The sequence below is a fragment of the Kribbella voronezhensis genome, from assembly GCF_004365175.1.
Classification (GTDB): Bacteria; Actinomycetota; Actinomycetes; order Propionibacteriales; family Kribbellaceae; genus Kribbella; species Kribbella voronezhensis.
The window spans coordinates 801,526-858,201 of the sequence record NZ_SOCE01000001.1; the positions used below are offsets into that span (position 1 = coordinate 801,526).

General features: G+C 68.4%; 51 protein-coding genes (2 of these 51 cut by a window edge). 23 read left to right on the top strand and 28 right to left on the bottom strand.

What is annotated here, in order from left to right; genetic code table 11:
• Nucleotides 1–523 carry the 5' portion of an extracellular solute-binding protein gene (locus EV138_RS03500; protein ID WP_133976997.1) on the bottom strand. The gene continues 851 nt to the left of window position 1, outside the view, so the window shows 523 of its 1,374 coding nt (coding positions 1–523); its start codon is at nucleotides 521–523; the stop codon falls past the left edge of the window.
• 145 nt (nucleotides 524–668) lie between these two features.
• Between EV138_RS03500 and EV138_RS03505 the strand changes: the two genes are divergently transcribed.
• Together EV138_RS03505 and EV138_RS03510 are read left to right on the top strand one after the other, a co-directional pair.
• The gene (locus tag EV138_RS03505; RefSeq protein ID WP_133976998.1) at nucleotides 669–2,285 is read left to right on the top strand and encodes an FAD-dependent oxidoreductase; all 1,617 of its coding nucleotides are present in this window, start codon (nucleotides 669–671) and stop codon (nucleotides 2,283–2,285) included.
• A 16-nt stretch (nucleotides 2,286–2,301) separates the two neighbouring features.
• Nucleotides 2,302–3,444: a glycoside hydrolase 5 family protein gene (locus EV138_RS03510; protein WP_166678478.1), complete on the top strand. Its 1,143-nt coding sequence runs from the start codon at nucleotides 2,302–2,304 to the stop codon at nucleotides 3,442–3,444.
• On the opposite strand, the gene EV138_RS03515 is transcribed toward EV138_RS03510, so the two are convergent.
• Nucleotides 3,422–4,990 carry an FAD-dependent oxidoreductase gene (locus tag EV138_RS03515; protein ID WP_133977000.1) on the bottom strand — a complete coding sequence of 523 codons (1,569 nt, stop codon included), beginning with the start codon at nucleotides 4,988–4,990 and terminating at the stop codon, nucleotides 3,422–3,424. The genes EV138_RS03510 and EV138_RS03515 overlap by 23 nt on opposite strands.
• Nucleotides 4,991–5,062: 72 nt before the next feature.
• Between EV138_RS03515 and EV138_RS03520 the strand changes: the two genes are divergently transcribed.
• The 6 genes from EV138_RS03520 (at nucleotide 5,063) to araA (ending at nucleotide 12,129) form a co-directional block, all read left to right on the top strand.
• Complete coding sequence (locus EV138_RS03520; protein ID WP_166678479.1) at nucleotides 5,063–5,785, top strand: helix-turn-helix domain-containing protein; 723 nt, start codon at nucleotides 5,063–5,065, stop codon at nucleotides 5,783–5,785.
• A 71-nt stretch (nucleotides 5,786–5,856) separates the two neighbouring features.
• A complete protein-coding gene (locus EV138_RS03525) occupies nucleotides 5,857–7,143 on the top strand; it encodes an alpha-galactosidase (RefSeq protein ID WP_238157939.1) in 1,287 nt (428 codons plus the stop codon).
• 60 nt (nucleotides 7,144–7,203) lie between these two features.
• Nucleotides 7,204–8,220, top strand: coding sequence for a LacI family DNA-binding transcriptional regulator (locus EV138_RS03530; RefSeq protein WP_133977002.1), 1,017 nt, complete (start codon nucleotides 7,204–7,206; stop codon nucleotides 8,218–8,220).
• 41 nt (nucleotides 8,221–8,261) lie between these two features.
• Nucleotides 8,262–9,947 carry a ribulokinase gene (araB, locus tag EV138_RS03535; protein ID WP_133977003.1) on the top strand — a complete coding sequence of 562 codons (1,686 nt, stop codon included), beginning with the start codon at nucleotides 8,262–8,264 and terminating at the stop codon, nucleotides 9,945–9,947.
• Nucleotides 9,944–10,609, top strand: coding sequence for an L-ribulose-5-phosphate 4-epimerase (locus EV138_RS03540; protein WP_133977004.1), 666 nt, complete (start codon nucleotides 9,944–9,946; stop codon nucleotides 10,607–10,609). Before araB ends, EV138_RS03540 begins: the two co-directional genes overlap by 4 nt.
• A 14-nt stretch (nucleotides 10,610–10,623) precedes the next feature.
• Entirely contained in the window at nucleotides 10,624–12,129 is a 1,506-nt protein-coding gene (gene araA, locus EV138_RS03545; RefSeq protein ID WP_133977005.1) for an L-arabinose isomerase, read from the top strand.
• A gap of 64 nt (nucleotides 12,130–12,193) precedes the next feature.
• On the opposite strand, the gene EV138_RS03550 is transcribed toward araA, so the two are convergent.
• Nucleotides 12,194–12,934, bottom strand: coding sequence for a sulfite exporter TauE/SafE family protein (locus EV138_RS03550; RefSeq protein ID WP_133977006.1), 741 nt, complete (start codon nucleotides 12,932–12,934; stop codon nucleotides 12,194–12,196).
• Between the two features lie 148 nt (nucleotides 12,935–13,082).
• On the opposite strand from EV138_RS03550, the gene EV138_RS03555 reads away from it, so the two are divergent.
• A complete protein-coding gene (locus EV138_RS03555; protein WP_133977007.1) occupies nucleotides 13,083–14,171 on the top strand; it encodes a Gfo/Idh/MocA family protein in 1,089 nt (362 codons plus the stop codon).
• Here EV138_RS03555 and EV138_RS03560 read toward each other — a convergent pair.
• The 4 genes from EV138_RS03560 to EV138_RS03575 are packed head-to-tail and all read right to left on the bottom strand — an operon-like array spanning nucleotide 14,164 to nucleotide 19,095.
• The gene (locus EV138_RS03560; protein WP_133977008.1) at nucleotides 14,164–15,021 is read right to left on the bottom strand and encodes a carbohydrate ABC transporter permease; all 858 of its coding nucleotides are present in this window, start codon (nucleotides 15,019–15,021) and stop codon (nucleotides 14,164–14,166) included. The genes EV138_RS03555 and EV138_RS03560 overlap by 8 nt on opposite strands.
• A complete protein-coding gene (locus EV138_RS03565; RefSeq protein ID WP_202866608.1) occupies nucleotides 15,018–15,971 on the bottom strand; it encodes a carbohydrate ABC transporter permease in 954 nt (317 codons plus the stop codon). The genes EV138_RS03560 and EV138_RS03565 overlap by 4 nt, the downstream gene beginning before the upstream one ends.
• A gap of 13 nt (nucleotides 15,972–15,984) precedes the next feature.
• Nucleotides 15,985–17,259: an ABC transporter substrate-binding protein gene (locus EV138_RS03570; RefSeq protein ID WP_133977009.1), complete on the bottom strand. Its 1,275-nt coding sequence runs from the start codon at nucleotides 17,257–17,259 to the stop codon at nucleotides 15,985–15,987.
• 42 nt (nucleotides 17,260–17,301) lie between these two features.
• Nucleotides 17,302–19,095, bottom strand: a complete 1,794-nt coding sequence (locus EV138_RS03575) for a glycoside hydrolase family 127 protein (protein WP_133977010.1) — start codon at nucleotides 19,093–19,095, stop codon at nucleotides 17,302–17,304.
• 290 nt (nucleotides 19,096–19,385) lie between these two features.
• Here EV138_RS03575 and EV138_RS03580 point away from each other — a divergent pair, with 290 nt between their 5' ends.
• From EV138_RS03580 to EV138_RS03605, 6 genes are all read left to right on the top strand, one after another.
• The gene (locus EV138_RS03580) at nucleotides 19,386–20,405 is read left to right on the top strand and encodes a LacI family DNA-binding transcriptional regulator (RefSeq protein ID WP_133977011.1); all 1,020 of its coding nucleotides are present in this window, start codon (nucleotides 19,386–19,388) and stop codon (nucleotides 20,403–20,405) included.
• A gap of 95 nt (nucleotides 20,406–20,500) precedes the next feature.
• Nucleotides 20,501–21,496 carry an NADP-dependent oxidoreductase gene (locus EV138_RS03585; protein WP_133977012.1) on the top strand — a complete coding sequence of 332 codons (996 nt, stop codon included), beginning with the start codon at nucleotides 20,501–20,503 and terminating at the stop codon, nucleotides 21,494–21,496.
• A gap of 35 nt (nucleotides 21,497–21,531) precedes the next feature.
• Entirely contained in the window at nucleotides 21,532–22,389 is an 858-nt protein-coding gene (locus EV138_RS03590; protein ID WP_133977013.1) for an alpha/beta fold hydrolase, read from the top strand.
• 101 nt (nucleotides 22,390–22,490) lie between these two features.
• Nucleotides 22,491–23,093 carry a TetR/AcrR family transcriptional regulator gene (locus EV138_RS03595; RefSeq protein ID WP_133977014.1) on the top strand — a complete coding sequence of 201 codons (603 nt, stop codon included), beginning with the start codon at nucleotides 22,491–22,493 and terminating at the stop codon, nucleotides 23,091–23,093.
• A 164-nt stretch (nucleotides 23,094–23,257) separates the two neighbouring features.
• The gene (locus tag EV138_RS03600) at nucleotides 23,258–25,498 is read left to right on the top strand and encodes a pectate lyase-like domain-containing protein (protein ID WP_133977015.1); all 2,241 of its coding nucleotides are present in this window, start codon (nucleotides 23,258–23,260) and stop codon (nucleotides 25,496–25,498) included.
• Between the two features lie 134 nt (nucleotides 25,499–25,632).
• Nucleotides 25,633–25,947 (top strand): nucleoside triphosphate pyrophosphohydrolase family protein, encoded by a 315-nt coding sequence (locus EV138_RS03605; RefSeq protein ID WP_202866609.1) that lies wholly within the window; start codon nucleotides 25,633–25,635, stop codon nucleotides 25,945–25,947.
• Nucleotide 25,948: 1 nt separating this feature from the next.
• Here the strand turns inward: EV138_RS03605 and EV138_RS03610 are convergent, their stop codons facing one another.
• The 6 genes from EV138_RS03610 to EV138_RS03635 form a co-directional block, all read right to left on the bottom strand.
• Nucleotides 25,949–26,503, bottom strand: coding sequence for an HAAS signaling domain-containing protein (locus EV138_RS03610; protein ID WP_133977016.1), 555 nt, complete (start codon nucleotides 26,501–26,503; stop codon nucleotides 25,949–25,951).
• The gene (locus EV138_RS03615; RefSeq protein WP_133977017.1) at nucleotides 26,500–26,841 is read right to left on the bottom strand and encodes a PadR family transcriptional regulator; all 342 of its coding nucleotides are present in this window, start codon (nucleotides 26,839–26,841) and stop codon (nucleotides 26,500–26,502) included. The genes EV138_RS03610 and EV138_RS03615 overlap by 4 nt, the downstream gene beginning before the upstream one ends.
• A 77-nt stretch (nucleotides 26,842–26,918) precedes the next feature.
• Nucleotides 26,919–27,947: a hypothetical protein gene (locus EV138_RS03620; RefSeq protein ID WP_133977018.1), complete on the bottom strand. Its 1,029-nt coding sequence runs from the start codon at nucleotides 27,945–27,947 to the stop codon at nucleotides 26,919–26,921.
• Nucleotides 27,948–28,052: 105 nt separating this feature from the next.
• The gene (locus tag EV138_RS03625; protein WP_133977019.1) at nucleotides 28,053–29,579 is read right to left on the bottom strand and encodes a DUF6297 family protein; all 1,527 of its coding nucleotides are present in this window, start codon (nucleotides 29,577–29,579) and stop codon (nucleotides 28,053–28,055) included.
• Nucleotides 29,576–30,217, bottom strand: a complete 642-nt coding sequence (locus EV138_RS03630; protein WP_133977020.1) for an ABC transporter ATP-binding protein — start codon at nucleotides 30,215–30,217, stop codon at nucleotides 29,576–29,578. Before EV138_RS03630 ends, EV138_RS03625 begins: the two co-directional genes overlap by 4 nt.
• On the bottom strand, nucleotides 30,214–30,855 hold the full coding sequence (locus EV138_RS03635) for an O-methyltransferase (RefSeq protein WP_133977021.1): 642 nt from the start codon (nucleotides 30,853–30,855) through the stop codon (nucleotides 30,214–30,216). Before EV138_RS03635 ends, EV138_RS03630 begins: the two co-directional genes overlap by 4 nt.
• Before the next feature lie 95 nt (nucleotides 30,856–30,950).
• On the opposite strand from EV138_RS03635, the gene EV138_RS03640 reads away from it, so the two are divergent.
• The gene (locus tag EV138_RS03640; RefSeq protein ID WP_133977022.1) at nucleotides 30,951–31,931 is read left to right on the top strand and encodes a carbohydrate kinase family protein; all 981 of its coding nucleotides are present in this window, start codon (nucleotides 30,951–30,953) and stop codon (nucleotides 31,929–31,931) included.
• A gap of 104 nt (nucleotides 31,932–32,035) precedes the next feature.
• Here the strand turns inward: EV138_RS03640 and EV138_RS03645 are convergent, their stop codons facing one another.
• Nucleotides 32,036–32,485, bottom strand: a complete 450-nt coding sequence (locus EV138_RS03645) for an ester cyclase (protein ID WP_133977023.1) — start codon at nucleotides 32,483–32,485, stop codon at nucleotides 32,036–32,038.
• A gap of 85 nt (nucleotides 32,486–32,570) precedes the next feature.
• Between EV138_RS03645 and EV138_RS03650 the strand changes: the two genes are divergently transcribed.
• From EV138_RS03650 to EV138_RS03665, 4 genes are all read left to right on the top strand, one after another.
• Nucleotides 32,571–33,164 carry a TetR/AcrR family transcriptional regulator gene (locus EV138_RS03650; protein ID WP_133977024.1) on the top strand — a complete coding sequence of 198 codons (594 nt, stop codon included), beginning with the start codon at nucleotides 32,571–32,573 and terminating at the stop codon, nucleotides 33,162–33,164.
• Nucleotides 33,165–33,254: 90 nt separating this feature from the next.
• Entirely contained in the window at nucleotides 33,255–34,118 is an 864-nt protein-coding gene (locus EV138_RS03655) for an aldo/keto reductase (protein WP_133977025.1), read from the top strand.
• Nucleotides 34,118–34,936 carry an oxidoreductase gene (locus EV138_RS03660; RefSeq protein ID WP_133977026.1) on the top strand — a complete coding sequence of 273 codons (819 nt, stop codon included), beginning with the start codon at nucleotides 34,118–34,120 and terminating at the stop codon, nucleotides 34,934–34,936. Before EV138_RS03655 ends, EV138_RS03660 begins: the two co-directional genes overlap by 1 nt.
• A complete protein-coding gene (locus EV138_RS03665; protein WP_133977027.1) occupies nucleotides 34,929–35,510 on the top strand; it encodes a TetR/AcrR family transcriptional regulator in 582 nt (193 codons plus the stop codon). Before EV138_RS03660 ends, EV138_RS03665 begins: the two co-directional genes overlap by 8 nt.
• A 61-nt stretch (nucleotides 35,511–35,571) precedes the next feature.
• Here EV138_RS03665 and EV138_RS03670 read toward each other — a convergent pair whose 3' ends face one another.
• The 10 genes from EV138_RS03670 to EV138_RS03715 all read right to left on the bottom strand — a co-directional run bounded on the left by EV138_RS03670 (nucleotide 35,572) and on the right by EV138_RS03715 (nucleotide 49,446).
• A complete protein-coding gene (locus EV138_RS03670; protein ID WP_238157940.1) occupies nucleotides 35,572–36,267 on the bottom strand; it encodes a GntR family transcriptional regulator in 696 nt (231 codons plus the stop codon).
• 469 nt (nucleotides 36,268–36,736) lie between these two features.
• Nucleotides 36,737–38,023, bottom strand: a complete 1,287-nt coding sequence (locus EV138_RS03675; RefSeq protein ID WP_133977028.1) for an alpha/beta fold hydrolase — start codon at nucleotides 38,021–38,023, stop codon at nucleotides 36,737–36,739.
• Entirely contained in the window at nucleotides 38,020–38,862 is an 843-nt protein-coding gene (locus tag EV138_RS38365; RefSeq protein WP_133977029.1) for an ATP-binding cassette domain-containing protein, read from the bottom strand. The genes EV138_RS03675 and EV138_RS38365 overlap by 4 nt, the downstream gene beginning before the upstream one ends.
• Nucleotides 38,859–39,662, bottom strand: a complete 804-nt coding sequence (locus EV138_RS03685) for an ABC transporter ATP-binding protein (protein WP_133977030.1) — start codon at nucleotides 39,660–39,662, stop codon at nucleotides 38,859–38,861. Before EV138_RS03685 ends, EV138_RS38365 begins: the two co-directional genes overlap by 4 nt.
• Nucleotides 39,659–40,642 (bottom strand): ABC transporter permease, encoded by a 984-nt coding sequence (locus EV138_RS03690; RefSeq protein WP_133977031.1) that lies wholly within the window; start codon nucleotides 40,640–40,642, stop codon nucleotides 39,659–39,661. Before EV138_RS03690 ends, EV138_RS03685 begins: the two co-directional genes overlap by 4 nt.
• Nucleotides 40,642–41,598 (bottom strand): ABC transporter permease, encoded by a 957-nt coding sequence (locus EV138_RS03695; RefSeq protein WP_133977032.1) that lies wholly within the window; start codon nucleotides 41,596–41,598, stop codon nucleotides 40,642–40,644. The genes EV138_RS03690 and EV138_RS03695 overlap by 1 nt, the downstream gene beginning before the upstream one ends.
• A 3-nt stretch (nucleotides 41,599–41,601) precedes the next feature.
• Nucleotides 41,602–43,296: an ABC transporter substrate-binding protein gene (locus tag EV138_RS03700; RefSeq protein WP_238157941.1), complete on the bottom strand. Its 1,695-nt coding sequence runs from the start codon at nucleotides 43,294–43,296 to the stop codon at nucleotides 41,602–41,604.
• Between the two features lie 46 nt (nucleotides 43,297–43,342).
• Nucleotides 43,343–45,283, bottom strand: a complete 1,941-nt coding sequence (locus EV138_RS03705) for a glycoside hydrolase family 127 protein (RefSeq protein ID WP_133977033.1) — start codon at nucleotides 45,281–45,283, stop codon at nucleotides 43,343–43,345.
• 141 nt (nucleotides 45,284–45,424) lie between these two features.
• Nucleotides 45,425–47,998 (bottom strand): polynucleotide kinase-phosphatase, encoded by a 2,574-nt coding sequence (locus tag EV138_RS03710; RefSeq protein ID WP_133977034.1) that lies wholly within the window; start codon nucleotides 47,996–47,998, stop codon nucleotides 45,425–45,427.
• Nucleotides 47,998–49,446 carry a 3' terminal RNA ribose 2'-O-methyltransferase Hen1 gene (locus tag EV138_RS03715; protein WP_133977035.1) on the bottom strand — a complete coding sequence of 483 codons (1,449 nt, stop codon included), beginning with the start codon at nucleotides 49,444–49,446 and terminating at the stop codon, nucleotides 47,998–48,000. The genes EV138_RS03710 and EV138_RS03715 overlap by 1 nt, the downstream gene beginning before the upstream one ends.
• Before the next feature lie 314 nt (nucleotides 49,447–49,760).
• Here EV138_RS03715 and EV138_RS03720 point away from each other — a divergent pair, with 314 nt between their 5' ends.
• Nucleotides 49,761–50,081, top strand: a complete 321-nt coding sequence (locus EV138_RS03720; RefSeq protein WP_112247638.1) for a hypothetical protein — start codon at nucleotides 49,761–49,763, stop codon at nucleotides 50,079–50,081.
• 45 nt (nucleotides 50,082–50,126) lie between these two features.
• Here EV138_RS03720 and folE read toward each other — a convergent pair whose 3' ends face one another.
• On the bottom strand, nucleotides 50,127–50,777 hold the full coding sequence (gene folE / locus EV138_RS03725) for a GTP cyclohydrolase I FolE (protein WP_439648959.1): 651 nt from the start codon (nucleotides 50,775–50,777) through the stop codon (nucleotides 50,127–50,129).
• Nucleotides 50,778–50,869: 92 nt separating this feature from the next.
• On the opposite strand from folE, the gene EV138_RS03730 reads away from it, so the two are divergent.
• Nucleotides 50,870–51,547, top strand: a complete 678-nt coding sequence (locus EV138_RS03730; RefSeq protein WP_133977036.1) for a helix-turn-helix transcriptional regulator — start codon at nucleotides 50,870–50,872, stop codon at nucleotides 51,545–51,547.
• A gap of 9 nt (nucleotides 51,548–51,556) precedes the next feature.
• Nucleotides 51,557–52,048, top strand: a complete 492-nt coding sequence (gene ybaK / locus EV138_RS03735; RefSeq protein ID WP_133977037.1) for a Cys-tRNA(Pro) deacylase — start codon at nucleotides 51,557–51,559, stop codon at nucleotides 52,046–52,048.
• A gap of 4 nt (nucleotides 52,049–52,052) precedes the next feature.
• Here ybaK and EV138_RS03740 read toward each other — a convergent pair whose 3' ends face one another.
• The 3 genes from EV138_RS03740 to EV138_RS03750 all read right to left on the bottom strand — a co-directional run.
• Nucleotides 52,053–53,423, bottom strand: coding sequence for a glycoside hydrolase family 32 protein (locus tag EV138_RS03740; RefSeq protein ID WP_133977038.1), 1,371 nt, complete (start codon nucleotides 53,421–53,423; stop codon nucleotides 52,053–52,055).
• Between the two features lie 66 nt (nucleotides 53,424–53,489).
• Nucleotides 53,490–55,565, bottom strand: a complete 2,076-nt coding sequence (locus tag EV138_RS03745) for a phosphocholine-specific phospholipase C (RefSeq protein WP_133977039.1) — start codon at nucleotides 55,563–55,565, stop codon at nucleotides 53,490–53,492.
• 113 nt (nucleotides 55,566–55,678) lie between these two features.
• Nucleotides 55,679–56,676 carry the 3' portion of a 3-deoxy-7-phosphoheptulonate synthase gene (locus EV138_RS03750; RefSeq protein WP_133977040.1) on the bottom strand. The gene runs 91 nt beyond the window's last position, so only the last 998 of its 1,089 coding nucleotides appear in the window; its start codon lies off the right edge, out of view; its stop codon occupies nucleotides 55,679–55,681.

Below are 56,676 nucleotides of genomic sequence, written 5' to 3' on the forward strand. Positions count from 1 at the left end.
CCGGATCGAGGCCGGCCTTGGTGAACAGCTCGCGGTTGTAGATCAGCCCGATCGAGTACGCCGCGGTCGGGATCGCGTACACGTTGCCGGCCTGGTCCTGGCCGATCTTCAGCACGTTCGGGTTGAGCTCGGCCAGCAGCCCGTCGTCCTTCAGCGCCTTGGTCAGGTCGGCGACCTGCTTGCGGGCGATCATGCCCTGCGGCTCGGTGAACGGCACGCTCAGTACGTCGGGCAACTGTCCGCCGGCAGCCTGGGCCTGGAACGTGGTGGCGTCCCAGATGGTCTCGACCGGGTTCAGCTTGATGTCGGGGTTGGCCTGCTGGAAGTCGGCCACCTTCTTGTCGAACTGCGCCCGGTTGGTCGGATCGGCGCTGCTGGGTCGGTCACCGACAGTGATCGTCACCTGGCCGCCGGAGCCGGAATCACCGGCCGTGGACGGTGCGCTGGAGCAGGCCACCAGCCCTGCCAGCAGCGTGAGGGAGGCGGAGAGCGCTGCGGTGGAACGGATTGCGGTTGTGGTCATCGGAACTCCTCAGCGGGGATGGCGATCGTCGCACCGATCGTTTCGCAGAGTAGCGCAACCGCTTTCGCAAAAGCTAGGGTTCATTTCCGTGGCGCTGAATCCGGTCCGCCGGCCCGGACCGATCGCCGGCTGGGAAAGGACATCCATGCACGAGCAGGACTGCCCGGTGCTCGTTGTCGGTGGCGGCCTCGGCGGGATCGCCGCGGCCCTGACGGCGGCGCGGCTGGGCCACCGAGTGGTGCTGACCGAGGAGACCGACTGGCTCGGCGGGCAACTCACGGCGCAGGCCGTGCCACCGGACGAGCATCCGTGGATCGACTCGCAGTACGCGTCGCCGAGCTATCGCGACCTGCGCAACCGGATCCGGGACTACTACCGCCGCAACTATCCGCTGCGCCCGGAGCCGGCCAGGAACCCGGTCTTGAATCCCGGCCTCGGCTTCGTCAGCCGGCTCTGCCACGAGCCGCGGGTGGCCGTGGCGGTGATCGACGAACTGCTCGCGCCGTACCGCTCGGCCGGCCTGGTGACGACCCTGCTCCGGCACCGGCCCGTCTCGGCCGCCGCAACCGGCGACCGGGTCGAGGCGGTAACGTTCCGGCGGCTGACCGACGGGCTCGACGTCACTGTCTCGGCCGCCTACGTCATCGATGCCACCGAGCTCGGTGACGTGCTCGAACTGGCCGGGGTCGAGCACATCATCGGGGCCGAAGGCAACGACCAGACCGGTGAGCCACACGCACCCGCGCAGGCGGATCCGCTCGACCAGCAGGCGGTCAGCTGGTGTTTCCCGCTCGAGCACCGCGACGGCGAGGACCACGTCATCGATCGCCCGGCCGGCTACGACCACTGGCGGACCACCGCGGCGCCGTTCTGGCCAGGGCCGCAGTTGTCCTGGGTGGACGTCGACCCCGTCGAGCTGAAGCCCAGGGAGCGCCGGATCTTCGACGGCGATCCGGACGCCGCCTTCGTGCTCGATCATTGGCACTACCGGCGGATCCTGGCCCGGAGTCAGTTCGCGGGAGAGCTCATCCGTTCGGACGTCACCCTCGTCAACTGGCCGCAGATCGACTACTGGGAGCTGCCTCTCCTCGGGGTGGATGCGGCGACGACACAGCGCGCGCTGGCGGGAGCACGCGATCTCTCCCTGTCCTTCCTGTACTGGATGCAGACCGAAGCTCCGCGCCCGGACGGTGGCACCGGCTATCCCGGACTACGCCTGCGACCCGACGTCGTCGACACCGCCGACGGCCTCGCGAAGGCCGTGTACGTCCGGGAATCACGCCGCATCCAGGCCGAGTTCACCGTGCTGGAACAACACGTCGGGGTCGAGGCGCGCGGCCGGGACGCGGGCTCGGAGGTGTTCCCCGACAGCGTCGGCATCGGGTCGTACCGGATCGACCTGCATCCGAGTACCGCCGGCCGGACCTACGTCGACGTCGACAGCTTTCCGTTCCAGATCCCACTGGGCGCCTTGATCCCGGTCCGGGTGGACAACCTGCTGCCCGCGAACAAGAACCTCGGCACCACCCACATCACCAACGGCTGTTACCGGCTGCACCCGGTCGAGTGGAGCATCGGCGAGGCTGCCGGTGCACTGGCCGCTCAGGCGCTGGCCACCAACCGGCCGCCGCGGGACATCCGCAACGATGCGCGCCGGCTGGACGATTTCCGCGCGGTGCTGGCGGGCCCGCTCGGCATTCCGCTGGCCTGGTCCGACGAGATTCGTACCCACCATGCCAACTGGCAGCCGTCCAAGAGCTGACCCGTCAGGAGACGACGTGAACAACCCGGACTCGCCGGCTTTCGGCGTGAACTACGTTCCCCGCGAGCAGTGGTGGAACGCCTGGCTGGACTTCGACGAGGCGTCGATCGCGGACGATCTGGCCGCGATCGCGGCACTCGGCTGCGACCATGTCCGGATCCAGTGCCTGTGGCCGGTCTTCCAGCCCTTTCCGACCTCGGTCTCCGCGACAGCGATGGCTCGCCTGTCCACCGTGCTGGACCGGGCTCACGCCGCCGGACTCGACGTCTGGGTCACCGTGCTGAACGGATTCCTCAGCGGCTGGGTCTTCCGACCCGCCTGGATGCACGACCGCAACGTCTTCACCGACCCGCTGGCGATCTCCGCGGCCACGACGCTGCTCGGCGCCGTCGCCGAGGTCGTCGCCGGACATCCCGCGGGCGCGGGCGTGGACCTCGGGAACGAACCCAACATGCTGGCCGGTTTCGAGCGGGAGCCGGTCACCGGATCAGACCTCGACGCCTGGGCGCGGTCCATGATCGCGGCGGTCCGGTCGGCGGCGCCGGGCCTGCCGGTCGTCCTCGGTGCGGATCACCAACCCTGGATGACCGCGAAGACCGGCTTCGGCCGCCCGCTGCTCGCGAACGAACTCGATGTGACGACCGTCCACGCCTGGCCGTACTTCAGTGGCTTCCTCGGCCGCTTCGGTGAGGACCACGACGTCTCCTGGGCGATCGGCGCGTACCTCGCGCGGATCGCTGCCGCCTATCAGTCGCAGCCACGGCCGATCTGGGTGCAAGAGATCGGCGTCGCCCCTGAATGGGTCGCCAACGTCGCTGTCGAGGATGCGGCCGAGCAGCTGATCCGCGGGGCGCTGTCGGCGCCCGGCGTGGCCGGGTTGTCCTGGTGGGCGTCGCACGACATCCGTCCCGACCACACCGGCTTCAACTCGATCGAGTACGACCTGGGCCTGCTCGACGTCCACAATCGCGTCAAGCCGGTCGGTCAGCGCTTCGCCGAGACGATCGCTGACCTCCGGCGTACCCGGCCGGCTGCACCGGAGGTCACCGAGGTCGTCCTGTCCCGGGACGCCATCGCGGACCTCCACTTCGCCGACCGGTGGGCACGCGGCTGGGTCGCCGGCGCCCCGCCGCGCGTCATTCTGGCAAGCGGGGACTGACGCTCTCCTCGGACTCCCAGGCGATCACTTGGCCGCGTTCGACGATTCGGCTTTGCAGCTTGGTGATGTCGACAGCTTGTACGTCGGTCTGCGCCCGCAGCGCCTGCACAGCGGCGACCGCGGCGGACTCGGCCAGGACACAGAAGACCGGCTCCATCCGGGTGGCGGCATAGCCGATGTGGCTCGCGGACAGGCAGACCGGGACGAGGAGGTTGCCGCAGTCCGCCTGCCGCGGGACGACCGCCCGGTAAGGGACCGGGTACGGCTCCCCCGTTCCCAGGTGCCCGCCGATGAACATGTCGCCCTCGGTGGCCACCCCGAGTTCTCCGGTCGCCGGGTCGCGATACGGGATTCGCCGTACCGGATAGACGTCGACGCCGAACAACGCGAGGCCGATGCCGTCGCCGGGGTCGGTCTGGTTGATCACGTCGGCGTGCGTCACGGTGTACCTCCCCTCGAGCCGGCGGGTCGCCCGCACGTAGAGCTGCGGCGGCCAGCCGTCGGTCTCGGGGAAGACACTCGCATCGAGACCGTAGGCGGCCGTCTCGGCGCGAAACTCCTCCAGTACGGACGGATCGGTCGACAGGAAGTGGTGCAGGCCGCGGAGGTAGTCAAGGTGCCCGCGCCAGATTCTCGACCGGTCGTCCCAGGTGCCGTCCTGGTACTCGCGACTGACTCCCAGTGGAGCGTTCGTGATCAGCGATGAGCGCTGGTAGTTGTACTCGCCGGAGTTGATCCAGCCCGGAAAGATGCCGCGGAGTGCTTCCAGGTCGTTCGAGAGATGCGCGACGTACCGGCGTACCAGTTCGTACTGGTCGGGGGAATAGTCGTCGGGCGGGGTCAGCAGGGCGCGGCGGGCCGGGTCGGTGGTGACGTAGAAGCGATAGTTGTAGGCCTGCGTGTAGCTGTCCCCCGCTCCGACCGGGAGGCCGTGATCGGGGTCGAGCAGCGGGAGCAGACCACTCGTGCTGTCACCCGGTACGACGTACGGGTCGATCGGTGTCCAGTTGGTGACCGGCCGGACGCCGGCGAGCTCTTCGCCGAAGGCGTCCTGCGACTCGCGCCCGATCCGGTAGGGCACGTCAGCCCGTGCCATCAGATCGCCTTCGTACGACGCGTCGATGAAGACGGCTGCCCGGACTTCACCGTCGGGGACGGACTCCGAAGCGGGCAGCGGCACGCCCCACCGGTCGGGCTGCGAGGTCTCCAACCGGATCGACGCGATGCGGTTGCCCTCCCGGGTGACCGAACGAACACGGCGCTCGAAGATCACCTCGATGTCCGTACTCGCGATCCAGCGGTGGAACGCGCGCATCACCTCGTGCGGATGGTCGCCGAAGCCGAACACCACGTCACTGGTCAGCCCGCCGACCGCGGCCGGGATCGGGCAGTCCTGGCGCGGTTTGATGCCCGCACCGAGCATGCCGCCGAGTCGGCTCCCGGGCTCGATGAGGACGACGGACGCGCCCTCCTGATGCGCCGTCATCGCGGCGACGCACCCCGCCGCAGTACCTCCGTAGACACAGACATCAACCGTTGTCGTCATGGCATGTACTGTCGCGTTGCGGTGAAGTGCTTGTACATAGCGATATTGAGCACAGGCATGTACTTTCTTTCCATGCTGACGCTGGACGGCTACCTGCTGGCACGCCGGACGCGGTTCAGCCTCGCCGTCGACAGCTACGACACCTGGTGCCTGCTGCTGCCGCGCACCGGAGCCTTCACCTTCGAGGTGTCGGACGGGAGCTCAGGTGTGGCGAGATTCGGCGACCTCGTAATCTGCCCGCCGGGTGGCACCCTGCGGCGCCGGATGGTGAGACCGACGTCGTTCTTCCACGCGCGCTTTAGCACCGAACTCGAGCCGCCGGCCGGTTGCACCCGGCTCCCCGACCTCGAGCGGCTCCGCGCCGATCTGGCGATGCTCGACACTGCCGAGGGGCACGCCGATGTGGTGGCCGCACACGTCGTCACCGACCTCGTCTTGATGACGCTGCGGGCGCACCGGGACGCTCCCGGCGACGAGCTGGTCCGGCGCGCCACGACGTACCTCCTCGAACACTTCGCCTCGCCGGATCTCTCCCTCGCCGACCTGGCCGCGGCCCTCGGCATCAGTCCCGGGCAGCTGTCCCGGCGCTTCAAGGCCGTGCAAGGAATCACCCCGGTCGCCTACCTGCGAAGCCTCCGCCTCCAGAAGGCCCGCGAACTCCTGACCGAGACCGACGCGACCCTTCAGACCATCGCCGAACGCTGCGGCTACCGAAGCGCCTTCTACCTCAGTCGCGTCTTCACCCGCCACACCGGCCACCCGCCGTCCCACCACCGCAACGCCAACCGGGTCTGATCCCGGTCCTGGACACCCGAGGATCCCGGCTGAGGCGGCGGCTACACTCCATCGCCACTATGGAGCGACCTTTGAGTGCACCGCCCCGGCGGACCACACCGCCGATGGGCTGGAACAGCTGGGACTGCTACGGATCCACGGTGACGGAGGACGAGGTACTCGCCAACGCCCGGTTCATGGCGGAGCACCTGCTCCCCTACGGCTGGGACACCGTGGTGATCGACATCCTCTGGTACGAACCGGCGGCCAGATCGCACGGCTACAACGACGATCCGGACGTCGTCCTCGACGACCACGGCCAGCTCCTGCCCGCACCCAACCGGTTCCCGTCGTCGGCCGGCGGCGAGGGCTTCGCCCCGTTGGCCGCGGAGATCCACCGGCTCGGCCTGCGGTTCGGCGTACACATGATGCGGGGCATCCCGCGGCGAGCCGTCGAGCGCGACCTGCCCATCGCCGGTACGCCGTGGACCGCGCGCGACGTCGCCGACACCTCCTCGGTCTGCCCCTGGAACCCGAACAACTTCGGGCTCGATCACGACCACCCGGGCGCGAGTGCGTACTACGACGCGCAGGTCGGCCTGCTCGCCGAGTGGGGGGTCGACTTCATCAAGGGCGACGACTTCCTCTATCCCTACCAGGCAAGGGAAATCGCGGCGTACGCCGACGCCGTGGAGAAGTCCGGGCGGCCGATCGAGCTGAGCCTGTCGCCCGGCCGGGAACTGTCGATGGCGAACCTGCCGCACCTGCGGGAGCACTCGTCGATGTGGCGGATCTCGGACGACCTGTGGGACCGCTGGGACGACATCGAGGCCCAGTTCACCCGCCTCGCCCGCTGGGCACCGGAGTCGGGGCCGGACGGCTGGGCCGACGCCGACATGTTGCCGCTCGGGCGGATCGGCATTCGCGCCGAGCGGGGTGACGATCGGGTGTGCCGGCTCACCCCGGCCGAGCAGCAGACGATGTTGAGCCTGTGGGTCATCGCGCGCTCGCCGCTGATGGTCGGCGGTGACCTGCCGACGTCGCCGAGGGCAACGATCGACCTGCTCACCAACCGCGACGTCCTCGAAGTGCTGACGGCAACCAAGGACAACCGCGAAGTACTGCGGGACGGCCACCTCGTCGTCTGGACGGCTACTTCGACCGCACCTCAGCGGCCCGGCTCCCGGTACGCCGCCGTCTTCTGGCTCGGCGAAGAACCACAGCGGGTGACGCTTCCGTTACTGTCCATCGGAGCAGGCGATTCGGACGTCGTGACCGACCTATGGACCGGTAGAACGCTCTCTCCGGACGGCCTCGGACTACCTCTGGAACTGGACTCCCACGGCTCCCGTTTACTGCGGCTCGACGACGACCGGTGAGATTTTGCCGCTAGAGTGTTAGCGTTCACACTTACCAGGTCCGAGCGAGGAGAACGATTTATGAGTGCGAGCGCGTCACGTCCGCCGGTGATGGCAGATGTGGCGCGAGTGGCCGGCGTTTCGCACCAGACGGTCTCCCGCGTCCTGAACAATCTGCCGAACGTCCGGCCGAGCACCCGGGACCGGATCCTGCAGGCGATCGACGAACTGGGCTACCGGCGCAACCTGACCGCCCGCGCCCTGGTCACCCGGCATTCCCGGGTGCTGGGCGTGGTCAGCTTCGACACCACGCTGTTCGGCCCGGCGAGCACCGTGCACGGCATCGAGCAGGCCGCCCGCGACGCCGGGTACTTCATCAGCATCGTCAGCCTCAAGGCGATCACCCGGGACAGCGTCGAGGATGCGATCCACCACCTCGCCGGTCAGGGGATCGACGGGATCGTCGTGGTGGCGCCGCAGCGGCAGGCGGCGCGTGCCTTGTCGAGCATCCCCGACGACATCCCGGCGGTCGCCGTCGAAGGCGGCCGGGCCCGGCGGGTGCCGGTGGTCAGCGTCGACCAGGTCGGCGGCGCCCGGCTCGCCGTACAGCATCTGCTCGAACTCGGCCACGAGACCGTCTGGCACATCGCCGGCCCGGAGGAGTGGCTCGAGGCCGAGGGACGATTGAAGGGCTGGCGGGAGACGCTCGAGGCGGCCGGTCGACCCGTCCCCGCGGCCATGCCCGGCGACTGGAGCCCACGGTCGGGGTACGAGGCCGGCCTGCGGCTGCCGTCCAGCGCGACCGCTGTCTTCGTGGCCAACGACCAGATGGCACTCGGCTTGCTGCGGTCGCTGTCCGAACGCGGCGTGCGGGTTCCCGACGACGTCAGCGTGGTCGGGTTCGACGACGTACCGGAGGCCGAGTTCTTCAGTCCCCCGCTGACGACCGTGCGCCAGGACTTCACCCTGGTCGGCCGCTACAGCATCGAGTTGCTGCTGGAACAACTCGCCGAGGATCCCCCGGCCCGGCGGCGTCGCGTGGTTGTGCCCGCGACACTCGTCCGGCGCCGGAGCACCGCCGCACCGGCCGGCGCCTGAGACCATGCCCTTGACCACCACACGTACCGCTGGAGAGCATTGTGAACGCTAACAGTCCTACTGAACCGGAGCAGGGGTTCGTCGTCGGCATCGACTTCGGCACCTTGTCGGGGCGCGCCGTCGTCGTCCGCGTCTCCGACGGCGAGGAGCTCGGCAGCGCGGTTCACGAGTACTCCCACGGCGTGATCGAGACCAGCCTGCCCGGCTCCGGCGTCCGCCTCGGCCCGAACTGGGCCCTGCAGTCGCCGACCGACTGGATCGACGTACTCCGTCGCGCGGTGCCCAAGGCGCTCGCCGTCTCCGGTGTCGACCCGGCCGACGTGATCGGCATCGGCACCGACTTCACGGCCTGCACGGTGCTCCCGACGCTCGCCGACGGCACGCCGCTGTGCGAGCTGGACGACCTCGCCGCACGGCCGCACAGCTGGCCGAAGCTCTGGAAGCACCACGCCGCCCAGCCGCACGCCGACCTCATCAACGAGGTGGCCAGGCAGCGCAACGAGCCCTGGCTCGGCCGGTACGGCGGCAAGATCTCCTCGGAGTGGGAGTTCGCCAAGGGCCTGCAGTTGCTGCAGGAGGACCCGGAGATCTACGCCCGGACCGAGCGATGGATCGAGGCCGCCGACTGGATCATCTGGCAGCTGAGCGGCACCGAGTCCCGCAACGTCTGCACGGCCGGCTACAAGGGCATCAGGACCGAGCACGGCTATCCCTCGCGGGAGTACCTGACCGCGCTCGACCCCGCCTTCGGCGACTTCACCGACAAGCTCGCGAAGGAACTGCTGCCGCTCGGTGCGTCAGCGGGACGGCTCACCGAGCAGGCCGCCGAGTGGACCGGGCTCCCGGCCGGTATCGCGGTGGCCGCGGGCAACGTCGACGCCCACGTCACCGCCGCGGCCGCCGATGCCACCCGCCCCGGCCAACTCGTGGCGATCATGGGGACGTCGACCTGCCATGTGATGTCGTCGGACCACCTCGCCGAGGTGCCCGGGATGTGCGGCGTCGTCGACGGCGGCATCATCGACGGGCTCTGGGGCTACGAGGCCGGCCAGTCGGCGGTCGGCGACATCTTCGGCTGGTTCGTGGACAACTGCGTTCCGCCGGCGTACGTGGCCGAAGCCGAACGACGCGGCGTCTCCGTGCACACCTACCTTGAAGAGCTCGCGGGCCAGCAGCCGGTCGGTGCCCACGGTCTGGTCGCGCTCGACTGGCACAACGGCAACCGGTCGGTCCTGGTCGACCACGACCTGTCCGCCGTGATCGTCGGCCAGACCCTCGCGACGCGGCCGGAGGACACCTACCGCGCGCTGATCGAGGCCACGGCGTTCGGCACCCGCCGGATCGTCGAGGCCTTCGAGGAGACCGGCGTCGCGGTCGAGGAGTTCATCGTCGCGGGTGGTCTGCTGAAGAACCGCCTGCTGATGCAGATCTACTCCGACGTACTGCGCCGGCCGATCTCCGTGGTCAGCTCCGAGCAGGGCCCGGCCCTCGGGTCGGCCATCCATGCAGCCGTTGCCGCCGGCACCTATCCGGAGGTGCCGACGGCAGCGGCGTCGATGGGCCGGCGGATCGAGTCGGCCTATCGGCCCGATCCGGGCCGCGCCGACAGCTACGACCGGCTGTACGCCGAGTACCGCCAACTCCACGACTGGTTCGCCGGCGAGGCGTACGGCGGCAACGGCGTACTGCACCGCCTTCACAAACTCAGGAACGAGGTGATCGGATGAGCTTGCCGGCAGCAGTCGCCGACCTGCGCGAGCAGGTCTGTGCCCTGCACACCGAACTGGTCAGATACGGGCTCGTCGCCTGGACCGCGGGGAACATCTCCGGCCGGGTCCCGGGCGAGGACCTCTTCGTGATCAAGCCCAGCGGCATCTCGTACGACGACCTCACGCCCGCCTCGATCGTCGTCTGCGACCTCGACGGCACCCTGGTCGACGGCGAGCTCGCGCCGTCCAGCGACACCGCGGCGCACGCGTACGTGTACCGCTCCAGGCCCGACATCGGCGGCGTGGTGCACACCCATTCGCCGTACGCGACGGCCTGGGCCGCCCGCGACGAGCCGATCCCGTGCGTGCTGACCGCGATGGCCGACGAGTTCGGCGGCGACATCCCGGTCGGCCCGTTCGCCCTGATCGGCGACGACTCCATCGGCCAGGGCATCGTCGCCACGCTGGCCGAGTCCCGCTCGCCGGCGGTGCTGATGCGCAACCATGGCGTCTTCACCGTCGGCAAGGACGCCAAGGCGGCCGTCAAGGCAGCGGTCATGTGCGAGGACGTCGCCCGCACTGTCCACATCGCCCGGTCCGGCGGCCCGCTCGTTCCCATCGACCCCGGCCACATCGACAGCCTCTACCACCGCTACCAGACCGTTTACGGTCAGCGCTGAACCCCGGAGCCCTCATGAAAGCTTCCCGCCGACCCCAGCTCTGGTTCCTCACCGGGAGCCAGGGCCTCTACGGCCCCGAGACCCTCGACCAGGTCGCCGCCCAGTCGCAGCAGATCGTGGCCGCGCTGAACGCCTCCGGCGACCTGCCCGCCGAGGTGGTGTGGTTCCCGGTCGTCACCGACGCCGCGGCGATCAAGAACACCATCCTGCAGGCGAACCTGGACGGCGAGTGCATCGGCGTGATCGCCTGGATGCACACCTTCTCGCCGGCCAAGATGTGGATCGCCGGCCTGGAGGCACTCCAGTTGCCGCTGCTGCACCTGCACACCCAGGCGAACGTCGGCCTGCCCTGGGCCGAGATCGACATGGACTTCATGAACCTGAACCAGGCCGCCCACGGCGACCGCGAGTTCGGCTTCATCCAGACCCGGCTGGGGATCCCCCGGACCACGGTCGCGGGCCATGTCAGCGACCCGTCGGTCACCGCGCGGATCGGCGGCTGGGCCCGGGCCGCGACCGGGCTGGCCGAGCTGCGCTCGATGAAGCTGGCCCGGTTCGGCGACAACATGCGCGACGTCGCCGTCACCGAAGGCGACAAGGTGGAGGCGCAACGCCGGTTCGGGGTGTCGGTCAACACCTATGCCGTGAACGACCTGGTCGCCTCGGTCGACGCCGTACCGGATGCCGACATCGACGCGCTCGTCAAGGAGTACGACGACTCGTATCGGCTGGCCCCCGAGCTCCGGTCCGACGGCGATCGTCACGAGTCGCTGCGTTATGCCGCGCGGCTGGAGGCCGGTATGCGGGCCTTCCTGGAGGCCGGTGACTTCACCGCCTTCACGACGAACTTCGAAGACCTGGGTGGCCTGCGCCAACTGCCAGGACTGGCCGTCCAGCGGTTGATGGCCGACGGCTACGGTTTCGGCGGCGAGGGCGACTGGAAGACCTCGGTGCTGCTCCGCACGCTCAAGGTCATCGCCGGCGACCGGCCGGGTGGGACGTCGTTCATGGAGGACTACACCTACCACCTGGTGCCGGGCGAGGAGCTGATCCTCGGCGCGCACATGCTCGAGGTCTGCCCGAGTATCGCGACCGGTACGCCGTCGATCGAGATCCACCCGCTCGGCATCGGCAACCGCGAGGACCCGGTCCGGATGGTGTTCGACGCCGCACCGGGGGCCGGCCTGGTGGTCGGGATGGCCGACCTCGGCGACCGGTTCCGGCTGATCGGCAACGAGATCGACGTGGTCGCCCCCGAGCACCCACTCCCCCGGCTCCCGGTCGCCCGGGCGGTCTGGAAGCCGCGGCCCGACTTCCGTACCTCGGCCGAGTCCTGGCTGACGGCGGGCGCACCGCACCACACCGTGCTCTCGACGACGGTCACGTCGGAGGAACTGGACGACCTGGCGACGATGCTCAAGACCGAGCTGCTGATGATCGACGACAGCACCGACGTCCGCCACCTCCAGCAGGAGATCCGCTGGAACCAGGTCTACCACCGCCTCGCCCTCGGCTTCTGAGCGCCGCGGGCGAAACCCTCTGAGCCGTGGCTGGACCGTCCGGTCCAGCTGCGGCTCATGAGGTTCACAGGCCGAGGACGCCTTTGACCAAGGTGGAGATGCCGCCGGCCAGGGCGAGCAGGAGAACGAGGAGCCGGGCGATGCGATCCGGCAGGCGGCCGGCGAGCGTGCGGCCGATCAGGGCACCGACGGACAGGCCGGCTGTCGCGGCGACCCAGCTGCCTGCGCGGAGCTGGGGAAGTCCGTTGGAGAGCACCGAGAAGATGTTCACCACAACGCCGTAGAACAGCGCGTTGGGGACGAACTCCCGAATCGTCCAGCCCGCGTTGACGGCGTACAAGGAGATCGGCGGGCCGCCGAGGCCGGCTGCGGCGTTCATGAAGCCACCGGCCGCACCGGCGGTCAGCGCTCCGCCGAGACCATTCAGGGCTTGTACACGCAGACCGCTCATCACGAGTACTACGGCCGCGGTCACCAGTGCGCCCATCCCGGCGAGCAGGACAGGCTCCGGCAGGTGGTTCGTGACCCAACTTCCGAGCGGAACCGTGCAGGCGGCGGCGAGAACCAGCGGGACCATCGCTCGCAACCGGACGTTGACCCACCCGCCGGTCAGCCCGACCAAACAGATGACGCCCGATGCGCAGTTCGCCAGCGCGACCCCGTCACCGGGACCGAGCAGCAGGATCAGAGCCGGTACGGCGACCAGCGCGAACCCCATCCCGGTCAGCCACTGCACCGACGCGCCCAGCATGACGACGCCGGCGAGGAGCACCTCCGCGGACCAGGCACCTCCGGCTGCGGACATGCCCGCAGCCTAGACGGGACCACCCGCCACGGGACTGACCGGTTCCGGTCAGTTGTCCCGCCTTCCCTTGCGTTCCGCGAGCGCCCCGGACAAGATCGCGGGGTTGATTGGAAAAGGCTTTCCGTCGCCCAGCCCCTGGAAGGTATGGATGTCCGAAACCATTCGCCGGGTCGCGATCGTCGGAACCGGTGGGATCGCCACCGCGCACGCTCAGGCAGTCGCTACTCAGCCGGACCGGGCGCGGCTCGTGGCCGCTGTCGACGTCGACCTCGGGCGGGCCGAGGCGTTCGCCAAGACCTGGGACGTCCCGGCGGCGTACCCGAGTCTGGCCGCTTTGCTCGCCGCCGGCGACGTCGACCTGGTCCTCCTGTGTACTCCGCCCGGATCCCACGTGCCGCTGGCTGCCGAATGTCTGGCGGCCGGCGTGGATGTCCTGGTGGAGAAGCCGCCGACCCTGTCGCTGAACGAGCTGGACGAACTCCTCGAGCTCGAGAGTCGATCGACCGCACGAGTGATCTGCGTCTTCCAGCATCGCTTCGGGTCGGGTGCCGTGCGGCTACGCCGACTGGCCGCGGACGGGCTCCTCGGCCGGCCGCTGGTCGCCACCTGCCACACCCTGTGGTACCGCGACGACGCGTACTTCGCCGTACCGTGGCGAGGAACCTTCGAGATCGAGGGTGGTGGCCCGACGATGGGTCACGGGATCCACCAGTTCGACCTGCTGCTGTCGATCCTCGGACCGTGGGAGCAGGTCACCGCGGTCGCGGCCCGGCAGGCCAGGCCCACCCAGACCGAGGACGTCTCGCTGGCCCTGGTCACCTTCGCCAACGGCGCCGTCGCCTCGATCGTCAACTCCCTGGTGTCGGCTCGCGAAACGTCGACACTGAGGTTCGACTACGAGCACGCCAGCGTCGAACTCGAGCACCTCTACGGCTACACCGACGCCGACTGGACCGTGACGCCGGCACCCGGCCAGGAGGCCGTCGCGGACGCCTGGTCAGCCGACGCAGCCGACATCCCGAGCGGTCACAGCGCGCAGTTCGCGGCCGTCCTGGATGCGAAGGACGCGGGCCGAACGGCTCCGGTGTCCCTGGCGGATGCGAGGGACACCATGGAGCTGATCGCCGCGATCTACGCGTCCGCCTTCACCGGAAAGCCCGTACGGCGAGGTGAGCTCGACGCGGCGAATCCGTTCAGCGTTCGCATGGATGGGACGGGTGCTCCGTGGGCTACTTGACCGCGCCGGCTACCAGGCCTGCCACGTAGTACCGCTGGAGCAGTAGGTAAAGCACGATGCACGGGATGGCGGTGACCGCGACGCCGGCCTGCATGAGGCCCCAGTTCAGCGTGCCCAGTTGGTTGGAGGCGAGCACGGTCAACGTCACCGGCAGCGTGAACTTGGACTCGTCGGTGACCAGGATCAGGGCCGCGAAGAACTCGTTCCAGGAAGCGAAGAACGTGAACAGCGCCGTACTGATCAGGCCGGGGATTGCCACCGGCAACAAAACCCGGGCCATCGCGCTGACCAGGCCGCAGCCGTCGACCAGCGCCGCTTCCTCGATACTGGCCGGCACCGACGCGAAGCTGTTGCGCATCAGGAAGATCCCGAACGGCAACTGGAACGTCGTGTAGACCAGCGTCAGTCCCAGCAGGGTGTCGCTCAGGCCCATGTCGTGCAGGATCGAGAACAGCGGCGTGATGATCGCCTGGAACGGGATCATGAAGGTCGCCAGGATGATGAAGAACAACACCCCGCTCCCGCGGAAGCGCAGTTTCGCGAAGCCGTAGCCGGCCAGGGTCGCGAGCAGCATCGTCAGCAAGGTGGTACCCGCGGCCACCACCAGGCTGTTCTGCACGTGCTGCCAGATGCCGAACTGTCCGGTGTTCCCGAGCGCCTTGTAGTTCTCCAGCGAGATCCCGTGCGGGTAGAGGGTCGGTGGATTCTCCGTTGCCTCACTGGGCTTCTTGAGCGACTGCGAGACCATCGTCGCCAACGGGTAGAGGACGAGGACGGAGACGCAGAGGCAGGCGAGCCACCAGGCAGCCCGGGGCAGGGTTTTGCGAACGTCGGTGAGCGTTGTCTTCATGAGTGGTCCGAGTTCCGCAGGAGCAGCATCTGTACGGCGCTGACCGCCGCGAGCGCCACCATCAGGATGGCCGACAGCGCAGCGCCGTAGCCGAGGTCGAAGTTGATGAACGAGGTGCGGTAGATCTGGTAGACCGCGGTGATCGTGCCGTTGGACGGCCCGCCCGCGGTCATGATGTAGAACTGGTCGAAAGCCAGCAGCGAACCGGCCACGGAGAAGACCAGCACCAAGGCCAGCGTCGGCCGCAGCAGCGGCAAAGTGACGTGCAGGAACGCTTTCCACCGGCTCGCGCCGTCGATGCGGGCAGCCTCCGTCAACTCTCCCGGTATCGCTTGCATGCCCGACAGCAGGAGCAGCATCTGCATGCCGGTGACCTTCCACACCACCATCGCCGTCACCACCAGCAGGCCGCTGGTCGCGGTGGCGAACCAGTTCGTGTCGCGACCGGCGAGCCCGAACCGGGCGGCCAGATCCGCCAGCGGACCGAGGCCGGGCTGCGCGAGGTACAGCCAGAGGAAGGCGCCGGCCGCGAACCCGATCACGACCGGCAGGAAGAAGATCGACTGGAAGACCCGCGCCGCCCGGCCGCCGCGATGAACGAGGAACGCAACAGCCAGGCCGGCGACCAGCAGGATCGGCGTGATGAGCACCGTGTAGGTCAAGGTGAAGCGGATCGCGTGCAGCCAGTCGGTGTCGTGGAGCGCCCGGCGATAGTTGGCCAGGCCGGTGAAGCTGTGGTCACCGAGCAGCGGCCAGTCGTGCAGCGACATCCAGAACGTCATCACGAGCGGGACGAGGAAGAACACGGTGACGACCACCAGGGCCGGCGACACCATCGCCATCCCCATCAGCTGGCGACGTCGTCGGGTGGACAGCCACGGCCGGCGAGGCTCGGCCGATCTGGCGACCGGCCGGCTCGGCGCCACGGGTGGGCTGATGGTCTTGGTCATGAGGCCTCCGCGCTCAGCCCTTGTCGATGATCTGCTGGGCGGCCGTCTGCGCCGCGGACTGGGCGCTCTTGACGTCGCCGGTGCCGAACACCGCCTGGTTGATCAACTTCGACCACGGGCCGTTGTTGTCGTTGATGATCGCGTTCTCCACCACGCTGTACGGCGTCTGCCCGACCGCCATCGCCTGACCGAGCACCTTGTACCGCGGGTCGAGCGGCGCGTAGATCTTGTCGATCAGGTCCGTCCGGACCGGGACGATCGCGTTCTTGGCCAGGATCGTCTGAGCCTCTTCGCTGGTGGCCCACTTGACGAAGTCGTAGGCGACCGCCTTGTTCTTGGCGCCTTTGGTGACAGCGATCTCGTCGCCGCCGGCGAAGGAGGCCGAGCCGCCGTCCTTGCCGACGATGGGAGTGGCGCCGAAGTCGATCTTCTTGTCCGCCACCAGCGTCTGCACGAAGAAGGCGCCGAGGTTCACCATGCCGACCTTGCCGCTTTGGAACGAGGCCGGTTGCACGCTGCCGTTGTCGGTCTTCGCCGACGGCGGCATCAACCCTTCGGTCCACAGCTGGCGGTAGAAGGTGAGCGCATCGGTCACCTCCGAACTGTCGAACGCCGCGCTCTTCCCGTCGTCGGACAGCACCTTGCCGCCGCTGGCCCACACGTGCGGGGCGAACTCGAAGATGTTGCAGCCACCGCACTGCCCGGCCATCGTGAAGCCGTAGTAGTCGGGGCCGAGCTTACGGATCGCCCGTGCGTCGGCCAGCATCTCGGCATAGTTCTTCGGCGGCTTCGCGGGGTCGAGACCCGCCTTCTTGAACAGATCCTTGTTGTAGAAGGTGACCGAGGCCTCAGCGGTGAACGGCAGCGCGTAGGTCTTGCCCTCGAAGACGGCCAGCTTCTTGTGCGCGGGGCTGAGTCCGTTCTTCCAGCTCAGCGAGTCCAGCACCGGCGTGAGATCGTCGAGCACGCCCTTGGACGCGAAGTACGGCAGGTACACCAGGTCGATCGAGGCGATGTCGGGGCCCGAGCCCGAGGCCGCCGCCGTACCGAACTTCTGGACGAAGTTCGCCGACGGTACGACGGTGACCTTCACCTTGCCCTCATGGGTCTTGTTGTACTGCTCGGCGAGCAGGTTGATGAATCCCTTCGCGCTGTCGCGCACCCACAGGGTCGCAGTACCGGTCGGTTTGTCGGTCGCGGCCGACTTCTGGTCTCCGCCACCGCCACCGCAGCCCGCGAGGACGAGTGCGAGAGCGGCAGTTACTGCTGCGAGTCTCGTGGTTCTCATGGTGACTTCACTTTCTGCTTGCGCTAAGAGCGAGTGGGAATCTCAGGCGAGTGGGAGCCAGACCCGCATGGCCCCCGGGCCGCGGTTGGCCCAGGCCTGGTACGGGACAGCTGTGACGGTGACCGAGGTGCCGGTCGACGAGGTCGGGGCGTAGGGCTGGTAGAGGCCCGTGTCGAGCGGGCTCACCAGGGCGGGCAGGCGGAGCCGGACGCCGTCCTGGCCGGGCTCTTCGACGATGGTTGCCGAGGGCTCCAGTCGCAGCTGCTCGACCAGGATTCCTTCGGGCAGATCGGCCTGCTCGACGCAGTACACGATCGGTCCGCGTTCGATCGCCACGCAGCCGCGCACCGCGTCGACGCGGTCGTCGGCGCGCACCAGTCGTGGGGTCATCGGGAGTCTCAGCCGGACCGTGGCGCCGTCGTCGCACGAGACCCGCAGGTACTCACCTGGGATCGGTTCGGCAAGCAGCTTCGCCGCGGTCACGTCGGCTGAGGCACCTGTCGCCCACGCCGGCACCCGGACCGCCAGTTCGCCGCGACCCCTGACGGTCACCATGACGTCCCCGTCCCACGGATAACCGGTCTCCACGACAGCCGTCAGGTTCTCCGCGGTAAAGGTGCCTGCGGCAACGAGATGCAGCTGCAGGCCGGTGGCGTCGGACGTGGCCGCGTAGCCGTGCAGGGACGCGTACAGCCGGGCAAGGTTCGGCGGGCAGCAAGCGCAGTCGTACCACGGGAGGCGCTCGCTGGGAGCGTCCTCGCTGGAGCCGTCGTGGCCGGTCCGCAATTGCAGCGGATTGGAGTAGAAGAACGCGGTGCCGTTGTGCGCGATCGATGCCGCGATGGCATTGAGCAGCGCGCGCTCCATCTCCTCGGCGTACCGGGCCTGACCGGTGGCCAGGAGCATCCGCCAACACCATTGCAGGGCAGCGATCGAGGCACACGTCTCGGCGTACGCGCGGTCCGGCGGAAGCTCGTACGGATCTCCGTAGGCCTCGTCGCGGTGGCGAGAGCCGTGCCCGCCGGTGAGGTACATCTTGGTGCCGAACGCGCTGTCCCACAGCTGCTCCATCGCTCGGAGCAGCGTCTGGTCGCCGTTCTCGAGGTAGAGATCGGTGACTCCCGCGGCCAGATACAGCTGCCGCACGGAGTGCCCGATGGCCTCGGTCGCCTCGCGGACGGGCAGGTGGTCCTGGTAGTACTGCGATCCGAAGCGCCCGGCGGGCAGGCTGCCGTGACCGCGCCGCTCGACCTGGAGCTCGGCCGCGCGCAGGTAGGACTCCTCCCCCGTCTCGCGGTAGAGCTCGATCAGTGCCGTCTCGACCTCGGGGTGCCCGTCGATGATCGGCCGGCCGTCGTCACCGAAGGAACTGACGATCAGGTCGGCGACCCGCCGTGCGATCGCGAGGAAGCGCTCGTCACCGGCACCACGGTGCAGCGCCACCGCGGCCTGCATGAGGTGGCCGGCGCAGTAGAACTCGTGGGTGAACTCGGGGTGGCTGAACGGCTCTTCGTCCGGCTTCCCCTGCACGTAGGTGTTGAGGTAGCCGTCGGCCTTCTGCACCTGCTCCAGCAGGTCAGCCAGCTCGGACAGCATCGGCACCCACCGGTCGGTGCCCGAGCGGCCCATCTCCCAGCCGATCGCTTCCAGCGTCTTGTAGAGATCGGAGTCGGCGAACCAGAACCCCCGGAAGTCCTGCCGCGGAGCTTCCTCGGTCAGGCGGCGGAAGTTCGCGATGACGCCGGTGCGATCGACGTTGTCCACACAGTGCGGGATCGTGGCCGTGGCGTTGAGTTCCTGCCAACCGCCGAGCAGGGACGCGGGACCCAGTCGCACAGCGCTCGAAGCGAGCGGCTCGAGCCGCGGGCGCCTCCGCGGCGCAGCCGGGCCAGGGATCTGGGTACGGGCCGGGGCAGTTCGAATGTGAGCGTTCACATTTTGCCTCTCGAAGCGAGTGCCAGGAAGAAGAGGATGGTGGTTGGGAAAGTCAGAGAAAATTGTTTCCCGCCCGTCAACATAGAACTCACGCCTGATCCCGTCAAGACCGGATCCAGCCGGTGTACCGTGTGGGAAAATCTTTTCTCACTGATCCGCGCCCCTACCCGCACAGAGCAGGAACGGCACCCATGACCGATGAAACCGGCCCCCGGGCCACCACCGCGCGCCGGGTCGGCATCGCAGACGTCGCAGCCAGGGCCGGGGTCTCCGTGGGCACCGTGTCGAAGGCGCTCAACGGAAGCGGCCGGCTCCGCGACGAGACCCGCGCCCGGGTGCGAGCGGCCGCCGACGAGCTCGGCTTCACCCCGATCAGCGTCGCGCGAAACCTGCTGGCCGGGCGCACCTTCACGGTCGGCGTCATCACCACCGACAGCTACGGCCGGTTCGGCATCCCGGTGATGCGTGGAGCCGAGGACTCACTCGCCGCCGGCGAGATGATCGCGTTCCTGTGCGACGGCCGCGACGATCCCATCCGCGAGCAGCACCACCTCGGCAAGCTGCTCGAACGCCGGGTCGACGGCATCATCGTCGCGGGCCGCCGTACCGATCCCCGCCGGCCGATCGGTGCGGACCTGCCGGTTCCCGTGGTCTACGCCTTCGCGCCGAGCAGTGACCCGGCCGACTGCAGCGTCGTCAGCGACGAACGCGGCGCGGCCCAGCTCGCGGTCGAACACCTCGTCAAGACCGGCCGCCGGCGCATCGCCCACATCACCGGCCCGCAGTCCCACGCCTCGGCCAACGAACGCGCGGCCGGCCTGGCCGAGGCGCTCGCCGCACACGACCTGGAGCCGGTCGACGAGCCGTACTTCGGTAGCTGGACCGAGGCGTGGGGTCGCTTCGCGGCCGCACAACTCCTGCGGACGCACGACGACGTCGACGGTGTGTTCTGCGGGAACGACGTGATCGCCCGCGGCGTCACCGACGGCCTGCGCGAGGCCGGAATTTCCCTACCCACGCAGATCGGCGTCGTCGGCGTCGACAACTGGGGCCTGGTCGCGGAGGCCGCCCGCCCGCCACTGACGACGGTCGATCTCGGCCTGGAGGAGATCGGCCGGCGCTCCGCCGAACTCCTCCTCGACGCCATCAACGGCCACGCCCAACCGGGCGTCCACGTCGTCCCCGGCCACCTGGTCGTCCGCGAGTCCTGACTCCCCCGGCCGCCTGGCAGCGGCTTCCTTGACAAAGTTACTGAGTGCGCTCATTCTTGAGTCAACTCAGATTAACTCGTGTGAAGGAAGCCGTCATGCAAGCGTTCGTCGTCAGGCACTACAAGAGCCCGGTAGAACCGGCCGAGGTTCCCGAGCCGCTGGTCGGCGAACGGGACGTGCTCGTCCAGGTCCGGGCGGCCGGGCTCAACCTGCTCGACGAGAAGATCCGGGCAGGTGAGCTCAAGCTGGTCCTTCCGTACCAGCTGCCCCAGATTCTCGGCAACGACGTCGCCGGCATCGTGCTCGCCGTTGGTGCGAAGGTGCGCGGCTTCGCGCCCGGCGACGAGGTGTACGCCCGCCCCGGCAAGGACCGGATCGGCACCTTCGCGGAGCGCATCGCGGTCGCCGAGACCGATCTCGCGCTGAAGCCGGCGTCGGTCAGCTTCGAGGAAGCGGCCTCACTCCCACTGGTCGCACTGACCGCCTGGCAGGCACTCGTCGAACGGGGCAACCTGCAGCCGGGACAGCGGGTCCTCGTCCACGGCGGCGCCGGCGGCGTCGGGACGATCGCGATCCAACTCGCCAAGCACCTCGGCGCGACCGTCGCCACCACCGTCAGCACCGGCAACGCCGACTTCGTGCGCGAACTCGGCGCCGATGTCGTCATCGACTACCGCCATCAGGACTTCGAACAACTCCTCGACGGCTACGACCTGGTGCTGGACAGCGTCGGCGGCAAGAACCTGGAGAAGTCACTCCGCGTACTACGCCCTGGCGGCAAGGCCATCGGGATCGCCGGACCGCCCGACCCCGCGTTCGCCCGGGAACTCGGCACGAACGCCGTACTCCGATTCGTCATGACGGTCCTCAGCAGCCGCATCCGCCGGCAGGCCCGGCGGCTCGGGGTGACGTACGAATTCCTCTTCATGCGCGCCAACGGCGACCAGCTTCGCCGGATCACCGCCCTGGTCGACGCGGGCGCCCTCCGCCCCGTCGTCGGCCGAATCTTCGACTTCGACCAGGCCGTGCAGGCACTGCAATCGCTGGACCAGGGCGGCATCCGCGGCAAAGCCGTTCTCAGCAGAAGCTGACCAGCCCCACCACCAACCAGGAAAGAGCAAGGACCATGAAACCCGCACAGGACAACGTCATCACCGCGTACCAGGACGCACCCGCCCGTACCGTCGAGGCCGGCGGCGTCACCTACGCCTACCGCGAGCTGGGCCCGAAGGGCGGCATCCCCGTCGTCTTCTTCGTCCACCTCGCCGCGAATCTCGACAACTGGGACCCCCGGATCATCGACCCGATCGCGGCGAGCCACCATGTCGTTGCCTTCGACAACCGTGGCGTCGGAGCCTCCAGCGGCAGCGTTCCCAGCAGCATCGAGGCGATGGCCGACGACGCCGCGACCTTCATCGGTGCGCTGGGCTTCGACAAGATCGACATCTTCGCCTTCTCGCTCGGCGGCATGATCGCCCAGGCGCTGGTGGTGAAACACCCCGGACTGGTGCGCAAGCTCGTCCTCACCGGCACCGGCCCGGCCGGCGGCAAGGACATCGACAAGATCGCCGGTACGACGTACTACGACATCCTGCGCGCGACCCTGACCCGCTCGGACCCGAAAGAGTTCCTGTTCTTCAACCGCAACGCCACCGGCAAGCCGGCCGGCCGCGCGTTCGTGAAGCGCCTCGAGGAGCGCACCCTGGACCGCGACGCTCCGGTCAAGGTGAAGGCGTTCCAGACCCAGCTCAAGGCGATCAAGAAGTGGGGGCGCTCGGCCCCGGCCGACCTCTCACAGATCACTCAGCCCACTCTGATCGCCAACGGCGACAACGACCGCATGGTGCCGTCAGTGCTCTCCGAAGACCTGCACCGGCGCATCAAGGGCTCGGAACTGGTCATCTACCCCGACTCCGGCCACGGCGGCATCTTCCAGTACCACGCCGAGTTCGCCCCTGTCGCCGTCGACTTCCTCGCCCGCTGACGACGCTCATCTTCGTGAAAGACGGGCCGTCGGCTTCCGCAGTACCAGCGATAGCATCGAGGCCCTGAAGTAGGAGGCCGCAGCAGGGAAGGGAACCAGCCATGCCACTCGACTCCCGACCCGTCGGACGGCGCGAGCGGAACAAGCAGGAGAAGCTCGATCGCATCACCGCCGCGGCACGAGAGCTGTTCTCCGAGCGCGGCGTCGAGGAGGTCACCACGCAGGAGATCGCCGACAAGGCCGACATCGGCGCCGGCACCCTCTTCCTCTACGCCAAGAGCAAGGGCGAACTCCTCCTGCTCGTGCAGAACTCCCTGTACGCCGATGCGCTCGCTCGAGGCCGGTCCGCTGCCGAGAGCCTCGGCGAGCCGCTCGACGCGGTGATGGCCATCGTCCGCCAGGTGGTGGAGTGCAACCGCAAACAGGTCGACAACGGGCGGACCTATCTGCGGGAGATCGTCTTCGGCGACCCCGAAGAGCCGCACCACCGCGACGCCCTCCTGCTGACCGTGCAGACCGAGAACGCGATCGCCGAGGTGCTTCAGCGCGACGAGCGGATCAGCTCCGGCGACGCGGCGACGCTCGCCCACATCGTCTCCGCGATCATGTTCGTCGCCATGGCAGCCACCATCAACCGCACCAAGGCGATCGACGCGATCGTCGAGGAAATCAAGAACCAGGTCGCCGTTCTGCTCGCCCGCTGACGGACGGGTCACGGAGTACCGGGAGCGGTTCCGAAACCTCGGCGTACTTCTGCTGCCTCTTGAATTAAGTAAGGAAGTTAGCTTTCCTTGGGCAGGTCGCTCCGAATGCGCATTCCCAGTGCGTCCGGTCGGCGTCCGCCCCGACAACTTCAGAGGAGAGTCAGATGACTCGAGGAGTCGCCCCACTCCGACCCCCACCCAGTCGCCGCCGCGTGGTCGTAGCGATCGCCGCGGCCGCGGCGGCAGCGGTGACCACCACCGCCCTGACCGCGGTGGTGTCCTCGCCGGCTGCGAGCGCCGCGATCTCACCGACCGGCTGGAACACGGTGGTGAGCAAGAACAGCAGCAAGTGCGTGGACGCGCGCGCCGCCGCCACCGCGAACGGAACCGCCGTACAGCAGCAGGCGTGCAACAGCACGACCGCGCAGCAGTGGCAGTTCCAGCCGACCGCTGACGGCTACGTGCGGGTCAATGCGTTCAACAACGCAGCCCAGGCGCTCGACGTCACGAACGTCTCCGCCGCCGACAGTGCACCCATCCAACTCTGGTCGTACAGCAATGGGCTGAACCAGCAGTGGCTGCCGGTCGAGGAAGCGGACGGCGCGTATCACCTGGTCAACCGCAACAGCGGCAAGTGTCTCGACGTCCCCGGCGCCTCGACGGCCGACGGTCTCCAACTGCAGCAGTACACCTGCAACGGAACTGCTGCCCAATCCTTCAGGGTCAACCCAGTGGACGGCACTCCCCCGACCGAACCGCCGGCCGGCCAACCCGACCTCGGGCCGAACGTCTCGATCTTCGACCCGTCGATGTCGAGCAGCACGATCCAGAACAAGCTGAACTCGGTGTTCAGCCAGCAGGAGCGCAATCAGTTCGGCGAGGAGCGGTTCGCGCTGCTGTTCAAGCCCGGCACCTACAACGTCAGCGCCAACGTCGGCTTCTACACCCAGGTGGCCGGTCTGGGGCTGACCCCGGACAGCGTGAACATCAACGGGGCCGTGCACGTCGAGGCCGACTGGTTCCCGCCGCAGAACGCGACCCAGAACTTCTGGCGAGGCGCCGAAGGCCTGACCATCACACCACCCGGCGGCCTGGACCGATGGGCGGTCTCGCAGGCTTCGTCGTACCGGCGGAACCACCTCAAGGGCAACCTCGCGCTCGACGACGGCGGCTGGGCGAGCGGCGGCTACATGGCCGACACCGTGGTCGACGGACAGGTCCGGTCCGGCAGCCAGCAGCAGTGGATCTCCCGGAACACCACCTGGGGCAGCTGGACCGGCCAGAACTGGAACATGGTGTTCGTCGGCGCCCAGAACGCACCGGCCGGCACCTTCCCGAACCCGCCGTACACGAAGGTCGCCCAGACGCCCGTGGTCCGGGAGAAGCCCTACCTGTACGTCGATGCTTCGGGCAACTACCAGGTGTTCGTGCCGGCCGTGCGGAACAACTCTGCCGGTCCGGGCTGGACCGGCGGCAACCCGGCCGGCCAGTCGTTGCCGATCAGCCAGTTCTACATCGTCAAGCCGGGTGCGACCGCGGCGACGATCAACGCACAACTTGCCGACGGCAAGAACCTGCTGTTCACCCCGGGTGTCTATCGGTTGAGTGACACACTTCGGGTCAACCGGCCCGACACCGTCGTACTGGGCCTCGGCCTGGCCACCTTGATGCCGACGAGCGGGACGCAGTCGATCACTGTCGCCGATGTCGACGGCGTGAAGATCGCCGGGCTGCTGATCGACGCCGCACCGACGAATTCGCCGCTGCTGATGGAGATCGGGCCGTCCGGGTCGTCGGCCGACCACTCGGCGAACCCGACCTCGTTGCACGACGTGTACTTCCGGATCGGCGGTGCGGCTGTCGGCAAGGCGACCGAGACCCTGCGGATCAACAGCAACAACGTGATCGTCGACCACACCTGGCTGTGGCGCGGCGACCACAGCTACGGGGTCGGCTGGAACACCAACACGGCGGCCACCGGGCTTGTTGTCAACGGCAACGACGTGACGGCGTACGGGTTGTTCGTCGAGCATTACCAGAAGTACCAGACGATCTGGAACGGCAACGGGGGGAGGACGTACTTCTACCAGAACGAGATGCCGTACGACCCGCCGAACCAGTTCGCCTGGATGAACGGATCCACCCGCGGCTACGCGGCGTACAAGGTCGCCGATTCGGTCACCACGCACGAGGCGTGGGGGCTGGGCAGCTACTGCGTCTTCAACGACGATCCGAGCATCGTGGCGGACCGCGCCTTCGAAGTACCGAACAAACCAGGCGTGAGGTTCCACAGCATGGTGACGGTCTCCCTCGGCGGCAAGGGCACCATCGCCCACATCATCAACACCACCGGCGGCCCGTCCAACTCCAGCACCAACGTCGCCCAATGGGTCAACTACCCCTGACCCCCGATCAAGGTCTCGGTCGAGCCTCTGCCCCTCGACCGAGACCTTCCCCCAACGCCCTGCGGCAGGTCAGGACCGCAGGGCGTTGCGGGTGCCCTGCGCTGACTGTCGGCGGCGGGTGGTTGGGTGGGGTGGTGGAGATCGAGGAGTTGTCGGGGCGGCTGGAGAAGTTGTCGGCGCGGTACGGGGAGGTGCTGGGGTTCGAGCGGGACGGGGACTGGTTTCTGCTGAAGTTGCAGGAGGAAGTGGGCGAGCTGACTCAGGCCTACCTGCAGGTGACCGGGCGGGCCCGGACGAAGGGGAAGTCTGCCGAAGAGCTCCGCGACGGGTTCCAGTTGGAGTTCGCCGATGTGTTCTGTCAGTTGCTGCTGCTGGCTCGGCATTTCGATGTCGACGTGCCTCGGGAGATCGAGCGGAAGTGGCTCGCCCACGAGAGCGCTTTGCGGTAGGTCAAGCGGCGGCGCGGGCCGGTTGGGCGGTTCTGAGGAGTACGGCGAGCATGGCCAGCGGCGCGAGCAGGACGGCCGCGCCGACCGTGATCTCCAGCCAGGTCGGCAGTGCGGCCTCGATTTCGAGGAACGTGATCGCGCCGGCGAAACCGAACGGCCAGACCAGGGTGCCGAGGAGCTTCTCCTTGAAATTCCAGCGGTCCGCGGTCCACAGCAGATACACGCCGATGAACCAGCCGAAGAGCACCATGCCGCCGAAGAGCAGCAACAGCAGCGTCACCACCTCGCGGCCTCGAACGCGCGGCCGGTACCGGTCGACCAGCACCAGCCCATCGGTGGCCGCGGCAACGATCTCGTCCGGATCCCCCAGCCTGGCCAGCATCGCGCGCACCTCCGCCGCGCTGGACACGCCGGCCGCCCGCTCCTCGTCGATGTGGGCGCTGACCTCCGCGACGAGTTCCGTACGCCGTTCAGCCGGCAGCGGCTCGGCCGCCTTCGCCAGGTAGTCCAAGTAGGCATCGACCAGCCGGTCCGCCTCGTTCTGCACGTTCGTCATCCCTGTCTCCCTCGCCCCAGTACGGTGTCGACCGAGTTACGGAACCGCTCCCAGTCCGCGGTGAACGCGGCCAGTGCCCGGCGTCCTTCAGTGGTGCTCTGGTAGTAGCGCCGGGGCGGCCCCGATCCGGACTCGCGCCAGGTCGTCTCGACCAGCCCTTCTCGCCGCAACCGCGCCAGCAACGGGTAGATCGTCCCCTCGGTGGTGACCAACCCGTCCACCTCGCCGAGTGCCTTGACCAGCTCGAACCCGTAGCGCTCCTCCCCCTGCAGCAACGCGAGCACGCAGAACTCCAGCGTCCCCCGTCGCAACTGGGTGAAGACCTTCTCGGCTACCATGCACCACAAGGTACCTGCTCAGACCGACAACCGCAAAGACCCGGCACCGGCGGCGACCGGTGCCGGGCCCGAGTGGGTCAGCGCTTCCCGAGCGCCGCGATCAGCCCCTGGTAGATCCAGAACATCGGCTTGGGCGAGTAGTCGTCGGTCATCAGCCCGAACCCGTCGAAGGGGTTGGCCGAACCGGTCACATCGTCCCGCAGCGCGAACATCTCGTAGCTGGTCACGTTGTAGGTCCCACGGACGGCGTTGACGGCCAGGATCTCCCTGGTCAGCTCGTGCGCCTGGGCGGCCGGCGTACGGTCCGGGCCCGCGTAGGTGGACCAGCCGTTCTCCGCCACCCGGATCGGCACGTCCGCGCCCAGGCCGGCCAGCGGCATCTCCTGGTTGCGGACCACGTCGAGGGTCTGGCGGATCCACTCGGCCGGATCCGGCACGGGGTCCGTCCCGGGAAGGCCCGCGTTCGGATAGAGGTCCACCCCGACGAAACCGACCGCCTTCGCGAACGGCGCTCCCCCGAGCCTGGCCAGGTCCTGCCAGAAGGCGGTGTAGACGAACGGAGCCTCGATCTCGTCCATCCCGATCTGCAGCCTGCGCAGGCCGTTGCGATCGGCGGCCTCCCGCGCGGCGATGACGCCTTGCACCAGGGCCGTGTTGCCGTTGGGAACCGGCAGGTAGTTCTGTTCCAGCGTCACCGAGATCGTGTCGGTGACCGGACCGTAGAGTCGCACCTTCTCGCGGAGGCAGGCGGTCCAGTCGGCCATGTCCTCACCCGAGTAGGAGACCACCAGATCGAGCCGGCGGCCGGGCTTCAGCAAAGCGGTGGTGGAATCCGGGTACGGCGAATCGCAGCCGATGTAGTCGCGCAGCAACAACGGTGCACGTCCGTTCTGCAGCCGCGTCAACGCCTTGCTGATCTTCACCGGGTCGTCAGGTTTGCCATTCGTGGAGCCGCCGCCCGCGTACCCACCGGGATAGATCCCGAAGGTGAGCGGAGGCGGCGGTGTCGCGCGCGGCGCCGCGCTCGCCGTACTCACAGTGGCGGGAGCCACTGCGAGTACGGCGGCGGTAGTTGCCGCGATCATCCAGTTGCGGAGCTTCGTCATGGCACCACTCTCACTGCCGCACAGGTCTGCAGCCGATGACAGATGTCATGTTCCGGCAGCGACATCCGCCACTGCCAGATGACGTTGCTGGCAGCAACTAAGGTGTCATGCCTGCTTGGGATGGACGGCGAACATGACGGCCAGGATGAAGGACGGGACGATCAGTGCCCAGCGCGGATTGACACCGAGCAGGACGGGCGCCAGGCAGAGCAGCAGCAGGTCGAACCCGCGGATCGGCTGGGAGAAGAGTCCTGGCGGGATCGCGCCCATCGGCGAGGCGACGAGCGGCCCGCTGTACGACGGGGGTCGCGCGGACGCTTGACGCACAACCCCGGTCAGGATGCCGACGCCGACCGCGAAGGCCGCCGAAGGACTCCCGATCGCCGGATAGGCCAGCAGCACCCACACCAGCACGAACAACCCCGGTACTACGGACATCGCGACCCGCAACTCGCGCAAGGTCATCCCGAGCGCCCGGACCAGCCCGATGGAGCGGCAGACCGACCGCAGTCCGTCCATCAACGGCCGGACCGCTCCGAAGCCGGCCAGACCCGCAGCAATCGGCACCAGTACGTCGTACCCGGTGCCGGCCACGGCGTACGGGACGACGAGCAGGCCGAAGCCTACGATCAGCCGACGAGGCCAGCGGAGGATCCGGAGGAACTCGCGGTAGATGACGGCTTGAGCCAGCGAGCCACGGCCGCGGCGGGAGTGCACCCGGCCCACCGTGCGCCAGTGGCGTCCGGCAACGACGTCCGCCAGCAGGCTGATGTCCATGGTGATCGCAGCACCAGCCATGCCGGCCAGCAACTCCCCACCGGCGATGACGCTCGTACGGCTCAGCCGGTTGAGCGACCGCGCAGTGATGACGACCAGTGCCACAGCAACAACCAGCGCCACAACCCCGAAGACCAACAGTCTCAGCTGGTTGGACGTAAGCGAGGTGTCCTCCCCCAGCGGGCTGTACGACACCCAACCCCGCTGCGGCCGCACCGCCAGCACGATCGCAGGGATCGCAGCGACCACCAGGAGACTGTCCGCCACTCGCAGCGCCCAGCGGGACCGCTTAGTCGTCTGCTGCGCCCACACCGTCACACACGCCGTGCAGATCAACAGCCCTGTCGTCAGCACTGCAGCCTCGCCGACAGCCGACCAGCCCGCTCCGAACAACGCAAACCCAACCAGAGCGGCGACGGCACCCGCAATTGCCGAGACGATCATCACCAGCCGGTACGACGGTCGCAGCAGCGACGCGCGATCCACAGGTGTGGCCAGCAACCAGAACCCGGTCGCCCTGGACGCGGAGACCGGGCCGACGCTGAGCAGGACTCGCAACAGTGTGGACACCAGCAGAGGAACCAGGATCCACGGCACTGTGTCGAGGAGCCACGAGCACGATCCCGTAGTACAGGCTGCTGAGCGGTCGTTGAGCTTCAGCAGGACGTTGCCGCCGGTCGCGCCGACCATGGCGAGGGCGAAGGCGACGACGTAGATGTCCTCGAGCTGCTGCCAGATCGTGCGGTCCGCCTTGCCACGGCGAACCTTTCGCATCCAGCGGCGCAGCTCCGTGGAGCGCGGGATCGCACCGAAGTCCGCCGGATCGAAGACGACCGGCCCGTCCGCCGTGGTCATGGCAGCGGGGTGAGCGCGACGGTTTCGTCGGCGACGGCGTCCACCAGCGTCGTGTCGTGACTTGCGAAGAGGATCGACGTACCGGCCTTCTTCTCTTCCCGCAGCCGTTCCGCGAGCCATTCGACACCCGCGGTGTCCAGCCGCTGCTCCGGCTCGTCGAGGACGAGCAACTTGCGCGGCCGGACGAGCGCGGTCGCCAGCGCGAGGCGCCGGCGCTGACCCGACGACAGCGAACCCGGGAGCTGATCCGCCGCGGCGAGCAGGCCGACGTCGTCGAGCAGGGTGTCGACGAGATCCTCCGGCTCGGGGTTGCCGTGCGCCCGGGCCAGCAGGTCCAGGTGCTCGGCCGCGCTGAGGTCGGGGAAGAAGTCGAGGTCGTCGAGCAACGAGGCGACGTCACGGCGTACCGCCTCCGCGCGCTCGTCGATCGGCAACCCGTCGAGCAGGATCTTGCCGGCCGCCGGCTCGGCCGAACCGACGATGCACTTGAGCACCGTGGTCTTGCCGGCGCCGTTCGGGCCGACCAGGGCGATCGCCCGGCCCGCCGCCAGGGTGAAGGTGAGATCCTCGATCACCGGGCGGTCGGCGTACAGGTGCCTGAGGCCCTGGACGGCGAGCCGGGGCGCGGCTTTGCTCATCGCTTGCGGACCAGGGTCAGCCCGTCGCCGATGCCGAGCATCACCACGTCGACGCGGTCGTCCTCGGCGATGTGCGCGTTGAACTCCTTGCGGTCGATCGGGTCCTGGTCGTGCTGCCCGACGACCCGGCCGCCGGCCAGCGTGTTGTCGAACAGCAGCAGGCCGTTCGGGCGGATCCGCGGGACGAGGTGCTCGAAGTACTCGATGTAGCCGGGCTTGTCGGCGTCCACGAAGGCCAGGTCGAACTCGCCCTCGAGCTCGCCGGCCGACTTGTGCGCGTCGCCGATCCGCAGCTCGATCTTGTCCGCCACGCCCGCGCGCTCCCAGTAGCGGCGCCCGATCGAGGTCCACTCGTCGCTCACGTCGAGGCAGATCAGCTGCCCGTCGGCCGGCAGCCCGCGGGCGATCGCGAGTGCGGAGAACCCGGTGAAGGTGCCGATCTCCACCGCGCGCCGGGCCGAGATCAGCCGGGTCAGCGTGGTCAGCAGGGCGGCCTGGTCGGCCGTCGTCAACATCTCCGCGATACCGCCGAGAGCCTGTGTCTCGGCCACCAGTTCGGTCGCGATCTCGTCCAGCGGCATCCCGTGCGCGACCATGTAGTCGTGCAGTTCATCGGTCACCTGTACCTGACTGCCCATCGAATCCCGCCGTCCTCTTCGTCGTGGTCCGTTCGCCTGTAGTCTCTACGGGTTGCCCTGACGCTCGACACCCACCCCTTGTAGGAGACCCCAGCATGCAGATCGCCGTCGCCGGATCGATCGCGACCGACATCCTGATGACGTTCCCCGGACGCTTCAAGGATCAGTTCCTCGAAGAGCAGATGCACAAGGTGTCGCTGTCGTTCCTGGTCGACGAACTGGTCGTGCACCGCGGCGGTGTCGGCGCGAACATCTGCTACGGGATGGCCCAGCTCGGCCAGCGGTCGCTGCTGATCGGCTCCGTCGGCGCCGACTTCACCGACTACGGCGCGGCGCTTTCCGAGGCGGGGGTCGACGTGTCGCACGTCCGCATCTGCGACAACGTGCACACCGCGCGCTTCACCTGTACGACGGACCTCGACGCGAACCAGATCGCGTCCTTCTACACCGGCGCGATGGCCGAGTCGCGCGAGATCGACCTCGGCGCGATCCACGCCGCGACCGGCGGCATCGACCTGGTCCTGATCGGCGCGGACGACCCGGACGGCATGCTCAAGCACACCGCGCTGGCGAAGGAGAACGGCATCGACATCGCCGCCGACCCCTCGCAGCAGCTGGCCCGGATGGAGGGCGAGCAGATCCGCGAGCTGATCGACGGCGCGACGTACCTGTTCAGCAACGAGTACGAGTCCGGCCTGATGGTGCAGAAGACCGGCTGGAGCCACGCCGAGATCCTCGAGCGGGTCGGCGTCCGGGTCACCACCCACGGCGGCGACGGCGTCGTGATCGAGAACGCGGACGGCATCCTCGCGAAGATCCCGGCCGTCCCGACTCCGGGCCTGGTCGACCCGACCGGTGGTGGCGACGCCTTCCGCGCCGGCTACCTGACCGGCCGCGCCGCGGGCCTCGACCACGAAGCGGCCGCCCAGGTCGGCTGCACGCTGGCGACCACGGTCCTCGAGACCGTCGGCACCCAGGAGTACACGCTGGACCGCCCGAGCTTCCTGACCCGCCTCGCCTCGGCGTACGGCGACGAGGCGGCCGCCACCGCCGCCAGCACCCTCAAACTCGGCTGATCCCCAGCCGCGTCAGTTGCTCAGGCGGACCGTCGTGCCCGGCTGATCCCCAGCCGCGTCAGTTGCTCAGGCGGGCCGTCGTGCGCGCCTGAGCCTCGGCCGCGTCAGTTGCTCAGGCGGGCCAGTGCGCCCGTTTGGGCCAGGACGGCGAAGCGGTCCGGGCAGCCCCAGTGTTCGACGATGCGGCCGTCGACGACCCGCGCCACCTCGAACAGGTGGATGTCGATCGGCGCTCCGCTCGGCGGCCCGAAGAACGGGCCCGTCGCCGTACCGCGCGCCCGTCCGCGCGCCCACACCGTGTCGCCGTGGGTGACCGAGTCCTCGATCGTGTAGACGACGTCCGGCATCATCGCGTGCACATCCCGGATCGCCCGCTTGATCTGCGCGATCGCCTCCGCTCCGGAGCCGGCCAGGCCGAACTGGTGCTCGATCACGTCCGGCGCGCACACCTCGTCGACGATCGCGTCGTTGCCGGTCGCGAACCCCTCCTGCAGGATCCGCTCCAGGACGGCGAGCGCCTCGGACTGGTCCGGCAAAGCCTTCGAAACTGACATCAGCCATACCCCCTGGTGATCTCGATGCACTATCTGTGCATTCGTTGCAGTAGTACTGCAGTGAACGCATTGATAGTGTGCCCGCATGGCCGAAGCTGTCAAGACCTACCGCCAGGAGCAGGCCGAGGCGACCAAGATCCGGATCGCCCAGGCCGCCCGGCGCCTGTTCGCCGCCAACGGGTACGGCGCGACGAGCATCGACGCGATCGCCAAAGAGGCCGGCGTGGCGACCCGGACTATCTATTCGGCCTTCGGCACCAAGCGCGAGATCCTCTCGTTGATCTGCGATCTCTGGCTCAAGGACGCGGGCGCCGTCGAGTTCGCGGGCGAGGTGCTCGCCTTGACCGAGCCGGCCGCTCGACTGCGGGGTGCCGCGCAGTGGCTGACCCGGCTCTATTCGGCCGGCTTCGACGTCGTACTGATCTTCGACGCGGCAACGGACGAGAGCGCCGAGACCCGGGCACTGCTGCGCTCCAAGCTGGCCGGGCGCAATCAGGTGATGGACGCGATGATCGCTTCTCTGGAAGCGGAGTTGAGGATTCCGCTCAAGCAGGCGCAGGCCGTCTATCGCGCGCTTGCCGCGCCGGGGGTCTATCAGGAACTCGTCGACGAGTCCGGCTGGACGCCCGCGGAGTTCGAGCAGTGGGTCGCCGACTCGCTCGAGCGCCAACTGCTTTGAGTCTCCTTCTTCGAGCCTTTCGGCCGGCTTTGCGCTGGGGCGGCTTTTCGCTAGAGTGAACTGTACGTTCAGTTTAGTTAGGAGATCGACATGACCGAAGCAGTTGCGGCGGCGTCCGGCGAGTTCACCATCGGCGGAGACCTGACGGTCCGCCGGCTGGGGTACGGGACGATGCAGCTCACCGGCGACGGCGTGTGGGGTGACCCGCGCGATCCCGACGAGGCGGTCAGGGTGCTGCGGCGTGCGGTCGAGCTCGGGGTGAACTTCATCGACACCGCCGACGCCTATGGCCCGTTCACCGCGGATCTCCTGCTGAAGAAGGCCCTGCATCCGTACGCCGACGACCTGGTGATCGCGACCAAGGCCGGCTTCGCCCGGACCGGTCCGGGCGGCTGGGAGCCGATCGGCCGCCCGGCGTACCTGCGTCAGCAGGTGGAGCTCAGCCTCCGGCACCTCGGCCTGGAGCGGATCGACCTGCTGCAGTTGCACCGGATCGATCCGGAGGTGCCGCTCGCCGACCAGATCGGTGAGCTGGCGACGCTCCAGCAAGAGGGCAAGATCCGGCACATCGGGCTGTCCCAGGTGAGCATCGCGCAGATTGAGGAGGCCGCCGGCACTGCCCCGATCGTCTCGGTCCAGAACCTCTACAACCTCAGCCAGCGCGACGACGAGGACCTGGTGGAGTACGCCGAGAAGAACGGCCTCGGCTTCATCCCCTGGTTCCCACTGGCCACCGGTGAGCTGGCGAAGGCCGGCGGCCCACTCGCCAAGATCGCCGAGAGCCACCACGCGTCACCCTCCCAGCTCGCGCTGGCCTGGCTGCTCAAGCGCTCGCCCGTGATGCTGCCGATCCCGGGCACCTCGTCGGTCGCTCACGTCGAGGACAACATCGACGCGGCAAAGGTCGAGCTGACCCAGGAGGAGTTCGACCAGCTCACGGCGGCGGTCGGCTGATGAGCGTGTGGTTCGTCACCGGCGCGTCCCGGGGTTTCGGTGCCGGGGTCGTCGCGGAGGTGCTTGCCCGGGGCAACCAAGTGGTCGCCGCGGCGCGGCGGCCCGAGGAGATCGAGCGCACGGATCGACTGCTTCCGGTGCCGCTCGATGTCACCGACGAGGCGCAGGCCCGAGCAGCGGTCGAGACTGCCGTGCGCGAGTTCGGCCGGATCGACGTGGTCGTCAACAACGCGGGACGTGGCCTGCTCGGTGCGGTCGAGGAGGCTTCCGACTCGGCCGCACGAGCGGTCTTCGACACCAATGTCTTCGGCGTCCTCAACGTCCAGCGAGCCGTTCTTCCGGTACTGCGCGCACAACGCAGCGGCCGGCTCATCCAGCTCAGCTCGGTCGGCGGTTTCACCGGTACGCCGGGGTGGGGGCTCTACTCGGCGACGAAGTTCGCCGTTGAAGGGTTCTCCGAAGCACTGCACGGCGAGCTGGAGCCGCTCGGCATCCACGTCACGATCGTCGAGCCAGGGCTGTTCCGGACCGACTTCCTGGACGAGTCGAGCCTTCACCAGGCAGGCGAGATCGCCGACTACGCCGACACGGTGGGCACGATGCGGCAATCGTTGGCCGACTGGAACCACGCCCAGCCGGGTGATCCGGTCAAGGCTGCCCGCGCGATCGTCGACCTGGCCGAGCTGCCCGATCCCCCACTGCGCCTCCAGCTCGGCGGGGATTCGGTCGCCCGGGTCGAGGCCAAGCTCGACCAGGTCCGGACCGAGCTCGAGCGGTGGCGGAAGGTCTCGCTGTCGACGGATCACGACGATGCTTGAGCAGTCCTCGCACCCACGCAGCGTGCGCGCCAAGGATTCGGTGCTCGCGGCAACGAAGGAGTTGCTGGACGAGGGCGGGCTCGGGGCGGCGACGGTGGATGCGATCAGTGCCCGGTCCGGGGTGAGCAAGGCGACCATCTACAAGCATTGGCCGTGCCGGACGGCGATCGCGGCCGAGGCGTTCGGGCGGCGGATGGCGGACTCGATCCCGCTGCCGAACGAAGGCAATGTGGTCGACGATCTCACCGAGCAGGTCCGCCGGGTGAGCAAGTTCTACGCCGGGCCGAACGGCAAGGTCTTCGCGCAGTTGCTGGCGGCAAGCGTCACCGACGAGGCGGCCGCGCCGTACTTCCGGGAGTTCTTCCTCGACGCCCGGCGCGCCAACGTCGCCGAACTCTGGGAACGAGGCCTCCGCCGCGGCGAGGTCAACCCCGCCATCTCGGCCGGCACCGCCACCGATCTCCTCTTCGGCCCGCTGATCTTCCGCCTCCTCACCGGCCACGCCCCCCTCACCGCCGACGAAGCCGACGCCATAACCGCAGCCGCCCTCCACGGCCTCCTCACCCCCAGCTAGCACCCGCTCCTCACACCAGGCGGTGGCGGTTCCGCAGACCACCACGCACGACGGCGGATGGTTAGTGGGGTGGGGGGTCCGAGGGGCCGGCCCAGAGGCCTCGGACGTGGCCTATGTGGCGGCGCATCAGGTGTTCGGCGCCGGGGGCGTCGCGGGCTTCGATGAGGTCCATCAGTTCGTGGTGTTCGGCGGCGGATTGGCCCAGGCGGCCGCTTTCCACCAGAGGGGTGAGGCCCAGGAGGCGGGTTTGGGAGCGGAGGTCGGAGACGACGTCCACCAGGCGGCGGTTGCCGCTGTAGGCGAGCAGGGTGACGTGGAAGACCCGGTCCGCCTCGATGTAGTCGATCAGGTTGCCTGCCTCGGCGGCGACGACGATGTCCTGCGCCAGAGTGCGCAGGTGGGGGAAGTCGTCGGCGGGGATCACGGGGACGACGTCGCGGATCGTCGGTGGTTCGATCAGTTGCCGGAGCGCGGCCAGGTCGTCGAGGTCTTCGTCGGACATCTCGGTGACGCGGAAGCCCTTGTTCCGCAGCGAGATGACCAGGCCTTCGCGGACGAGATCGAGCATCGCCTCGCGGACCGGGGTCGCGGAGACCCCGAACCGGGCGCCGAGCGTCGGCGCGGAGTACACCTGCCCCGGTTCCAGCTCGCCGGAGATCACCGCCGCCCGCAGCGCGTTCGCCACGCTGTCCCGCAGGCTCTCCCGCTGCTCCAACGGCCGCACACTCGGCTGCACACCGATCGACTGCGTCCCCACCCGGTCACCTCCCTCGCTCGAATCGTCCCGTCGACCACATTCTGATCCACCCCAGCAACACAACCACCAACGCCCTGCCGCTCACCCCCACCCCATCTCGCCGAACAAACGCCGCCCAACCCGATCCCCCCAGCCCAGACACCACCAGCAACTCTCGATCAACCCGACCCACCAAGCTCCGACACCGCCCCACCACCGCCCGTCAACCCGACCCGCCCACTCGGCACCACCGCACAACGCCCATCAATCCGAGCCACCAAGCTCCGACACCGCCCCACCACCGCCCGTCAACCCGACCCGACCGCTCGGCACCACCGCACGAACGCCGATCAACCCGCCCACCCGGCCCTGACACCAGCCAGCAAACGCCCATCGGCCCGAAGGTCGCCCGGCTCCGACGCCACCGCAAAGGCGGTCAACGGCGACGCGTCTGGTCCGATGTCATCGGGCAAGCATCGGGTGGGGTCGGTCAGCCGGGGCGGACTCCGCCGCCGGTGGAGCGGACCAGGTCGGTCAGGTGGGTGAAGACTCGGTCGGAGCCGATGCCGTCGTGTTCGTATTCGTTCGTGACCCAGGCCTGCAGGTTGCCGACGCGCGCGGCGGTCTCCAACTGCAAACCCGAGTCGACGTACATGTCGTCGTAGTACACCGCCGCCGCCACCGGGACCTCGTTCGCCGCGAGCCGGTCCAAGTCATACAGCGAACTCCACCGTGGACGCGAGGCCAACAATTCGACGGCCGCCTGGAACGGCCGCAGTACGCGGATCTCCTCGAACATCCACGGATACATCATTTCGCCGGTGAACAGCAGCGGCCGGGCCGTCTCCGCGAACTGCGGCCTCGCCGACCGCTCCCGCTCAGCGGCCCAAGCGGTCGCCCCGTCGCCCGACCCGTAGCAAGCCTCCTGCAACGCGGCGAACAACGGCCCGTCGCTGTACGACGAACGCACCATCACCTGGCTGAGGAACGTCTCGGACAACTCATCACCCGAGAACGCCTCGTCGATCAGCCAGTGCATCCGCTCGTAGCCCGGCTTCATACCGAAGTCGATCCCGAGCGACTGCAACCGTCGTACGGTGAGCAGGTCGCCGTCCGGCAGCCGTACGTCGCCCGCCGCGAGGCGGTCCGCGATCGCCGCGATGCGCTGCTCGTCGTGCGGATAGCGTCGGTAGTACTCGCGGTTCTTCGCCTCGACCCGGGGATAGGTCCGCCGGTAGACCTCCGCCGCGTCCGGCTCCACCGAGGCCAGGCCACCCGTGACGTAGCAGGCCGTCAAACCTTCCGGAGCCTGCGACAAGTAGGTCAGCGTGATGAACCCACCGAAGCTCTGCCCGAGCGTCGACCACTTCACGCCACCGAACACCGTCTTCCGTAGATGCTCGGCGTCGGCCACGATCGAGTCGGCACGGAAGTGCGCGAGATAGTCGGCCGCCTCCGAGGCGGTGTCGAAGGACTCCATCCGGCGCCCGTCGACCGGCGTACTCCGACCCGTGCCGCGCTGGTCGAGCAGGATCACGCGATAGGTCTTCAACGCCTGCCCGATCCAGCCCTTGGCGTCGATCGGTCGAGGTGACTTGCCTCCCGGTCCGCCCTGCAGGAACACCAGACACGGCAGGTCCTCGTCCCGGCGAACCGGGTCGACCAACTCCCGCGCGAACACGCTGAGCTGCTCGGAGCCACCCGGGTCCGACCAGTCCAGCGGCACCGAGACCTCGTGCTCGCGGACGTGCATACCGGGGATCGTGTACGTCGTCATACGCTCGCCTTCCGCTCCTGCTCGTGTTGCCGCCGACGCCGGTCCCACTCCGGGTTGATCTGCGGCACAGCCGCCAGCAGCGTCTTCGTGTACTCGTCCCGCGGCTGGTCGAAGATCTGGTCGCGAGTGCCCAACTCCACAATTCTGCCCTTGTTCATCACCGCGACCCGCTGAGCGATCTGCCGTACTACGGCCAGGTCGTGCGCGATGAAGATGTAGCTGAAGCCGCTCTCGCGCTGCAATCGCAGCAGCAGTCTGATCACCTGCGCCTGGATCGACACGTCGAGGGCCGACACGGCTTCGTCGCAGATGACCAACTTCGGGTTCACCGCGAGCGCCCGGGCGATTCCGATCCGCTGGGCCTGGCCGCCGGAGAACTGCGACGGGTACCGCTGCGAGTGGTCCGGGTTCAGCCCGACCCGCTCCATCAGTTCGCGCGCGAAGGCTCGCCGGCCACCGGGTGGCGCGATGCCTTGATAGCTCAAAGGCGCGGTGACGATCCGCTCGACCGTGTACCGCGGGTTCAACGACGAGAAGGGGTCCTGGAACACCACCTGTACGTCGTTGCGGAAGCGGGCCAGACTCTTCCCAGTGGCCCGAGTGATGTCCTGCCCCTCGAACTCCACGGTGCCACGAGTCGGATCGAGCAGCCTCGCCGCGATCCGGGCGGTCGTGGACTTCCCGCTGCCCGACTCCCCCACGATGGCCAGGGTCTCGCCGAGCGAGACCTCGAAGCTCACTTGGTCCACCGCCGTGAAGGCAGCCTTCGGAGCGAGCAGTCCGCCCTGTCCCCGGGTGACGAACTCCTTCGTCACCTCATGCAGCCTCAGCAAAGTCACGAGAGCACCTCGTCGTCGATCCTCGGTACGGCGTCCAGCAGCGCGCGGGTGTAGTCGTGTCGCGGGTCGGAGAAGATCTGCTCGGCCGTTCCGTACTCCACCGGATCGCCGGCGCACATCACCAGCACCCGCCGGGCGATCGAGCTGATCACGGCCAGGTCGTGCGTGATGAAGATCAGGCCTGTACCCGTCTCCGCCTGCAGCTCGGCGAGCAGTTCGAGGATCTGGGCCTGGACCGTCACGTCGAGCGCGGTGGTCGGTTCGTCGGCGATCAGCAGCGCCGGCGAGCAGCACAACGCCATCGCGATCATGATGCGCTGCCGCTGACCACCGGAGAACTGGTGCGGGTAGTGGTCGATCCGGCGGGCGGCGTCCGGGATCCGCACCTGCTCGAGCGCCTCGATCGCCACCCGGCGGGCGTCGCGGCGCGAGCCGCCCCGATGCGCGCGGTAGCCCTCCTCGATCTGCAGACCGACGGTGTAGTACGGATTGAGCGACGACAGCGGATCCTGGAACACCATGGAGATCGCGTTGCCCCGCACGTGGCGCAGCTCAGCCTCCGACCGGCCGAGCAGTTCCTTCCCGTCGAGGCGGATGCTGCCGCTGGTCCGAGCACCGGGTGGCAGCAGGCCGAGCACCGCCAGAGCTGTCATCGATTTACCCGAGCCGGACTCGCCCACGATGCCGAGGGTGTCGTCGCGGCCGACGGTGAAGGACGCGTCGCGTACGACGTCGACCGGCCCGCGGCTGGTGGGCAGGGTGACCGTGAGGTCCTCGACCACGAACAGTGCTTCCGTCATGTCGACGTGACCCTCACTCTCGGATCCAGTGCGGTGTAGACGAGATCGACCACAACGTTGCCTACGACAACGAAGAAGGCGGCCAGCAGGGTGACGGCCATGATCACCGGCTGGTCGTTCTTCGCGATCGAGTCGGCGGCCATCTTCCCGATCCCGTTCAGCCCGAAGACGGTCTCGGTGATCAGGGCGCCACCGAGCAACCCGGCGAAGTCCATCCCGAAGATCGTCGTGATCGGTGTCAGCGCCGGTCGCAGCGCGTGCCGGCGCAGGATCAACGACCGGCTGAGCCCCTTGGCCCGGGCCGTCCGGAGGAAGTTCTCCGACAACGTGTCGATCACGTTCGCCCGAGTCAGCCGCGCGTACAGGCAGGCGTACCCGACCGCCAGGACGGTCCACGGCATCAGGTACGACTCGAACCACAGCATCGGGTTCTCGGTCAGCGGCGGCGCCGACGGGAACGGCAGCACCTGCAACTTGACCACCAGGACGTACTGCAGCACGAGTGCCAGGACATAGTTCGGCACGCTCACGCCGGTGAGCGCGAGCGCCATCGCGCTCCGGTCCCACCAGCTGCCCTGCTTGATCGCACTGATCAGCCCACCGATCACTCCGGCCAGGAGCCACAGCACGGCAGCTCCGACAGCAACAGTGATACTGACCGGCAGCCGGGCGGTGATCATCGACCAGACCGACTCGTTGGTCTGGAAGCTGTACCCGAGGCAGGGCGCTGGACAGTGCACCGTGCCGTAGTCCCGGCCGGCGAAGATGCCCTGCAGGAAATCCCAGAACTGGGCGAGCAAGGGCTGGTTCAAGCCGAGCATCGAGCGAATCGAGTCGATCCGGTCCGGCGTACAGGTCTTCCCGCAGATCATCACCGCGGGATCGGGTGACAGCTTGAAGAAGATCACGTAGGTGAACAGGCAGACCGCCAGCAGGATGACCAGTACGCCGGCGAGCCGGCCGAGAACGTAGCGGACCATCAGGACGCCTCCCCCGCGTCGATCACCGAGCGGATCTTGTCGCCGAGCACTGTCAGCGACAACACGGTGAGGAACAGGAACGCACCGGGGATGGCGAAGAACATCGGGTCCACCGAGTACCAACTGACCGAGCCGGAGATCATCTGGCCCCAGGAAGCGGTCGGCGGCGAGACTCCGACGCCGAGGAACGAAAGCCCCGCCTCGGTCCCGATGTAGCCGGGGAGGGCCAGGGTCGTCATCACGATGATCGAGCCGCGCAGGTTGGGCAGGATCTCGCGGAACACGACAGCGGTGTTCTTCGCCCCCGACGCCCGCGCGGCTTCGACGAACTCCCGGTTCGCCAGCGTCATCGTCTGGCCGCGGATCACCCGGGCCAGATACGGCCAGCCGAACGCACTGATCACCACGACCAGCAGGACCGGGCGGTTCCCGGCCGGCAACGAGGACAGGATCGCGATCATGAAGATCAGTGCCGGGAACGCCATCAGGAAGTCCATCAGCCGGGAGATCACCTGATCCACCCAGCCGCGGTAGAACCCGGCGAGCATCCCGAAGACCACACCGAGGACGCCGGTCAGCACGGTCGCGGACAACGCGATCGTGATCGACACCCGGGCGCCGTAGACGATCCGGGCAAACAGATCCCGGCCGTTCTGCGGCTCGACGCCGAACCAGTGCCGGCCGCTGATCCCGCCGAGCGCACCGTGCGGCACCCCGCCCAGATCGGAGTTGATCGCGGCCGAGTCGAACTCGTACGGTCCCCAGCCGCTGATCTTCGTGATCAGCGGCGCGAACACGGCCATCAGGACCACCAGCAGCAGGAACGCGACGCAGAACAGTGCAGCCTTGTCCCTGCCCAGCCGGGTGAGGATCCGCCGGGTCGAGGTCGGTGGCCCACCGTCAACCGACGGCGAGCCCACCTCCTCGACCTCGAGCAGCGTCGGGGTCGTTGTCATCGGCTACTTCCCGGCGTCCGTCAGGCCCACCGACACCAGGTCGATACCACCGGAGAAGCCGTCGTGCAGGTAGGCGCCCGCGATGTTGCTGCCGACCACCGTGACGACCTTCTCGTACAGCAGCGGCACGATCGGCGCCAGCTTCATGATCTGCTTGTCCAGTTCGCCGTACGCCGCGTTCGCCTGCTTGACGTCGGACATCGCGGCGATCTCGTCGATCCGGCTGTTCACCCCGGGGTCGTTCAGCTGCGCCAGGTTGGAGTTGCCCTTGGCAACGATATTGCGGCCGTCGAACAGCGGTGGCAGGAAGGTCGCGCCGGACGGCCAGTCCGGGCACCAGCCGGTGATCGCCGCGTCGTGCTGCTGCGACGGAGTACCGATCACCTCGTAGTACGTCGAGGTGTCGATGGTGTTGATCTTGACGGTGATCTTCAGCGGCTCCAGCGCCTGCTGGATCGCGACCGCCATCGCCTGCATCTTCGGCTGCGCCCTGGTGTCGAGCGTCAGGGTGAAACCGCCCGCCAGGCCGGCCTCGGCCAGCAGCTTGCGGGCCGCCTCCCGGTCACCCTTGCCGTCCTGGCTCGGGTACGGGTTGTAGTCCACTCGGCCGACCACGGTCGGCGGCTGGATGCTCGTCGCCAGCTCCGCCAGCGACGAACCGCCGACGGCATCCCGCACGGTCTGCTTGTTCACGGCGAGGTTGATCGCCTGCCGCACCCGGACGTCACCCAATGGCTTCTTGGTGGTGTTCAGGCCCATGTACGTCGTGCAGCCGCCGAGGCCGGACAGCGTGCGCTGCTTGAGCTGCGGGGTCTGGACCCGGGCGACCGTGGCCGCCTGGATCGTGCCGGCGATCGCGTTCGCGTCGGTCCCCTGACCGGCGATCATCCGCTCGTCGATGGTGGCGCCGTCGAGTCCGAACGTCCACTGGAACCCGTCCGGCTTCGCGGCCCTGACGCTGTCGGTCTTCGCGTCCCACTTGTCGTTGCGGACCAGTTTCAGCGACGCGCCCGGCTTGTACTGCGCGACCTTGTACGGACCGGACGCGATCGGCTTGGCATCCAGTTGGTTGCCGACCCCGCTGCCGACCGGGATCGGGACGAAGGTGTTCTGGGCGACCACGCTGCCGAAGTCGGCGTACGGCTTCTTCAGGTGGAAGACGACGGTCTTGGCGTCCGGTGTCGCGATCGTCGGAAGGTCGCCGGACTTGTACGGGCCCTGGTAGCTCGCGGGGGCGTCGATGATCTGCTTGGCGTACGGCGAGCCGATCCCGAGTTCGGGGTCCCAGGCGCGCGAGACGCCGAACTTCACCTCGGCGCTGGTGATCGGCGCACCGGTCTCGAAGAACAGTCCGTCCTTCAGGGTGAAGGTCCAGGTCTTCCCGCCGTCCGACGCCTTGCCGGTGTCGGTCGCCAGGTCGGGGACGATCTTGGTGCCCTCGGCACCGGGTGCCGCGCCTTGGGTGGTGAGCGTCCGGTAGATCAACCGGTAGAAGTTGTTCACGCCGCCGTCGAAGCCGCGGGCCGGGTCGAGGTGGGAGAAGCCCGCGTTCGCGAGCACCTGGACGACGCCGCCCTGCGCAGGTTTGCCCGCCGGTCCGGCAGCGTTCTGCGCCGAGCCGGCCGCACCGCCCGAGCAGGCGCTGACCAGCAGCGTGCCGGACAGCGCGAGCCCCACCAGCATGGTCGATCTCTTCATCTGCCTTCTCTCCGTTCGTGGGCTCGACGAGCCCCAGATGGTGGTGTCACGACTGCCGAAACCAGACCCGCATCGCCGCCGCCTCGCGGTTGCCCCAGAGGAAGTAGGGAACGAGCCTTGCCTGCGCCGATCCGGCCGGGCCTTCATCGGCCGATCGGCCGGTCAGCACCGGATACAGCTCGTCCGCCGGCGTCGGCGCGACGCCGGCGGTCACGTCGAGCACGACCTGACCCGGCGTACCGGCGACAACCTCAACCGGTACTACGCGCGCTTCCGCGACCTGCGTCGGTCCGATCAAGAGGTCGTCGACAGGGGCGGCCGCATCCTGTTGCTCGAGGCAATAGACAAGTGGGCCGCGGGCTACGGCGACGGCGCCCCGGGTCGCATCCAGGTAGGGGTGCGAACCATGCGCCCGCGGGGTCATCGGCAACACCAATCGCACCTCGTCGCCCGCGGCGAACCGGCGGTTCACCGTCAGCCATCCCCGGTCGGGCTCGTTGCCGACAGCAACGCCGTTCACGCTCACATCCGCCGCTGCTGCCCAGGCGGGGATGCGAAGAGCCAAGCCGGCCTCGTCATCGGGAGCGCGGTCGACGGTGATCGTGATGTCGCCGTTCCACGGGTACGCCGTACGGACGGTGACGGCGAAGGTCTCAGTGGTCACTCGCGCGTCGGCGTACTGGCAGAGGTAGAGCGTGCCGTCCCGCTCGGCGGCCAAGTAGTCCTGCAACTGGGCCATCCAGCGGATGATGTTGGGCGGACAACACGGGCAACCGAACCAGGACCGGCGTAACGGTTCTCCGCCACTCTCGGCGCCGCTGCGCTGCTCGTGATCAGGCCGACGCTGCAGCGGATTGTCGTAGAAGAAGGCGGCCCCTGCCGCGGAGAGGCCAACGCCGTACGCGTTGTACAGCACGGTTTCGAAGACATCCAGGTACTTCGAATCGCCGCCGGCCAGGAACATCCGCCAGGCCCACTGCATGGTCGCGATCGCCGCGCAGGTCTCGCTGTAGGCGCGCTCGGACGGCAGTTCGTACCGATCGCCGATCGCCTCGTCGGAGTGCCGGCTGCCGAGACCGCCGGTGATGTAGAGCTTGGTCGCGACCATGTCGTCCCAGAGCCGCTCCAACGCGCTGAACAGCGAGGCGTCGCCGGTCTCGAGATGAACATCAGCAGCACCGGCAGCGAGATAAGCCATCCGTACGGCGTGGCCGGTGACGCTCGGCAACTCCCGGATCGGAGCGTTGTCCTGGAAGTAGTCGGCCGGGAACGTGCTGTGCACCAGGTGACCGCGGCCGCGCCGCTCGACGAACAACTGCGCCTGGACGAGGTAGTCCTCGACACCGGTCTCGCGATACAGCTCGACCAGGGCCATCTCGACCTCCGGGTGACCGCAGACCACCTGCTCGCCGGTTGCGCCGAACTTCCGGACGACGAGGTCCGCGAACCGGCGCGCCACCCCGAGCAGTCGCGCGTCGCCGAGCTGACGGTTCGCGGCGACGGCGGCCTGGATCAGGTGGCCGAGGTTGTAGAGCTCGTGTCCCCAGGCGAGGTCCTGCCAGGGCTTCTTCGTCGATTGCGGGTCCTGGAAGAAGGAGTTCAGGTAGCCGTCGGCGGCTTGGACCTGCTCCAGAAGTCCGACCACCTCGTCGAAGAACTCCCGCGCACCGGTCGGCGTCTCGTCGTGGCCGAGTTCGTACGCCAGCCCTTCGAGGGTCTTGTAGAGATCGGTGTCGAGGAACGGGTAGCGGCCGCGGTAGGCGCCCAGCTCCGGATCGAGCAGGCGGCGCAGGTTGTCGAGGTTGCCCGCCGCACGAAGCTCGGCCAGCGCATGCGGCACGGTCGCTTGCCGGTTGCGCCGCTGCCAGTCGTGCAGCAGCCCACCGGTCAGCTCGACCTCGTCAGTGCGCAGCGGCCTGAGCGCGCCGCCGCCAGGACGAACCGCACTACCGCGCTCGGCCGGCCTCGACAGGCGGCTGGGACTCATCGGACCTCCAGTACCGTGTGACATTGCACTGACCCTAAGACCGTCACGCGGTTACCGCCAGGCATTACCGAAAATTGTCCGAAGGGTGACCACCAGTCCTCGGCACGCCCACCGCCGGGCCCGAACGCCGGCGGTGAGCGGTCAGAGGCGGGGGTCTACCGGTTCCGATTCCAGGGCCAGGACGGCGAAGACGGGTTCGTGGATGCGCCACAGGGGTTCGCCGCGGGCGGCTCGGGTCAGGGACTCGAGGCCCAGGGCGTACTCGCGCAGCGCCATCGAGCGTTTGTGGCCGAGGTTGCGGCTGCGGAGGCGGTCGAAGTTGGCCGGCTCGGTGTAGTCGGGGCCGTAGATGATGCGCAGGTACTCCCGGCCGCGGACCTTGAGACCGGGTTGGGCAAGACCCTTCTGGGTGCGCACCAGGTTCGCGGCCGGCTTCACGACCATGCCCTCACCGCCCGCGCCGGTGAGCTCCTCCCACCAGGCAATCCCCGCGTCCCAGGACTCCGGATCGACGTACAGTCGCCGGGTCGGGGTGACCAGCGCGGGGCCGGCCGCGACGAGCCGGTCCGCGATCGCCAGGTGCCAGGCGTGCGGCTTGTCCTCGTACGTCGACCCTTCGGACGCGAGCACCTGGAACGGCGCGATCCGTACGCCGTCGAGTCCTTCGGTCGGCCAGCAGTACCGTCGATACGCGGCGCTGAAGAGTTCCGCGTTGGCCGTACGCCGTTGCGTCCGCGCGAGCAGTTCGCCGACGTCGAGCCCTGCCGCTACGGCCGACTCCAGACCGGCTGTTGCCGCGGGCAACGCAGTACGAGCTGCCGCGCCGACCGCGGCGTACTGGTTCTTCAGGAGTTCGATGGCCTTGGCGCTCCAGGGCAGCAGTTCGGCGTCGAGGAGCAGCCACGAGGTGTCGAACTCGTCGAAGAGTCCGGCCTCCGAGACGACCGCGCGCAGTCGCAGGAGCAGCTCGTTGGTCACCGTGGTGTCGAAGAACGAACGGCCGGTACGGGTGTGGACCGCGCCTCGCCCAGCAAGGCCGAATCGCTTCTCCGCAACGTCGTCGTCCCGCGTCAGCAAGACGACGGCGCGCGAACCCATGTGCTTCTCCTCGCACACCAGTTCGGTCACGCCCTCTGCCCTGTATGCCTCGAAGGCCTGCGCCGGATGCTCCAGCACTCCGGGGATCGGCGACGTGGCGACCGGGCTCATCGTCGGCGGCAGGTAGAGCAGGAAGCGCGGATCGATCGCGAACCGGCTCATCACTTCCAGCGCGGCACCGGCCTGCTCCGCGCGGATGCTCAGCCGCCCGTGCGTCGCGGTCTCGATCACGCGGCGACCGGTGACATCGGTGATGTCCAGTACGTCGGGCTCGCGGCCGGGAGCGGTTGCCACGTGCAACGGCTTCGCGGGCTCGTAGTACTGCTCGAAGGCTTCGACCGAGACCAGTTCGCGCTCGGGGTACCGCAGTGCGGTCAGTGAGCCGCCGAAGACGCAGCCGGTGTCCAGGCAGATGGTGTTGTTGATCCACTCCGGGACCGGCGTCGGGGTGTGACCGTAGACGACCATCGCCCGACCGCGGTAGTCGTTCGCCCACGGGTAGCGCACCGGCAGGCCGAACTCGTCGGTCTCCCCCGTCGTCTCGCCGTACAGGCAGAAGGCGCGGACGCGGCCGGAGGTGCGGCCGTGCATCCGCTCGACCAGGCCCGCATGCGACACGACGAGGTTGCCGCCGTCGAGGACGTAGTGCGAGATCAGGCCGTCGATGAACCTCTCGACCTCCGCACGGAACTCCTCCGGCTCGGCGGCGAGCTGCGCGAGAGACTCCTCGAGTCCGTGGCTGAGCTTGACCTTCTTGCCCCGCAGGGCTTTGAGCAACTTGTCCTCATGGTTGCCGGGCACACAGAACGCGTTGCCACTGGCAACCATCCCCATCACCAGCCGCAGCACACCCGGCGTATCCGGGCCTCGATCGACCAGATCGCCCACGAACACCACCCGACGCGAAGGTGATGCGGCCGCGTCGACCCGCGACTCCGGCGCCACCGTGCTCCCGCTGTGAGAAGCATCGATCGGTCGGCCGTCCGGATCGCGGGTGATCGCGTAGCCCAGCTGTCCCAGCAGTTGTTCCAGCTCGGCGCGGCAGCCGTGGATGTCGCCGATGATGTCGAACGGACCGGTCTGGTCGGTCAGGTCGTTGAACAGCCGGGTGCGTTCGATGCTGACGGCATCGATCGCCTCGGCGCTGTCGAGGACATGAACGCTCCGGAAGCCTTCCCGCTTGAGGTTGCGCAGTCCGCGCCGCAGTTGCTGACGCTGCCGCTGGACGACGTGCGGGCCGAACTGGCGGTCCGGCCGCAGTGCGTTCCGCTCGACCGCTACCCGCTCGGGCACGTCGAGGACGATCGCGACCGGCAGTACGTCGTACTCGCGGGCCAGTGCGACCAGTTGCTTGCGCGATTCCGGCTGCACGCTGGTCGCGTCGATCACCGTCAGCCGCCCGGCCGCGAGCCGCTTGGCCGCGATGAAGTTCAGTACTTCGAACGCGTCCTTGCTGGCGGCCTGGTCGTTCTCGTCGTCCGAGACCAGGCCGCGGCAGAAGTCGCTCGAGATCACCTCGGTGCCGAGGAAGTGCTTGCGCGCGAACGTGGACTTGCCCGAGCCGCTCACGCCGATCAGGACGACCAGGCTCAGCGCGGGAATGCCGATGCGGTCCATCAGACGGCCTCCTTCAGGCGGAACAGAGCGAGCTGGGTCGGCGGGCCTACGTCGGGGTCGTCCGGTCCGACCGGACGGAACGACACGTCGTACCCATAGGCCAGGCAGACCGACGCGGCCCAGTCCTGGAACTCCGCGCGGGTCCATTCGAACCGGTGATCGGGATGGCGGAAGGCGCCGGCCGGCAGCGTCTCGAAGCGCACGTTGTGCTCGGAGTTCGGCGTGGTCACGACGACATTGCCCGGCCGGGCCGCACCGAACACCGCGTGGGCGAGCGCGGGCAGCCGGGGCGGGTCGACGTGCTCGATCACCTCCATCAGCACGGCGGCGTCCAGGTCGGCGAGGCGCGCATCGGCGTACGTGACGGAGGACTGGAAGAGTCGCAACCGCTCGCGCCGGCGGTCGGACATCTCGTCCACGTGCAGGCGCCGCTCGGCATACGTGAGCGCTCGCGCGGAAACATCCGTCGCCACCACCTCGGTGAACGACGAGTCCTTCAGCAGTTGGGCCACCAGCACTCCCTCGCCGCAGCCGAGATCCGCCACCCGCCGGGCCCCGAGCTCGCGCAGCAGGTCGACCACCGCCGTACGCCGCTGCACCGCCAAAGAGACCGGCTTCTCCGAATCGCCGGCGAGGTCGTCGCCGACTTCGGCGACGGGCTCGTCCGGGGACGTCTCGACTTCCACACCGTCCGATTCGACGAGGCGGTCCAGGGCTTCCAGTGCGGAGTCGGTCAAGCGTTTGCGATGGGCCAGGTAGCGCCGCGAGATCAGCTCGCGATCCGGGTGGGTGCCGAGCCACCCGTCGCCGGCGCGCACCAGCTTGTCGACCTCGTCGGACCCGACCCAGTAGTGCTTCGCGTCGTCGAGCACCGGCAGCATCACGTACAGGTGGTGCAGCGCGTCGGCGAGCCGGAGCTCACCACGCAGCCGCAGGTCGACGTACCGCGAATCCCCCCACGCCGGGATCTCGGGATCGAGCGGCACCGGCCGGGCGTCGACCGACCAGCCGAGCGGGCTGAACAGCCGCTCGGCCATCGCCGCACCACCGCGACACGGCAGCGCCGGCACGCGGATGTCCAGCAGGATCGGCCGGGTGGCGAGGTCGGGACGGGCGTCGCAGCGGCCGGTCATCGCAGTTCGGAAGAGTTTGCCGACCGCTACGGCGAGCAGGCTGGACGCGGCGTACGGGCGGTCGTTCACGTACTGCCCGAGGGTGAAGCCCTCGGTGGCGCGGCCCTTGCCGGAGCGGACCAGCGCGATCGGATCGACCTCGAGCAGTACGGCGACCGTGCAGCGCTCGTCCGTGGCCTCAGGGTAGAACACGTGGACCGTGCCACCGGCCACCTCCAACGACTGCGGTCGCGCCGGATTCTTGTGCAGCAGGAATCCGAGGTCGGTCGCAGGAGCGCCGAGGCCGGCTGAGGTGGTACCGATCGTCAGGAACACGTCCGCATTCGATCACGCCCGCCGTTCAACGGCGCGTCATTTGATCTGCGGCCGGACGTCGAGACACGCGGCAAGAGGTCTGGCGCGCGAGCGGTTTTGGTTCTAGCTTGTTTTGCAGCAGAAAAGTCGCTACAGACCGTCCTTCCCCGCTGACAGTCCGTACCGGTCCCCGGTTTGTGGCGAGCCATCCCACCACGCCGACACGGGGAAAGGACCATGGCATCTCCCTCAGGCCAACCCAAGGCCGACCAGTCCCACCCAGCACTCACCGCCAGGACCGCAGCGCACCTCGCCAGCATCGGAGGGGCCCGCCGGTGAAACCCCAGACCTTCGAACTCGTTCGGTACGCCGACGTCAGCGGAGTCTCCGGCACCGGAACAGTGGCCGAAGGATGCGTCTTCACCGACGGATCGGTCGCTCTGCGCTGGCACGGCCAGAACCCTTCGACCGCCGTCTGGCCGGACCTCGACTCCATCCTCGCCGTCCACGGCCACTGCGGCGCGACCGTGGTGCGCTGGCTGGACGTCTCCGAGATGGAGACCGTCCCGGGCACGGACCTGCTTCCGGGCGAGGTCTCGCACATCCTCGCCACCGGCCGGCACACACATCATCCCCCGGTGGTCGCCACAGCCTGACAGCCCGTACCACGTGCCGCGTGCGGCTCGAGGCCGGCGCCAGGGTCAGGAGTTGATTCCGGTCAGGGCGAAGAACTCCTGGCGGGAGCTCGGGTTGTCGCGCAGCATCCCGTGCAGGGACGACGTGACCGTCAGAGCGCCCGCGGCACGGACGCCGCGCAGCGACATGCACAGGTGCTCGGCTTCGATCACGACGCCGACGCCCTTCGGCGCGAGCTGGTCCTGGAGCCAGTTGGCGACCTGCTTGGTGAGACGTTCCTGCACCTGCAGGTCGCGGGCGAACAGTTCGACGACGCGGGCCAGCTTGGACAGCCCGAGGATGCGGTCACCCGGCAGGTAGCCGACGTGCGCGACGCCCTGGAACGGCAGCATGTGGTGTTCGCAGAGCGACTGCACGGGGATGTTCCGGGCGAGCACGAGCTCGTCGTACCCCTCGTCGTTGGGGAACGTGGTCAGCTCGAACTCGCGCGGCGTCAGCATCTCGGCGTACGCGTGCGCCACCCGACGCGGCGTGTCGGCCAGGTGCACGCTGTGCGGATCGCGGCCGAGCGCCTTCAGCAGATCCGCGACGGCGCGTTCGGCCGCCGGAAGGTCGATCTCGGCGCGTCCCGCCACCACGTGCAGAGGCACCACCGCATCGGGCAGGCCGAGCTCCGGGTCGGTGAACGGCTCCGCCTCAGACCGGATCATCGTCATCTGCGCTCCTCACAGCGTCAGTCAGGCTGAGCCGCCTACGGTAGAACTCCGCCAGCTATTCCGTCAACGAGAGTTGTCGATACAATACCTCGGTGGACCCCAACCACCTCGCCGGCGTCCAGGCGATCGCCGCGCTCGAGGAACCGACCAGGCGACAGCTGTACGAGCTCGTCGTCCGCAGCCCCACGCCGGTCGGCAAGGACGAGGCGGCTGCCGCGGCCGGTGTCCCCCGGACCACCGCGGCTTTCCATCTCGACAAGCTGGTCGGCGAAGGCCTGCTGAGCGTCGTGTACGAACGCCGCTCCGGCCGCGGCGGTCCAGGCGCCGGCCGGCCCGCGAAGCTCTATCGCCGCTCGGACCTCGAAGTCGAGGTATCCGTGCCCGAACGAACGTACGGCGTGGCCGGCCACCTGCTCGCCGCGGCACTCGAAGACGCCGAGTCCAGCGGAGAGTCGCCGGCCCGCGCCCTCGCGCGGCATGCCGCTCGCTACGGCAGAACGCTCGGCGAAACAGCGCGCGGAACCGGGGATGTCGTCCAGGTGCTGGAGCGGCAGGGCTTCGAACCGCGCCAGGACGGCCCGGACATCCTGCTGGGCAACTGCCCCTTCCATCAGCTGGCGAACGAGCATCCGCAGCTGGTCTGTGGAATGAATCTGCAGCTGATCGAGGGCTTGCTGGACGGCCTGGGCGACGCTGACCGGGAAGCGCTGCTGGCTCCCAGTGCGGGGAATTGCTGTGTGCGGCTCAGCCAGAAGACTGCCGCCGACTAGGCTGTCGCGGTGGCAAAGAGCAAGCAGATCGGGCAAGGCACCCCGGCGACCGTCGCGCTGACCAAGGCGGGCCTGCCGTTCACGACACACACCTACGATCACGACCCGGCTGCCAAGTCATACGGCCTGGAAGCCGCCGAAGCGCTCGGTCTCGCGACGGCTCAGGTGTTCAAGACGCTGCTCGTCGACGTCGACGGCAAGCTCGCGGTCGGTGTGGTGCCGGTCGACAGGCAACTCGATCTCAAGGCCGTCGCCGCCGCACTCAACGGCAAGAAGGCCACGATGGCCGACCCGGCAGCTGCCGAGCGCAGTACCGGCTATGTCGTCGGGGGCATCAGCCCGATCGGCCAGAAGCGAAGCCTGCCGACCGTCGTGGACAGTTCGGCCGCCGAGCAGGACACCGTCTACGTCTCCGGCGGCCGCCGCGGCCTCGACATCGCCCTCGCTCCCGCCGACCTCATCACCATCACCGCCGCCCGCACCGCACCCATCGCCCGCTGAGGGTCTACCCGGTCCAGATCGAGCTCAGGTGATGCAGGCGCAGGGACTCCAGGTGAAGCCGGCCGTTGGTGAACAGCTCGACGCCGTGCCCACCGGGCAGGCTGTCGAAGTTCACGTTGTGGCTCTGATAGACCTCGCCGTCGTTGCCGAAGACCTCGAGCTGACCCCGATCCACCAGCAATCTCAGCGCGATCCGGCCGTCGTGCGGAATCAGCGTTGCACCGTCGAGCTCGTTGGCCGAGGCGTCGTAGGCGACCTCGCGAGCTGACCGGCCGTCCGGACCTGTGCGCAGCCGGAAGCCCAAGCGCGTCGCTTGCTGGATGTCGATCACGGCCTCGATCTCATACGTGTCCGCTGTGATTGCCGCCAGCAACCGTTGCGCTGCGGCGCTGTCCAGCGTCAGGTTGTCCCAGCTCTGCGTGGCGGTCCGCAATGAGGCGATCTCCGGCACCGGGGTGCACAGCACGCGCGGACCGGACGGCGTCGACTGCAATCGTTGCTCGACCGGGACCGTCGCGTTGCCGGTCCAGCTCGAGCCCTTGTTGCCGCCCTGCCAGGCCATCGAGACGACCCGGTCGGTGGGCAGGTTCGCGAAGGTGAGGGCCGCGTAGTAGTCGCTCCCGGCGTACGTGTCGATCTGGTTGATCTTCTGCGGTGCCGGCGAGGACGTGCTGAACGTCGTACCGTCGAAGTCGCCGACGACGTACTTGCCGCTGCCTGCGCTGAGTACCCAGGCGAAGGCGTCGGCGATCGGCATCCGGACCAGGTCGGGGCACTCGAAGAGCCAGTCCGCTTCGTATCGCGATGCGAAGGTCCAGTCGAGCAGGTCGACCGAGGTGAAGAAGTCGACGCCGTTGCCGCCCTGATCCGACCACACCACCATTCCCCAGCGCCGCGAGTCCGGATCCCAGAACACCTTGGGATCACGGCTCGTCTCCGCTGTCGGCTTCACGACCTTGCGTCCGTTGTCGAAGGACCTGAAGGTGTTGCCGCCGTCGAGGCTGTAGAAGACGGTGACGCCGTTGGTTCCGGAGTACACCACGATCGGTTCGTCGTCGCCCTCCTTCAGCCCGGTCACGTTGCCGAGGTCAACGACCCCGCCGCCGGACCACAGGTCGCCGGGGTGCGCGGCTGGATCGAGCGCGATCGGTTGCTGCTGCCAGTGCACGAGATCCGGGCTCGTCGCGTGTCCCCAGTGCATGGTGTCCCAGGCCAGCCCGTGCGGGTTGTGCTGGTAGTAGAGGTGGTAGACGCCGCGGTAGTACAGCGGCGCGTTCACGTCGTTCATCCAGCCGCCGCGCGAGCTGAAGTGGAACTGCCCGCGATTGTCCTCCTGATAGTCCGTCTCAGGATAGGGAAAGTCCGGGTGATCCACAGTCGCTCCCTGCTCGAACGCCTACGTCCGAAGAACTGTAGTTGCCTTCGGACGTAGCCGCCCGGTTCAGCCTGTGACGCTGGGACGACCTGTCTCCAGGTGGCCGGTCAGGCGGCGGCGGTAGGTCGGGTCTTCGGCGGTGGTGACCTCGAGGTCGTACCAGCCGTGGTCGGTGGGCCAGGTGAGGGTGCGGAGGTGCCGGCCGCGGAGGTGTTCGTTGAGTGTGCGGCCGCCGTAGCCGCGGGCCTTGAGCTTCACGGTCAGCGGTTTGGTGCCGGTGTTCTCGAGTTCCACGTGCAGTGAGGTTCCGGCACTGCTGGCCCGTACGTCGAGACCCGCCGCGACGCCGTCAGTCGAGCCGGCCAGCTCGACCCAGAAGCGGTTCGGTCCTTGAACGGAGAGCTCGTACGGACCGGACACCGCGATGTCGCGGAAGAGTTGTCCGCGGACGTCGACGTGGGCCGGCGCGGGCAGTTCACCGCCGTACGGATAGAGGGTGAAGTGCGCGGCCTCGTCCGCTTTGTTGCCCAATCGCAGTTTCAGCTTGCCATCGGCAACAAAGCCCGAAACCGACGGCTGGTAAGGCAGAGCGCGAGCCGGACGGCGACCGGGCTCCTGCAGCGGCAGGGCCTGGGTGGTGGGCGGAGTCGGCTTCCAGCGGCTGACCGGCGCCGGTACCGGACCGGGTGCGTCGACCGTCGGCTGACGGTACGACTTCGTGAAGTCGAACGCCGAGAGCAGGTCGCCGCAGACTGTCCTGCGCCACGAACTGATGTTCGGTTCCCGCACCCCCGTCCAGCGCTCCAGGAACTGGATCACCGAGGTGTGGTCGGCGACCTGCGAGTTCACGTGGCCGCCGACGGTCCACGGCGACACCACGGTCATCGGAACGCGCGGGCCGAGACCGATCGGCCGGCCGGAGTACCAGTCGTCGCCCTCACCCGAGGCGGGCCGCGGGGCGACGGGCGGCGGGACATGGTCGAAGTACCCGTCGTTCTCGTCGAAGTTGATCAGCAGCACGGTCTTCGACCAGGTCTCCGGATCCGAGGCGATCGCGTCGAGCAGGTCGTAGACGAGGTTCGCACTGCCGACCGGTGTCGACACGCTCGGGTGCTCGGAGTCGACTGCCGACGGGACCAGCCAGCTGACCTGGGGTAGCTTGCCGGCCTTGATGTCCGCGCGAACCCGGCGTACGAGTGACTCCGGCTCGCTGCGGTACATCGCCTGGTAGAACAGCTTCTGGTCCTTGGCCGGCTGCAACGCGACGGCAGCCTTCAGTTGAGCGAGCGCCTCGGCCTGCTCGGCCGGAGTCTTGTCTAACAACCGGTCGTAGAACTCCTCGGTGGTCCGGTAGCCACCCGGAACGGTACTGAGGATCCGGTGCCCGAGTTCCTTGAAAGTCTTGAAGTACTCGACGGCGTTGTCGGTGAAGTTGTCCCACTCCTGGTAGATCTGCCAGGACACCCCGGCCGCTTCCAGCCGTTCCGGGTACGCCGTCCAGTCGTAGCCGGCGTGGTCGTAGTCGTACGCCGCGTTGGTGACCGCGCGCTGCGTAGTACCCGGTTCGTAGCCGGTCGTGCCGGACCACAGGTAGTTCCGGTTCGGGTTGGTCGAGCCGTTCACCGAGCAGTGGTAGGCGTCGAGGATCGTGAAGGTCTCGGCCAACTCGTACTGCATCGGGATGTCGCGACGCTCGTAGTGCGTCATCGTGGCCGCGGTCTTGGCCTGCACCCAGTCGTCGTTCCAGCCGTTGCTCCAGGCCTGGGTCGCGTCACCGAAGCCGTGCGCGAGCGCGCCGAGGTACTGGATGTCGTCCGCCTTCCGGCCCGCGTCGGCGGCGGCCCGGCGGATCGAGAACGGGAGCACCTCGCCGCCGCCGGTGACCGGCTGCCGGAAGACCGGCTTGCCGTTGCGAAGGCGGAGCGGCTGACGGTCGCCGTACCCGCGCACGCCGCGCAGCGTGCCGTAGTAGTGGTCGAACGAGCGGTTCTCCTGCATCAGGACGATCACGTGCTCGACAGCCCGCAGGCCGCCCGGTCGCATCGGTTGCGCCATCGCGGTGTGCAGCGACGGTGGGAGCAGCGAGAGCGCTGCCCCACCGGCAGCTGAACCAAGCAGGAGACGGCGGGAGATCTCAGTCATGCGTCGGACGCTAATTCACCACCGCGGCCTCGCGGGATGGCTGTGAGCGTTGATTCGCCTGAAGTTCACGCGCCCGTACTGCGGGACGCTGTCACCGTGTCGGCGAAGTCACCTCACGCGTCCGTACTGCGTCGCGCGAGCACGGCATCGCGCAGGTTGGTGAGCGTCGCCTCGGTCGTGTCCCAGCCCATGCAGGCGTCGGTGATCGACTGTCCGTAGGTGAGCTCGCTGGTCGGGTCGAGATCCTGCCGACCCTCGACCAGGAAGGACTCCAGCATCACGCCGACGACCGCATTGTTGCCGCTGGCAACCTGTTCGCCGATCTCGGCCGCGACCTCGGGCTGGCGGCGGTGGTCCTTGCGGCTGTTCCCGTGGCTCGCGTCGATGACCACCCGCTCGGCCACACCAGCCTTGCGGAGCAGTTCCTGGGCACCCGCGACGGAGTCCGCGTCGTAGTTCGGGCCGGCGTCCGAGCCACGCAGGACGAGATGGCAGTCGGGATTGCCGCGGGTGTGCAGGATCGCGGGCGCGCCGTCGTGGTCGATACCGGTGAAGACGTGCGGGACGGCGGCCGCCTTGATCGCGTCGACCGCGGTACCGATGCTGCCGTCGGGCCGGTTCTTCATCCCGATCGGCATCGACAGGCCGGACGACAACTGCCGGTGCACCTGGCTCTCGACGGTCCGCGCGCCGATGGCGCCCCAGCCGACGGTGTCCGCGATGTACTGCGGCGTGATCGGGTCGAGGAACTCGCAACCGACCGGGAGCCCCTGGGCCAGTACTTCGAGCAGCAGGGCGCGGGCGGTCCGCAGGCCCTTGTTCACATCGCCGCTGCCGTCGAGGTCGGGGTCGTTGATCAGGCCCTTCCAGCCGAGGGTGGAGCGCGGCTTCTCGAAGTACACGCGCATCACCACGAGCAGCCCGTCGGAGAGTCGCTCGGCGATCGGCTTCAGGCGCTCGGCGTACTCGAGGGCGGCCTTGGCGTCGTGGACCGAACAGGGGCCGACGACAACGAGCAGGCGGTCGTCGGTGCCGTTGAGAACGTCGGCGACGGCTTGTCTTTGAGCGACGACGGCCTCGGCGAGGGCGTTGCTCAGCGGGAGTTCGTCGT

What these genes read in the sequence shown, in the direction of transcription:
- EV138_RS03505 (WP_133976998.1), top strand. Translation starts at nt 669, where the DNA reads ATGCACGAGCAGGACTGCCCGGTGCTCGTTGTCGGTGGCGGCCTCGGC.
- EV138_RS03515 (WP_133977000.1), bottom strand. Translation starts at nt 4,990, where the DNA reads ATGACGACAACGGTTGATGTCTGTGTCTACGGAGGTACTGCGGCGGGG.
- EV138_RS03520 (WP_166678479.1), top strand. Translation starts at nt 5,063, where the DNA reads ATGCTGACGCTGGACGGCTACCTGCTGGCACGCCGGACGCGGTTCAGC.
- EV138_RS03530 (WP_133977002.1), top strand. Translation starts at nt 7,204, where the DNA reads ATGAGTGCGAGCGCGTCACGTCCGCCGGTGATGGCAGATGTGGCGCGA.
- EV138_RS03540 (WP_133977004.1), top strand. Translation starts at nt 9,944, where the DNA reads ATGAGCTTGCCGGCAGCAGTCGCCGACCTGCGCGAGCAGGTCTGTGCC.
- araA (WP_133977005.1), top strand. Translation starts at nt 10,624, where the DNA reads ATGAAAGCTTCCCGCCGACCCCAGCTCTGGTTCCTCACCGGGAGCCAG.
- EV138_RS03550 (WP_133977006.1), bottom strand. Translation starts at nt 12,934, where the DNA reads ATGTCCGCAGCCGGAGGTGCCTGGTCCGCGGAGGTGCTCCTCGCCGGC.
- EV138_RS03555 (WP_133977007.1), top strand. Translation starts at nt 13,083, where the DNA reads ATGTCCGAAACCATTCGCCGGGTCGCGATCGTCGGAACCGGTGGGATC.
- EV138_RS03560 (WP_133977008.1), bottom strand. Translation starts at nt 15,021, where the DNA reads ATGAAGACAACGCTCACCGACGTTCGCAAAACCCTGCCCCGGGCTGCC.
- EV138_RS03565 (WP_202866608.1), bottom strand. Translation starts at nt 15,971, where the DNA reads ATGACCAAGACCATCAGCCCACCCGTGGCGCCGAGCCGGCCGGTCGCC.
- EV138_RS03570 (WP_133977009.1), bottom strand. Translation starts at nt 17,259, where the DNA reads ATGAGAACCACGAGACTCGCAGCAGTAACTGCCGCTCTCGCACTCGTC.
- EV138_RS03580 (WP_133977011.1), top strand. Translation starts at nt 19,386, where the DNA reads ATGACCGATGAAACCGGCCCCCGGGCCACCACCGCGCGCCGGGTCGGC.
- EV138_RS03585 (WP_133977012.1), top strand. Translation starts at nt 20,501, where the DNA reads ATGCAAGCGTTCGTCGTCAGGCACTACAAGAGCCCGGTAGAACCGGCC.
- EV138_RS03590 (WP_133977013.1), top strand. Translation starts at nt 21,532, where the DNA reads ATGAAACCCGCACAGGACAACGTCATCACCGCGTACCAGGACGCACCC.
- EV138_RS03595 (WP_133977014.1), top strand. Translation starts at nt 22,491, where the DNA reads ATGCCACTCGACTCCCGACCCGTCGGACGGCGCGAGCGGAACAAGCAG.
- EV138_RS03600 (WP_133977015.1), top strand. Translation starts at nt 23,258, where the DNA reads ATGACTCGAGGAGTCGCCCCACTCCGACCCCCACCCAGTCGCCGCCGC.
- EV138_RS03610 (WP_133977016.1), bottom strand. Translation starts at nt 26,503, where the DNA reads ATGACGAACGTGCAGAACGAGGCGGACCGGCTGGTCGATGCCTACTTG.
- EV138_RS03615 (WP_133977017.1), bottom strand. Translation starts at nt 26,841, where the DNA reads ATGGTAGCCGAGAAGGTCTTCACCCAGTTGCGACGGGGGACGCTGGAG.
- EV138_RS03620 (WP_133977018.1), bottom strand. Translation starts at nt 27,947, where the DNA reads ATGACGAAGCTCCGCAACTGGATGATCGCGGCAACTACCGCCGCCGTA.
- EV138_RS03625 (WP_133977019.1), bottom strand. Translation starts at nt 29,579, where the DNA reads ATGACCACGGCGGACGGGCCGGTCGTCTTCGATCCGGCGGACTTCGGT.
- EV138_RS03630 (WP_133977020.1), bottom strand. Translation starts at nt 30,217, where the DNA reads ATGAGCAAAGCCGCGCCCCGGCTCGCCGTCCAGGGCCTCAGGCACCTG.
- EV138_RS03635 (WP_133977021.1), bottom strand. Translation starts at nt 30,855, where the DNA reads ATGGGCAGTCAGGTACAGGTGACCGATGAACTGCACGACTACATGGTC.
- EV138_RS03640 (WP_133977022.1), top strand. Translation starts at nt 30,951, where the DNA reads ATGCAGATCGCCGTCGCCGGATCGATCGCGACCGACATCCTGATGACG.
- EV138_RS03645 (WP_133977023.1), bottom strand. Translation starts at nt 32,485, where the DNA reads ATGTCAGTTTCGAAGGCTTTGCCGGACCAGTCCGAGGCGCTCGCCGTC.
- EV138_RS03650 (WP_133977024.1), top strand. Translation starts at nt 32,571, where the DNA reads ATGGCCGAAGCTGTCAAGACCTACCGCCAGGAGCAGGCCGAGGCGACC.
- EV138_RS03655 (WP_133977025.1), top strand. Translation starts at nt 33,255, where the DNA reads ATGACCGAAGCAGTTGCGGCGGCGTCCGGCGAGTTCACCATCGGCGGA.
- EV138_RS03660 (WP_133977026.1), top strand. Translation starts at nt 34,118, where the DNA reads ATGAGCGTGTGGTTCGTCACCGGCGCGTCCCGGGGTTTCGGTGCCGGG.
- EV138_RS03665 (WP_133977027.1), top strand. Translation starts at nt 34,929, where the DNA reads ATGCTTGAGCAGTCCTCGCACCCACGCAGCGTGCGCGCCAAGGATTCG.
- EV138_RS03675 (WP_133977028.1), bottom strand. Translation starts at nt 38,023, where the DNA reads ATGACGACGTACACGATCCCCGGTATGCACGTCCGCGAGCACGAGGTC.
- EV138_RS03685 (WP_133977030.1), bottom strand. Translation starts at nt 39,662, where the DNA reads ATGACGGAAGCACTGTTCGTGGTCGAGGACCTCACGGTCACCCTGCCC.
- EV138_RS03690 (WP_133977031.1), bottom strand. Translation starts at nt 40,642, where the DNA reads ATGGTCCGCTACGTTCTCGGCCGGCTCGCCGGCGTACTGGTCATCCTG.
- EV138_RS03695 (WP_133977032.1), bottom strand. Translation starts at nt 41,598, where the DNA reads ATGACAACGACCCCGACGCTGCTCGAGGTCGAGGAGGTGGGCTCGCCG.
- EV138_RS03700 (WP_238157941.1), bottom strand. Translation starts at nt 43,296, where the DNA reads ATGAAGAGATCGACCATGCTGGTGGGGCTCGCGCTGTCCGGCACGCTG.
- EV138_RS03705 (WP_133977033.1), bottom strand. Translation starts at nt 45,283, where the DNA reads ATGAGTCCCAGCCGCCTGTCGAGGCCGGCCGAGCGCGGTAGTGCGGTT.
- EV138_RS03710 (WP_133977034.1), bottom strand. Translation starts at nt 47,998, where the DNA reads ATGGACCGCATCGGCATTCCCGCGCTGAGCCTGGTCGTCCTGATCGGC.
- folE (WP_439648959.1), bottom strand. Translation starts at nt 50,777, where the DNA reads ATGACGATGATCCGGTCTGAGGCGGAGCCGTTCACCGACCCGGAGCTC.
- EV138_RS03745 (WP_133977039.1), bottom strand. Translation starts at nt 55,565, where the DNA reads ATGACTGAGATCTCCCGCCGTCTCCTGCTTGGTTCAGCTGCCGGTGGG.